This window comes from Streptomyces sp. NPDC093261 (assembly GCF_044753645.1).
In the GTDB taxonomy this organism is placed as follows: Bacteria; Actinomycetota; Actinomycetes; order Streptomycetales; family Streptomycetaceae; genus Streptomyces.
On record NZ_JBIVNO010000011.1, the window covers coordinates 56,904 to 114,099 of the forward strand.

Below are 57,196 nucleotides of genomic sequence, written 5' to 3' on the forward strand. Positions count from 1 at the left end.
TGAGCACGGCACGTATCGCGATGGGATCCATCGTGCGGGGCGATCCGGTTGCTCGTTCTCCGCCACGCCCAGAAGGGTCCGCACTGTCATGACCGTCGTGCGCCCGCGCGACCGTGGGTCACTCCCCACGGAAGGACGCACAGTGAGGAGCACCGCAGTGGCCCGCAAGGACCTGACACAGTCGTCGCGTACTGCGCGGCGGGAGCACGCCCGGCACCGGAAGCTGTCGAAGGTGTCACTCGCCCTGATCGGCGGCCCCGTGATTCTCGCCGTCGTCGCGGGGTCGGTGTTCGCGGCGGAAGTCCGTGCCCAGCACCGCCCGCAAAAAAACCAGGCAACCGCCGCGCAGCCCGACGCGGCGGCCCGCAGACCCGATCCCAACTGCACGCTGCTGGTGCCGGACAATCCGCTCAGCGCCCGCGGCCTGGCCACGCCGTACAGACTCGTCGCGACCGACCCGGCGCAGGGACCCTGCCACGAGGCCAACCCCGACCAGTCGGCGTTCGTGGAAGCCGCGATCGTCACCCCGAACGGCAAGCTGACCCTCTACAACCCGTTGGTGATCGACAAGGGAACGAAGCCGGCCGCGCCCACCGCCCGGCCCTCCGTGCCGCGCGGCTCGACCGTGGGTATCTGGTTCGGTTTCAACAGCGCCGAGCTGACCTTGCGGGCAAGCGGCCGTCGGGACGGTCCGGCACGGGGCCAGTGTGTCAACGGCCTGCCTGGATCGGTCTTCGGCCAGTTCGCGTACTGCAATGCTCCGGCCTTCTTCCGGGCCGCCAACGCCCAGATCGCCAAGGGGCACCTCAGGATTCCGGCGCTCGGGAGAGCCAAGGACGGCCTGCCCTGCCCGACCACGCGGGACTTCTCCGTCGTGGACCAGGACGGAAGCGACAACGTGGTGACCCACTACCTCGCCGACGCGCACGGCCGTATCGCCCAGAACAACGCCGCGAGCAGGGCCGCACTCAAGGATGGCGCCCGGCTGACCAACCGCGGCGACCGGCACCACCGGCACAACGGCGGGGCCAGGTGGGCGACCACCCGCGCCCCGAAGGATCTGGCCAACGGCAGCGACAACCTGTTGCTGACCCAGTTCATGGACCCTGCTCTTGGCTGCAAGCCCTTCACCGCGCCCGACCAGTCCGGCGATGGCCGGGCCACGTCCGCCCTCGCGCTGGACGAACTGTCCGCCGCGGCACACCAGAAAGCGCCGATCGCGCTGGTCCCGCGGAACGACCCGATGACGCTCGTCGACGGCCGTAGCAGCGTCGCGAAGACCAACGCGTACCGCACCGGAGTCGACATGCCCGCGGTCGGTGCCGGCGCCGACGGTGACGGAGCGGGCTTCTGCACCACCCTCTTCCGCGATCCGGCCGGCATCCAGCGCGTCTTCAAGGACAAGCCACTCTTCGAGAAGGCGCCCTCGCCGGACCCGGCCATGGCGCCGAACCTCTTCGGTTTCCTCGCGGCACGGGCCAACCAGACGTTCACGAACCTGGGCTGCGATCATCTGCTCGGCGCCGCCGACCCCATCGTCCTCACCACGAACGCGGACGGAGTGGTCACCGACGCCGTGTTGACAGCGCTCGGCCGGACGCCTCCCTCGGCCGCTCCCTCGACCGGCACCTCCCCGTCCACGTCGCCGAGCACACCGTCTGCGTCACCGAGCACCCCGTCGGCCGGCAGGGGCGCAGGTCCGACCGCCACCAACCAGGCCACCGCGCCGACCAGCGGCTCCGCCTCCCCGTCCCCGGCAACACAGCAGCCCCAAGGCCACCGCTACGGCTCCTCGACAGCCACGCCGACCCTCGCGTCCCCCCGCCGCACAGCTCTTGACGGTGCTTCCCTTGGACGAGCGTCAGCGCCGGTTGGCAATGGGGGCTGAGGCCCGGTCGCTGGGGCACGGCGGGATCCGGAGGGTGGCCCGCGCCGCCGGGGTGCGCGAGGGCACCGTCTCTCGCGGAGTGGCTGAACTGGATTCCGGGGTGGCCCGTTGGGCCGGGTCCGCCGGGAAGGCAGAGGCCGCAAGCGCGGTAGACCTCGATCCTGGGCTGCGGCCCGCCCTGCCGGCCCTTGTCGAGCCGGACATGCGGGGCGATCCGATGTCGCCCCTGCGCTGGACCACGAAGTCGTCATGGGGACATCCTGCAGCCCACCCGATGCTGCGGCCCGGCTCGTGGCTGAACTCAGCTCACGCACAACGCTTGACTATTGCGGCCTCAGCCCAGAACGGCCAGGGCCCCGTCGTAGTCGGGCTCGTTAGTGATCTCCGGCACGAGCTGGGAGTAGATGACCGTGTCGTTGTCGTCCAAAACGACGACGGCCCTGGCGGCCAGACCAGTCAGCGGACCCTCAGTGATCTCCACTCCATAGTCCCGCAGGAACTCTCGGCCGCGCAACGTTGACAGGGTGATCACGTTGGTCAGGCCATCGGCCCCGCAGAACCGCGACTGTGCAAACGGAAGGTCTGCGGAGATGCACAGCACCACGGTGTTGTCGAGTCTGCCCGCCACCTCATTGAACTTCCGTACGGACGCCGCGCAGACGCCGGTGTCCAAGCTGGGGAAGATGTTCAGCAATTTGCGCTTCCCGGCGTAATGGTCCAGCGAGACATCCGACAGATCCTTGGCGACCAGCTTGAACGGCTCCGCCTTCTGCCCCTTCGACGGCAGGTCACCGGCGACAGCGATCGGGTTGCCCTGAAAGTTGACCTTCGTAGACATGGGTTTGTCTCCTGGGAGTGAGGCCTAGCAAGGACTCCGTGATCCTACCGTTATGCTCGGCCACGGCTGCACCCTGACATCCAGGTCGGTGACGCCTCAATGACGTACGTGACCAATTGGGGCACCCACCGGTTGATGCTCCGCCTGCCCAAGCAGACCTTGGCCCTGCCGGCGGCGCGGTCGTACTGTCACGACCACCACATCGAGGCCTGGACCACCCGCACCCACCTCCTGCTCGACCTGACCAGCGAGGACGAGGACGGCGACTGGATCGAGGGCGCCGACGACTCGCTGTCCGCCCTCATCGGCGTACGCGACGAACTCACCACCGGCGACCTGCGCCCCCTCTATCTGGCCTGGCTCTCAGCGCTCGCCGCCTGGGAACTCGAAGACGACGACGAAGAGGAGTACCGGACCTGCCCCGAACCGCCCGTCCCGGCCGGGCTCGGCGAACTGACCGCCCCGCAGCGGGCGCTCGCGGATTTCCTGCGCGTGGACGACGACCTGCCGGCAGTAGCGGCCCAGGCAGTCCCGCCGCATCCAAGAAGCTGACCAGGCCTGCGAAGAAGGAACTCGCCCCGCTGATCGCCGCAATGCCCCAGAAGGAGAAGGACGCTCTGCTGCTGCGGCTCGCCCTCGGCCCGGAACCTGGGCTGCACACCGAACTCCTGCATCGCCTGCGCGGCGCCGACGCCCCCACCACGGTCCCCGGGCGCCGGTCCGCCGCCCACCTCTTGGACGCCGCCCACACCTTGCGCACCGAACGCCGACAGCGCGCCGAACACGAACGGGCCACCGCCCGCGCCCGGCATCTGACCGCTCTCGCAGGCGAGGCCGAATCCGTCTGGCAGCAGATCGAGGCGCACATCGCCACCAAGAGGACCAGCTGCTACGACCAGGCCGTCAGTCTCCTCGCGGAACTGCGCGACGCCTACGCCCACGCCCGACAGCACACCGACTTCCACCAGCGCCTGGCCCGCCTGCGCGAGGACTACCGGCGCCGCCCCGGCCTCATCCACCGCCTCGACCGCCACGGCCTCCGACAGGCCGCCTCGTCCCGGCACCGATCTAGCCGCGTTGCGCCCTCCCCACCTCAATCACCGGTCAGCTGGATCCCGTCGGCCTTCGCCCGGTCCACCAGCTGACTGACCTCGTTCTCCGAGCGATGACGGTGTGCATACGGGGAAGCGGGCGGGCGGCGGCGCGCAGGGCGGCCCGAGCAATCCGGAGGCCGCCACCGCGCCGCCCCAGCCGTCAGCCGTCAGCCGGCGGTGTCTGAAACAGCCGCACTCCGAGCCTCGGAGCACGCCTCAACTCGCCCGCACCACACATGCGACTTGGCGAGCGCGGTGCTATTCCTCGACGGGCGGCAGGCCCTGGAGTTTCCTTATCTCGTCCAGCACCGACATCACCGCGTTCAGGCTCTCGGGCGGGAGTCCCGCGGCGCGCAGGGCGATGGAGCGCACTCCGGCCTGGTGCAACTCGTCGAGCAGGGCGAGCTGGGCGAGGGCCTGGTCCGCGTAGGTCTGGTCGAAGAAATACGCGTACTGCACCCCGAAGAACTGGGCCAGTGCCATCAGCAGCTCATGGGAGGGGCGTTCGCGCTTGCCGTTGCGCAGCGCGGACAGGTAGGCGCCACTGACGCGGAGTTTGGGGTTCGCTTCCTTGAGCCGGGCAGCCACCTCGTCGTTGGTCCACGGACGACCCTCGGGACGGCTCGACCGGAAGAGGCTGTCCAGACGCTCAGCGAGCACCGATTCGTTCTTCTCCGCAGCCATTCCCGCCCTCCGTGGTGCGCGAAGTATTACAAGGGAGATCAAAGAGTATCCAGCACCCACCCTTGTGGTGCACATCACAATATAGCGGGCACCCTTGCAGACGGAACTACCGGATCGTCTACTGGTTGATGTAGCTCAACTAGCAGTTGAATCAGAACGAGGAGGGCACGTGCTCGTTCAGACGCCTACGGAGACGTTACTCGGCCAACTCACCGGCAGGGAGCGGCAAGTCCTCGAACTCGTCGCCGAGGGCAAGTCCAACCTGGCCATCGGACGGCAGCTCCGTCTGCGTCCCAAGACGGTGGAGGCACATCTGCGCAGTCTGTTCTACAAGCTCGGACTGGAGCAGAGTCCCTACGAACACCGCAGGGTCATGGCCGCGGTCACCTACCTCGGCCGCCGTCCCGCCACATGACGCGGTGCCGGAACGTGCGGTGCGTACTCGCCATGGTCTGCGCGCTCGTCGCCGCCTCATCGGCCATGAGCGGTGACGTGCCCGGCGGCGACCGCGCCGCCTCCGAGGGGTTCCCCGCGGTGGAAGAACGCCTCGGGAGCTTGGTCGAACAGGCCCGAGAGACGGGCGGGTTCACCGTCGACCCACGCCGGGGATCCGCTCCCAGCTCGGGGTACGCGGTGGCGACCGGGCGTTCCAGCGCGCAGGTGGAGCCTGCTGCCTCCTTCTTCGCAGGTGACGGCCCCCGGGCGCTGCAGGCGTATCTACGGGACCACACCGACATCCTCCTCCGGGACCCGGAGCTGATGCTCGGTGCCTGGTACGACCGCGACGGGAGGCGCGTCGTGCTGAGCCTGGTGCGTGTCGTACCCGATCGGACGGAGGCGGTGCGCTGCGGGCTGTCCCACCGGCAGCGTTCCGTGTACGACCTGTCGGCCCGACGGGAGGTTCCCACCGGCTGGTCCACTCCCTGAGCAGGCCTCACGAGGCAACCCTCCGCTCGGCGAGGAACGCCTTCGCCAGACCGGTCAGCAACTCGACCTCCCCGTCGAAGTCGCGGTCCCGAGGCGATGAGGCGAACCCGGCCCGCTCGTCGGCTCGACGCAGGGCGGCGAGCAGCGCGGACCCTCGCTCCCGGCCGGGCGGCCCTCCCGGGCCGTCACCCGCCGAAGCCAGGTGAAGGGCCCGGCGGGCGTCGTGTATCTCGATCACCCTGCGGTGCAGCCAGAAGTCCATGCGCCGCACGCGCAACCGGTCGGCGAGCCTGGACGGCTGCGGACCGAGCGCGACGCCCGGAACCTCCTCCTGCAGGGCCCGCCACAGGGGGTACAGATGTGCGTGGATCCGGTAGGCGCGGACCCACCGGGCAGCGGCGGACAGCCGCTCCCCCATAGTGGGAAGCACCCAGCCGATCAGCGAGAGCGCCGACCCGATGTCCCCGCACAGCCACACGACGGGCTCCATCCCGCGCAGGTCGTAGCCGAGCGGGCCGGCGACGAGATCGGCCACGCGCATGATCGCGTAGCCCAGGATCAGCATCCCGCCGACGGCGGTGGTCATCATGCCCCGGCGTAGCCAGGTGCCCCGGGAGACCGCCGCATAGCGCCAGCAGTGCCGCACGACATCGGCCTGGCCGCCCAGGCAGGCCAGCGTGTAGATGACCAAGTACGGGGCCTGGAAGAGCCGATGGGTGTACTCCAGGTAGAAGTCGTGGAACCGCTCCTGCCTGGGGGCGAACACCAAGAAGCTCACGACATAGGTGACGATCACGATGAGGCCGAGAGCGAGCCGGCGCCGGAAGCGGCGGCGCGCCACGCTCCTCGGGTACGTCCAGTGCATCAGCAGATACTGCTGGGCGACGGTCAGACCCAGCACGCTCACGCCCGAACCCATACCCGCACCATTACGGAGGCCGGTCCATCGGTCGATCGATACGTAGACCGGCGGCAGCAGCACGAGATAACTCAACGCGGACAGGCCGACGTACACGCAGAGCGCGACGGCAACGGTGTCACGTGCCCTGGACACAAGCACCCACGCCCTGCAGAGGAATACGGTGCCGCCGACCATCAGGCACGTCAGGTGCAGCGCATCGGTCACACGGCGCTCCCGCCGCCGATCGAGAAGGACCGTTCGAGCCGGTGCAGGATGCCCTGGGAGTCGGAGTCGGGTACGGACGTCCCGCTCGGCGGGCGGGAGTTCATACGGCACAGGATCACCGACGCCATGACCTCGGCCTCCAGTTCGTCGCCGTCGGGATACTTCGTCCTGCCCATCATCTGCTGGACGAGGCGGGGGTCGAGGCCCGGGAAGAGCCGCTCCGCGGTTTCCCTGTCCAGCGGTGCCTCCTGCGTGTGCTCGCACAGCATGTGGGCCAGCTCGTGCGCGATGATGTGCTCCTGATGGGTGCGGCTGGTCCTCGACTCGTAGATCACGACGTCCAAGGCCGGCAGGGCCAGCCAGATCCCGGACGGCCGGCCGGCGCCCAGTTCGGTGGGGATCAGGTGGATCAGCCGGTTGCGCCGGTCACTGAGGTGCTCGACGAGTCTGGTGATGGTGAAGGGTGTCGGTACCTCCCAGTCGGTGAACCGCGTCTCGCACGCGCGGAGCAACTGCCTGATCGCTCGCGCGTCTGCGAACTGCCCTGACCTGGCCACGGATTTCATCGAGCGTGCGCTCCCTCGTGAGGCACGCGCGACAGATCGCCGAACCGCCCTCACGGTGCATGACATGACCTTCGGGAACCGGCTCGTCCGGGTTGGCCGAGCGGATCCGTCGCTGCCACACCGCACCGCCGACGCACCTCACACGTCCCCGGGTATCTGTTGCGACTGCGCACGTAGGGTCGTTGCAGGAGTGCAATGGTCCCAAAGGGCGCCCCCCGTCACAAGGTCACCTGGTCACACTGACGGGATACATGCGTTCGAGTCCGGTTCGGGCTCGGGGCCGGCTCTGCGGACGCGCGCCGCCAGCTCGATCTCCACGTGGCGCCCGTAGCTGATTCCCATCCGGGCGAGCAGCGCGCGCAGCGGTACCGCGTACCCCTGCGCGCCGGGCGACTCCAGCGCGAACCCGGCGGTCGCACAGCCGAGTTGGACTGCGCGCTCGACACTCAGAGCGTTCACGGCACCGGCGACGAATCCGGCACGGAACGCGTCCCGGGCTCCGTCGCGGTCCACCACCCGTCTCACCTCGCACGCCGGGACCCTGATCTCTGCAAAGCGGCGCGACTCGACGCTCGCGCCCTGGGCGCCGAGGGTGGTCACCCAGGCGCCGACGTGCCGCAGCACCTCCTCCCTCCGCCATCCGGTGGCCTCCAGGAGCAGCTCCCGTTCCTTCGCGCTGGTGAACAGCCAGTGCGCGCCCCGGACCAGGGCGCGCGCGTCCTCTGTCCCGGTGCGCGTCACGCCGGGTCCGGGGTCTGCCGTGAACGGCACCGCCAGCCTCCTGCATTCCCGGGCGTGGCCGAGCATGGCCCACGGGACGTCCGGCGCTATGACGACCAGGGCCGCGCCGCTGTGCTCCCGCAGCGGGCGTGCGATGCAGGCGGCGCCCGCCCCGGTGTCGGCCCGCGTCACCGCGACACCCAACTGGCCCAGCCCGAAGGCCAGGTTGGCGCCGCTGGTGGCAGCGTTTCGGCCATCAGCGCGCGGCCGCTCGCCGACGAGGTTCGTTCCTGTGACGACGACGCGCACGGCAGACCTCATTCCGACGGGCTCACAGCCCGCTGCCGCGCAGGTGACGCGGCCAGATCCCCTGTTTGCCGGGAGCCAGTACGCCCGCTGGATCGAGCGCATCCTTGACCTTCTCGCTCAGGCGCATCAGGGAACCGTCGTGGTAGCTGAACGTGGCGGCGATGTCGTCCATGAGCGCCGGGTGCACACGGTACTCACCGTAACCGAGGTCCGCCGCCTCCTTGATGAGGGTCCGGCACAGCTCCAGGGTCGTGGCCCGGTCCTCGGACGAGGCGGTGTCGAACATGAGCATGCAGATGTGGTGCATCTCGCGCCGCCCTACGATGAAGTTGCCCATGTAGTCCTTGCCCGCCTCAAGACACCGGTCGCGGGCCAGCTCGTACTGGCGCATCGCGTCCTCACCGGTGGCCGGCGAGACGGGGGCGAAGTCGATGTGGCCGCCGTTGTCGTGCCATTGGAGGATGTCGTACGTCTCCAGATTGGGCAGTCCCGCCATGATCTTGGCCCGGGTGGCGAGTACGGGGCTCGGGTGCTCCCCCGCGAAGTGGAACCCCGCGCCGGGGATGCCCGAGAAGGCGTCCCTGATGACGGACCAGGTGGCGGCACGCATGGCATCGGGACCGTACAGCGCGCCGTAGAAGTTCCAGCGGCCGATGCCGAGATCGTCGCTGATCTTCCCGGCCGCGCTGTCGGGAATCGGGCCCGGGCCCGGGTGGAACGCAGAGCGGGGCGCCACCGCCGCGGCGTCGAGGAGCAGGCTGCGCAGCGTCGGCACGTGGGAGATCGTCCCGTCGAGGCGGAGCGGGCGCAGCGCGTCGACGAAGGGCCCGAGGTCCTCCTCCCGCGGCAGCGTGATCATGTACGCCTGATACCCCGCGGGTCTGGGCATCAGCCAGATGCCCATCTTCGTCACGATGCCGAAGTTCGACTGGGTGAACATGGGGTCGAACTGCGGCCCGTAACCGTACTTGAACAGTTGCCATGTGTTGCTTCCGGGGAGCGCACCCATGCCGGTCCTGACCACGTCCCCGTCGGCGAGCACCACTTCCATCCCGCACTGGATGGACAAGTGGTCCCCGTACGGGGTGTAACCGACGCCTCGTTCGAGCGTGTTGCCGACGATGCTGCCCCAGGCGAGATCGGGCACGTCCAGCATCAGGCGACTGCCGTGCCGCTGAAGGTGCTGGTGCAGATCGAAATAGGTGACGCCCGGCTCCACGAGTGCGTACCCGAATTTCTCGCTGACCTCCAGGATGCGGTTCATCCGCCTCAGGTCGACGACCACGGCCCCGGGCAGCCGGGGCGCCGCGCCGCCGAATCCGAGGTTCTTCCCCGTGGAGATCGGTGACAGCGGTAAGCCCGATGAGGTGGCGATCCGGACGATTTCCTGTATCTCCTCCACGGTGTGCGGAAGAACCACAGCCGACGGGCTGAAGTGATCGGCCTCCAGGACAGGGAAAGGATCTCGATACTGGGCGAGTTCGGATTCCTCGGTGAGCACCCCGGCCGCTCCGAGGGCTTCCCTCAGGGAGTTCAGGGCGGACATCAGATCACTCTCGCTGTGATTCGGAGGAAGAGGCCTGGTCATCGGTTGGTCTCCTGTGTCATGACGAGGTGTCGGTGAGACGGGTCGGCGAGTTTGCGGACTCGGTGAAGGCGCTCACGGTGACCTGGCGCCACACACCTTTGATCATGAACGGGTCCTGTGCGACGTACCGCTCGACCGTCTCCCGGTCCTCGGCGCGCACCAGGATCAGGCTGCCGACGGGATGCCCACCGTCGTCGGAGACGAGCATTCCGTAGCAGACCGGCTCCACGATTCCGGAGCGGAGCCTGGCCGAATGCTCCGCCCTGCCCTCCCGTCGGATTTCCAGGACGTCGTCGGCGTCAAGACAATGCACGGCCCAGAGCATCGGGATCACCTTCGTGTCGAGTGAGTGGCAGGGCGAGGCTAGTCGACCAAAAATCTCATGACATCAGGGCTGACCCTCATTCCGATTTCCGGGAGATGGCCCAAAAGGCGCAGAAGAAGGCGCCGAGGAATGCCACTGCCGCGCCCGCGAGGGGGATCGCGCGGAAACCGGCCATGGACAGCAGGGCGCTGCCCGCCGCCGATCCGAGCGCCGTTCCCAGGTACATGCAGCTGCTGTTCCACGCCAGCAGCGAACCGCCGTGCTGCGGGAAGGAGGACACCAACTGGGCCTGGTAGGCGGGCAGGCACGGGTAGGCGCAGAGGGCGAAGAGGAACAGGGCGATCATGAGCAGCGGTACCGGGGCGCGCACCACCAGGTCGAGCAGCAGCATCATCACCCCTACCAGCGCGAGGCTGGCCGTGGCGACCCCCCTCGCTCCGAACCGGTCCGCCAGCCTGCCTCCACCGAAGCTGCCGGCGACCGCGCCGACACCGAAAACGATCAGCGCCAGGGCCACGGGGCCGGTCGAGAGCTTGGCGTCCGTCCGCAGCCCGGTGCCGAGATAGGTGTAGAGCGCGTAGACGGCGAAGGCCCAGAGTCCGGTGACCGCGACGGCCCTGGCCCGGGTGAGGAGGCCGATGGGAACGGGGGCCGTGGCGGCGGAGGCGCCCGGCCTCGGCATGTCGGGCCACACGGCCAGGTTGACCACGGCCAGGGCCGCGGCCGGCAGGGCGAGGATCACGAACACGGCGCGCCAGCCCCACACGGCGGCTAGAGCCGTGCCGCTCGGAGCGCCGGTGGTCAGGGAGATCAAAAAGCCCGCCACCGCGGTGGACATCCACACGCCCCGCCGGTGGGCGGGGGCCGCGGCGCCCACCAGTGCGTAGACCGAGGGGCTCACGGCGGCCGCCGTCAGTCCGGCCAGGACCCGGGCCAGCAGGAGTACCGCGAAGGAGGGGGCCAGGCCGGTCAGGACGTTGGCCACGGCGAAGCCGACCAGGCCCGCCGCGAGGACTTTGCGGCGCCCGATCCGGTCGGCGAGGGACCCGAAGGCGGGTGCGCCCAGCACGTAGACGATCGAGAAGACCGTGACCGCGTTGCCGGCGGCGCCCGGTGAGACGCGGAAGTGTCGTGAGATGGCGGGCAGCAGGGGGGAGACCACGAACAGGTCGGTTCCCACGACGAGCAGGGTGATGAAGCCGACGGCCAGCGCGCCGCCCCGCCGCGTGGGGGCCTGAGCGGGTGATAACGGCTCTGTGGACAGGGGGACATGGTCCGCACGGGAAGCTCGCATGGTTTGCATGCTAGCTTATATCTTTCCGAGAAGCAATTTCCCGGGAAGGTACTTTCCGGGAAGGGAGCTGGTAGCCTGGGTGACGTGGATCGTGAAGACGCCATCGACGTGCTGCTGCGGCAGTGGCAGCAATCGCCGTACGAGCTGCCGCTCGCTTCCATGGCCGTGGCGAAGCGGATCGCGCGGGTGGCGCGCAACCTCGAGCAGCGCCACGCCGAGGCACTCGCGGAGTTCGGCCTCGATCCCGGTGAGTTCGACGTGCTGGCGACGCTGCTGCGCAGCGGACCACCGCACGAGTTGGCCCCGGCCGTGCTGAACCGGTCGCTGCTGATCTCCTCCGGCGGCCTCACCAAACGCCTCACCCGGCTCGAAAAACGCGGATTCGTCTCCCGTCGGCTCGACCCCGGCGACCGTCGCTCGCTGCTGGCCGCGCTGACGGATCAGGGCCTGGCGGTCACCGCCAAGGCCGTGATCGTCCACGCACAGGCCGGCACGGGCCTGGTCGACCCCCTCTCGGAGGCCGACCGGGCGCAACTGGTCTCTCTGCTCAGGAAGTTGCTGCTGCATCAGGAGAGCTGAGCCCACCGATGTGCCAGAACTTCAGCTCCAGGAACTCCTCGATGCCGTGGTGGGATCCTTCCCTGCCGAGACCGGACTCCTTCACTCCCCCGAAAGGCGCCGTCTCCACGGACAGGAAGCCGGTGTTGAGGCCGACCATGCCCACCTCCAGCGCCTCCGTCACCCGCCAGGCCCTGGCCAGGTCGCGGGTGAAGACGTAGCCCGCGAGCCCCGAACGGCTGTCGTTGGCCAGGTCCACGGCCTCCCGCTCGGTACGGAACGAGGCGACCGCGGCCACCGGGCCGAAGGTCTCCTCGCGCATGACGCGCATCCCCGGGGTGACCCCGCGCAGCACGGTCGGCTCGAAGAACGTCCCGCCCTCCTTGTGCCTGCCGCCACCGACCAGTACCTCCGCGCCCTGCGCCACCGCGTCGGCCACATGGGCCGCCACCTTCGCCAGGCCGTCCTGGTCGATCAACGGCCCCACGTCGACGCCCTGTCGATCGCCTCTGCCGACCGTCAGCCTGCCGACCCTGTCGGCGAACCGCTCGGTGAACTCCGGGTACAGGTCGTCGTGGACCAGGAACCGGTTGGTGCACACACAGGTCTGCCCGCTGTGCCGGAACTTGGAGAGCACCGCCGCGTCCAGCGCTGCCTCCAGATCCGCATCCGGAAAGACGAGGAAAGGAGCGTTGCCGCCCAGTTCCAGGGACAGCTTCTTCACTGTGAACGCGCATTGGGCGGCGAGGAGTCTGCCCACCTCGGTGGAGCCGGTGAAGGACAGCAGCCGTACGGCAGGGCTGTCGCACAGGGCCCGGCCGATGGACGGCGCATCCCCCGTGATGACATTGAGGACGCCGGGCGGCACCCCGGCCCGCCGGCCGAGGGCCGCGATGGCCAGGGCCGACAACGGAGTCTGCTCGGCGGGCTTCATGACCACGGTGCAGCCGGCGGCTAGTGCGGGTGCGGCCTTCCGGGTGACCATGGCTGCCGGGAAGTTCCACGGCGTGATGCACCCGACGACGCCGATCGGCTGCCGCAGCACCAGGATCCTGCTCTCCTGGGCCGGAGCCGGGATCACCTCCCCTCGTACCCGCTCCGCCTCGGCGGCGTAGAACGTGAGGAACGAGGCGGCGTACGCGATCTCACCGCGCGCCTCGGGCAGCGGCTTGCCCTGCTCGCGGGTGAGCAGTCGGGCCAACTGTTCGCGGTGCTCCAGCAGCAGCGCGGCCCAGCGCCAGAGGATCGCGGCGCGGTCCTTCGCCGTGCGGGTGCGCCACGGGCCGAAAGCGGCCTCGGCCGCGCGGATGGCCGTTTCGGTCTCCGCGGTGGACATGAGGGGCACCGACGCGATCACCTCGCCGGTCGCCGGATCGGTGACCGTGAAGGTGCGGCCGTCGTCGGCGCCGCGCCACTCGCCGTCCACCAGACAGGTGTCGTGAAGCAGCCACTCCTGGTACTCGGGAGTGCTCGTATCGGACGTAGGCGTGCTCATGGGCTCCTTCCTCGGACGGGTCACGGATGGATCAGCTGCCAGCCGTGCGTGTCGGCGAGTTCGGCGATCTCGGGATGGTCGGAGACGAACACGGGATGGCCGACCTCGGCGAGCATCGGCAGGTCGGAGCGGTCGTCGCCGAACGCCCAGCACGCGGCGGGCGACGCACCCGAGTCCCGCAGGAAGGAACGGACCGCCTCCGCCTTGCCGAGCCCGATGGTCTGCGGCGGCACGATCTCGCCGGTGTAGCGGCCGCCCTCCGTGACGAGCCGGGTCGCCAGCATCCTGGTGACACCCAGTTCTTCGGCGATCGGCCGCAGGATGTCCACCATCGAGCCGGACACGAAGACCACCTCGTCCCCCGCCTCCTGGCGTTCCCGCAGTGCGCGCAACGCGCCCGGCAGGTAAAGCCCTTCGCCCTGGTGACGCACCTCCGTGTACCAGCGCCGGGCGAGATCGGCCACCCGCTCGGGGCGCCTGCCGCGGAAGGTCTGGTAGTACGTCCGGTTGATGAACTCCCTGGGGCGGCCCTGCGCGAGATGGCGACGGCGCGCCGCCTCGTACCTGTGCGCACGCCACCGTCCCAGGACGGAAGGCAGAAGGCCGGTGTGCGTGTAGTAGTACTCCTGGTAGCTGAACATGGTCTTGAGCCGTACGACCGTGTCGTCGACGTCGAAGAAGGCGTAGGCGCCCGTACCGGCCCGTGCGTTCCTCACGGCTTGGTCGCCCCGACGACGAAGCCGGTGAACGAGGCGAAGAACGTCCCCTCCTCCTCGGCCCGCAGGAGCGGCAGCCACCACTGCTCCAGCTGTTCGGACGTGAGGCCGAGCTGACCGTTCTCCTGGGCGCTCGCGAGCCGGCCGGCGACGAGCGTGCGGAAGAAGCCGAACGGCATGACGACGGTGAGCGGCGAGACCGTGACGTCCTGAAGGCCCCTGGTCCGCATCCGCCGAAGCAGTTGGCGGCCGCTCCATTTGTTGCGGTGGCCGTCGGAGAAGCAGCGCATGGCCCGGCGGGTGGCCTCGGTGTCCGGGTGATCGACGATGGTGGTGTCGAAGTCGTAGTCGAAGACGGCGATCCTGCCGCCGGGCCGGATCACCCTGACCAGTTCGTCGAGGCCCTTCTCGATGTCCTCGCAGTGCATCAGGACGAGCTTGGCGCGGGCCGCGTCGAAGGTGTCGTCGGGGAAGTCCAGACCGCTCAGGTCCGCGACCTGGAACTCGACCGGCAGCGTCGACCCCGCGCTGCGACGTCGCGCCTCCTCCAGCATGGTGGTGCTCAGGTCCGTCGCCACGACCTTCCCCCCTTCACCGACCAGGGCGGCCACCTCCCTGGCGTCGTCCCCGGTGCCGCAACCGACCTCCAGGACGGTCTTGCCGGCCAGGTCGCCCATGGCGGCCGCCAGTTCGTCCTTCATCACGCGGTACTCGGGAAGCGCGTTGGCGATGTCCATGAAGCCGATGAACCAGCCGCTGTCCGGGGCCGTGTCCACGGTGGTGAAGTTCCCTATGTTTCCGGTGGAGCTCATGATTGACTGACTCCTTTGCCTGTGGGTGGTTGTGTGGCGTCACAGGGGTGGTGCTGCTCACCCGCGGAGGCAGTCGGCCACGGCCTGCCGCGCGGCCATGGCCTCCTGCTTGTCCACGAGCTTCTCGGCCACGAGGCGGAAGCGGACCTCGATCTGGGCCGCGACGGCGCCCGACTGGCGCACGCGGACCACGGAGTGGAAGCGGTGCTGCACGGCGCCCGGCTCGTGCTCCACCACCTCGTAGGTGAGCGTGGCGGGCAGCGGGAAGACGAAGGCGTGGAACGACGCGTGGAAGTCGTCGATCACGAACCTCGCCGGGCCGAGGCCGGTGGGGAAGAATTTCTCCGTCACCGCGGTCCAGGTCTGCCGGGCCGCCTCGGTCAGTGCGATGGCCGGAATGTGCTGGCCCGTCAGATGATCCTCCAGGGTCTCGCACCGTTCGTCGAGAACGAGCGGAGCCTCGTAGCGGCCGTCGACCCGCGTCGGTTCGCCGACCATCACGTTCTTCATCCGCTGCTTGTGGGTCAGCTCCAGCGGGGCGGGCCTCTGCGCCGGCCATTGCTTGTCCAGCTCCGCCAGCAGTTCCGCGGACAGCCCCTGACCGGCCATCAGGTCGAGGCCGCCGGTGTCCCCCGCCTCCAGACGTGCCAGCACTGCCGACGCCGCGATGGTGCCCGGGTTGCGCAGGAACTCCTCGAAGCGGTCGCCAACGACGATCAAGCTCTCCCTCGGAGGCTTGGACATCTCCTTCTCCCGTCCATCAGGCGCCGCGGGCGGCCAGGGCGCGCTCGTATACGCCCACCAGGTCGTCGAGATACCTGACATCGGAGAGCACCACGTCCTCGGAGAAGGGGTCGACCCCCGTGGCCGCCTCCAGTTCGATGACCAGCCGGGCCAGCGTCAGCGAGCTGAGGCCCAGGGCGCTCAGCTCCTGGTCTCCGGACACTTCCGGAACCTCGGGGCTGTCCTCGCGCAGCAGGGCGGTGACGACTTCGTACACGATGGTGCGGACTTCGGTGGTCTTCAGCATGTGATCCCTCCGTCGACGACGATGGACTGTCCGGTGATGAACCGGGCAGCGGGAGAGGCGAGAAAGAGGACGGCGTCGGCGACCTCCTGTGCCGTGCCAAGGCGCCCCAACGGGGTGCGGCCCTCGATGCGTTTGCGTTGCTGTTCGGGCACGTGTGACGTCATGTCGCTGTCGAAGAAGCCCGGCACCACGGAGTTGACCCGGATGCCGAACGCGCCCAGTTCCCGGGCCAGGCTCCGCATGAAGCCGTCGACGCCGGCTTTCGCCGCGGCGTAGACCGACACGCCACGGAAGCCTCTGATCGCGTTGATCGACGACACGTTGACGATGACTCCGCCGCCGTTCCTGACCATGGGCTTCGCGCAGCACTGGGCGAGGACGACGGAGGCGGTCAGGTTCACCGCGATCACCTCCGCGACCTTGGTCAGCGGGGTGGTGAGGAGGAGGCCCTCGTGGAGCCGGCCTGCGTTGTTCACCAGGAGGTCCAGGCGTCCGAACCGGCGCTGCGCCTCGGCGACGAACGCCCGCAGCGAGCCCGGGTCCGTCAGGTCGGCGCGCCCCCAGAAGAATCCCCTCTCGTCGTCCCCGCCGGCGGCGTCCACACCGAGGCCGACGGCGGGTTCGCGGCTGAACGTGGCCACCCGCCACCCGTCGGCGAGCAGGCGTTCAACCAGCAGCCGGCCGAGTCCTCTGCTCCCCCCGCTGACCAGAGCGACCCGACGCTCGTCGTCGGCCCCGCTCACCGGGAAGCCCTGATCTTCTTGAAGCGTTCGGAGTACTGCCGCGCGGTCGAGACCTCCACGGAGAGCGGCACCTTGTACGGCTCCAGGCGGCTGCGGCAGTATTCCCGTACGCGAGCGGAGACCTGTTGGTGGTCCTCCTCCTCGACCAGCCGGACGGTGGCCTTCACGACCATTCCCGTCACCGGACTCGGCAGACCGCACACCGTGGCCTCGGCGATGTTGTCCATCTCCAGCAGGACATTCTCCACCTCGCCCGGGTACACCTTCTCCCCGCCGACGTTGATCAGCTCCGATTTCCGGCTGAGGATGCGCAGGTAGTCGCCGTCGAGCTGGACGACGTCCTGGGTGTTGAAAAAACCGTCCTCGTCGAATTCGGCCGGAGCGTTGAGGTAACCGAGCATGGCCATGTCGGAGCGTATCCACAGCACATCGTCGATGACCTTGTAGTCGAAGCCGGCCTTTCCCAGTTCCAGCCACAAGGAATCGTCACTGCGCGACCGAGTTGGCATGATGCCCAGTTCGGACAGTCCGTAGGTCTGCTTGAGACGGACGTCCGGCAGAGCGTCATGCAGCCGTCGCAATGTGTGCGCCGGCATGGGCTCCGTACCATAGGTGATGAGTTCCAGTGATCGCGTCGAAAACCTCTCGTACGCGCGGGAGATGAGTACAAGGTTGAGGAATGTCGGGGTCGTCGGCAGGATGTTCACCGAATCCCGCTCGATGGCGGAGAACACCGCTTCCGGGGTCCGCTCGGGAATGGTGATGAGCGTGCCGCCCTGACTCAGAGTGTGCAGGAACGTGTTGATGCCACCGATGTGATCGAGCGTGAGGAAGCACAACGTGCGCTTCGGCTTCCTCCGCCGCGGGGCACCATACCGGCCGAGCACCCTGGAGAGGTCGAGCACGGACGCCTTGCTACGCCCCGAGGTTCCGGAGCTGAAGAGGACGAGGCCACCGGTCGCCGCCCGCCTGAGGCGTCCGTACAGCGGGTGGGACGCCGTGACCTCGGTCGGCGCGATCGTCGGGCTGCCGTCGGCGCCAAGGGTGACAACCTTCTCGACCTGCGCCACGTCGAGGAACTCGGCCCGCTTCGCGGTCGGCAACGGAGCGAGAGGGACGACGATCGCCCGGCGCTCCATCAGCGCGAGTAGAGCCCCACAGGAAGCGGGGGTATAGGCCGCTTCCAGGCAGACCACCTGCCCAGGACGCACGTCGCACCGATCGAATTCTCGCGCCCAGGAGGCAACCATGCCCTCCAGGTCCACATAAGAGCAGGCAGACCCATTGAAGATCATTGCTTCGCTGCTGCCGAAACTGCCCAGCAGATCAAGGAACTGATGATTCACCTGACCTCCCGTCGGTCACTATTTCCCGTCGGTCATTTACAGTTGAATCTTCTCAACTGCCAGTTGAGCTCAATTCGGCGTGAGTGTACTACGCAACACGGCGCGCCTGTCAACGCTGTTTCCCCATGACGATTAATCAACCGAAGAAACCCCGAAATTGAGGGTTAACCCTGATTACACGGGAGCTGGACGTCGTTACCATGGCCGTTTGCCGGGTCTTCAAAGTTGCGCGGTGCGGAGGTGTCCGCGAGCTCGGCAGGAAGGATTCCGCAGTTCTCATGACAGCAAGGCGGACTCCGCATGCGTGCACCGCGGGCGGCCGGAGGTACGGCTTCGACGGAGCCAGCCCCGTGCCGCAGCACACCGGTGACCGTGAGACCGCCGCGCGCATCACGCCGGGCGCGGTGGTCTGTTCCTGTATGAAGGCGACGGCCGGGATCGAGCTTCGGGGAGTTGGCCGTCCCCAGGGCTCCTTCCGGTGCGTGCCCGAAGCCGGCCGGTGCCGAGAAGCCGGACGCCGGCCCAGTGCGGTGCCCCCGGCGCAGACGGTTTGGCACCCCTGTCGACTGGGACCGACGCCTGGGCGCCGCCGTCATGGACATACCGGCCATGAACGGCGTGGAGATCGGCGACGGGGTCCAGTTCGCGCGGGAGTCTCGCGCGAAGTCCCGTCACCACACCGTGGTCCGTCCCAGAGGATGTCAAGCGCACCTCCGGTCGTTCCGGCAACGCCGAGGCCGGCCTGACCACCGGTGAGCCGCTGCGCGTGCGCGCGGAGACCCGCCGCAACGTCCGCTCGCCCTCGAGCACCAGGAGTCATCGTGCGTGTAGCCGTATCCGGTTCCATAGCCACCGATCACCTCATGGCCTTTCCCGGGACGTTCACGGAACAGCTCATCCCGGAGAAGCTCGGCACCATCTCGCTCTCGTTCCTCGTCGATGACCTGGAAATCCGGCACGGTGGTGTGGCTGCGAACATCGCCTACGGGCTCGGCAGCCTTGGCCAGGCACCGGTCCTGGTCGGAGCGGCAGGCGGGGATTTCGGCGAGTACGGCATCCGGCTCAAGGAGTGCGGAGTCGACACGAACTTCGTGCATATCTCGTCCCAACATCAGACAGCACGCTTCGTGTGTCTGACGGACAGGGAGGAGAACCAGATCGCCTCCTTCTACTCCGGGGCCATGGCGGAGGCACGCGACATCGACCTTGAGCAGGTGGTACGACGGGCGGGTGGCATCGGTGCCGTGCTCATCTCCCCGAACGACCCGGCCGCTATGCTCAGCCATACCGAGCAAAGCCGCTCCCTGGGCATCCCGTTCGCGGCTGACCCCTCGCAGCAGCTGGCCCGGCTCCGCCGCGACGAGGTGCGTCAGCTCGTCACCGGGGCGCGATGGCTTTTCACCAATGAGTACGAAGCATCCCTGCTCCAGGAGCGTACGGGCTGGTCGCGCGCTGACGTCCTGTCCCGCGTAGGGGTGTGGCTGACCACGCTCGGCGCGGCCGGCGTCCGCATGGAGGCCGCAGGTGAAGCCCCGCGCACAGTCCGCGCCGCGACACCACGGCGGATCGTGGACCCGACCGGTGCCGGAGACGCCTTCCGGGCCGGATTCCTGGCCGGGGTGTGCTGGGGGGAGCCACCGGATCTGTCCGCCAGGCTCGGGTGCGCCCTTGCCTCTCTCGCGCTGGAGGGGCTCGGAGCCCAGGGGTACACGGCCGATCCGGCGAGCGTGCTGCAGCGCATCGAGGATTCCTACGGGCCGACATCGACAAGGGCCGTCGCACCCCACGTGGAGGGGTTGACCGCATGAATCCGACGCCGCCCCGCCTCTCACCGGAACCGGGCCAGACCTCGTACTCGTTCGAGTTCTTCCCTCCCAGTGTCCGGCCTGCTTGTTCGGCCACGGGATGGCGAGGAGGCGAGTGGTTGGTCAGCCTCTTCGTCACCCCACCGACGCTGCCGCGCCGGCGCGAGAACTGGTCCTGTGTCTCGCGCGGGAGAATCCGCTGCGGGAACACCGCAAAGTGCTGACGCGCCGTCATATCCGCGGCTCGTCCGCAGATACACGAAGTTAACTTCCCCGACTCGGGTGTGAGACCGGTCCGGCCGACGATCGCAATACCTATCAAGCGACAGGTATCTGTCGACCGATCGGAGGTGCGGCGATGAGCCGGCCCGAACTCCCCCTTGCGCAGGACCCCGGCGGCGGTGGCACGACCGGCCCCTCCCTCTTCGGCTACCAGCAGGAACTCCGCCGCGGCGTGGGCGGCTTCGCGTCATTCGCCGCGGGGTTCTCCTTCGTGTCGATCCTCACCACCGTCTTCCAGTTGTTCGGGCTGGGCTTCGGTCTCGGCGGCGCGGCGTTCTTCTGGACCTGGCCGCTGGTCTTCGCGGGCCAACTGCTGGTGGCGCTGTGTTTCGCCGAACTTGCCGCGCGCTGGCCGATATCCGGGGCGATCTACCAGTGGTCGAGCCGGCTGGCCGGCACCACGATGGGCTGGTTCGTCGGCTGGATCATGATCATCGGGCAGATCCTCACGGTCGCCGCGGCCGCGATCGCGGCACAGGCGGTGCTGCCGGGCATCTGGTCCGGGTTCCAGATCGTCGGCGGTCCGGGCGCGGATCCGTCGGTGGGCTCCCCGACCGGCGCGCAGAACGCGGTCCTGCTGGGATGCGTCCTGCTGGTGATCACCACGCTGGTGAACATCCTGGGAATCCGTCAGATGGCCGCCGCCACCAGCTTCGGCGTCACGGTCGAGATCATCGGTGTGCTCGCGCTGGTGCTGATCCTCTTCTTCCTGCCCGAGCGGCCTCCGCAGGTGGTGGCCCACCCCACCGGCTGGGCCGGCCACGGCGGCTACTTCGGGGCCTTCCTCGCGTCCTCGCTGATGGCGGCGTACGTGATGGTCGGCTTCGACTCGGCCGGCGAGCTGGCGGAGGAGACCCACAGTCCGCGCCGGACCACTCCCCGGACCATCCTGCGGGCGCTGATCACCTCGGGCGGCGGCGGCGCGTTGCTGATCCTGTCGGGGCTGATGGCGGCGCGCAGCCTGACCGACGGAAAACTGGCAGCCGGTGGTCTGTCCTGGGTGCTCACCGACCGGCTCGGCGGGGTTCTGGGCCGACTGCTGCTGTGCTGCGTGGCAGTCGCGGTGTTCGCCTGCACCCTGGCCGTGCAGACCTCCGGGGCGCGGATGATGTACTCCATGGCCCGCGAAGGCGCCCTGCCCTTCCACCGGCACCTCGGCAAGGTCTCGACCCGCACCGGTACGCCGATCACCACGTCGATCGTGGTGGGCGTCGGCGCCGCGATCGCACTCGTGGTCAACATCCGCCAGTCGGCGATCTTCACCGCCCTCTCCAGCCTCTGCATCGCCCTGCTGTACCTGGCCTATCTGGGCGTGACGGTGCCCCTGCTGGTCACCCGGATCCGGCAACGGGGCACCGGCGGGTTGCCGGCGGGCGTCGACGAGACCGGCCGGCCGCTGTTCTCGCTGGGCCGGTGGGGAGTGGCGGTCAACACGCTCGCCGTGCTCTACCAGGCCGGCATGACGGTCAATCTGATGTGGCCCCGTGCGGAGATCTACGACCTCACCGGCGGCACCTGGTGGCTGCGGTGGAGCGCCCTGCTGTTCATCGGGCTCAGCCTGGCCGCCGGAGCCGGTTACTTCCTCGCCCGCCGGCTGCACCGCCGTATCGAGCTGAGGCACGTACCGCACACGCACACCGAGCCGACCCTCGACGCGCAGGCCGTCGCCGAGCCCGCCTGAGGGCCCGGGTGACACGAGCGGACGCACCGATGACGTACCAACGAAGGGACGACGGGACATCCATGACCAGCACCGAGAGCTCGACCGCCGTGCCGCCACACGGCCGCTACCCGACCGGGCGGACGCCCACGCGCGCCCGTGATCTGCGCCTCACCGACACTGTCCACAGTGCCCGCGCCGACGCCCGCGCCCAGGGCGGGCAAGCCGGCGCGTGGATGCCGTACCTGCCGGCGTCGGACAGCCCGTACTGCCCGACGGGAGTGGACGCGACCGCCTTGGTATGGGCCGAGACGGTGGCGCCCGGCGGCTACACGCACAAGATCCTTGCCCGCGGCACCCGGCTTCGCTTCGACGACCCGAGCGGTGACGCCTGCGCCCACCTGCTGCTCTTCAACGCCCTGGAGCCGGTCGAGCGGCTGAACGTCGCCGACACCCAGAAGGTGTCGTGGCAGGCGTATCCGGGCCAGGACCATCCGCTGCTGTCCGGCGACGGCCGGATCCTCGCGGTGGTCAGCGCCGACTCCTCCGGTCGGCACGACGCCTTCTGCGGCACCACCACCGACGCCTGGAACGAGCGCAAGTACGGTGACGCCCGCCCCGAGGGGCCGTCGCCGTCCGGCCGCGGGCTCTTCCTCAAGGCGGCCGCCAAGCACGGTCTGAGCCGGCGCGACCTGCCACCCAGCCTGTCCTTCTTCCAGGGTGTGCGCGTCGAAGCGGACGGCACCCTGGTCTGGCAGGGCAGCGCGGGGGCGGGCACGCATGTCGAACTCGTCGCGGAGATGCCCCTGCTGGTGCTGGTCGCCAATGTCGCCCATCCGCTGGATCCTCGTCCCGGTTATCTGGTCGGCCCACTGCGGGTCCACGCCTGGCGCGGTGCCCCGACCGGCCCCGGCGAGCCGCGGTTCACCGCCACTCCGGAACTGCACCGTGCCTACCTCAACACCGTCGACTACTGCGAAGCCCGGGGGCTGTGACATGGGGAGCACGCGGACCGAGACCAGGCCCGTCAACTACCCGACCGCCGCCGGCGGCACGGTCGCCTCCACCGTCCCCGTGGGCGCCGTGTACGCAGAGGGCTCCCCCCTGGACCGGGGAGCGAGCCTGGTCGAGGGCGCCGTCGTCCTGGACGAGACGGTGGCCCCCAACGCGCCCTGGTCGGCGGTGGTACGCGCGGGCCACGTCCTGACGATCGTCGACGTCGGCGGCAACCAGTCGGCCGACTGTCTGCTCTACAACGCGGACGATCCCGAGGAGCGCTACAGCGTCTCCGACACCCTGGCCTGGCAGGGCAACGCCTATGTGCGCACCGGCACCGTGCTGCGCAGCAGCGAGGGCCGCCCGTTGATGACCGTCGTCGCCAACGAGGTCGACCGCCAGGACACCATCGGCGGCGCGTGCGGCAAGGAGTCCAACAGCCTGCGCTACGGCCATCATGTGATGTTCCAGCACGGCTGCCGTGAGAACTTCCTCGCCGAGGCCGGGCGGCGTGGCCTCGGGGTGCGGGACATCGTCTCCAACCTCAACTGGTTCATGAACGTGCCCGTCGAGGCGGACGGCGCGCTGGGCATCGTGGACGGCATGTCGGCGCCGGGCCGTCGAGTCGCGGTGCGCGCCGAGACGGACGTGCTGGTGATGGTGTCCAACTGCCCGCAGATGAACAACCCGTGCAACGACTTCAACCCCACTCCGCTGCGGATGATCGTCGTGGAGCCGGCGCCGGCCGACGTCGACGCACGGTCCGCGCAAGCCGCTCGCACCGCGAAGGAGGGCGCGTGACCCGCCCCACCACCGTTCTCGTCGCAAACCGCGGTGAGATAGCCCGCCGTGTGATCCGCACCGCCAGGAGGATGGGCCTGGGCACCGTCGCCGTCTTCTCCGACGCCGACCGGGCCGCCCCGCACGTCCGCGAGGCCGATCACGCGGTCCGCCTCGGTCCGGCGCCCGCCCGCGCGTCGTATCTGCGCGGGGAGGCGATCATCGAGGCCGCCCTCGCCCATGGCGCGGGCATCATCCACCCCGGCTACGGCTTCCTCTCCGAGAACGCCGTCTTCGCGCGTGCCGTGGAGGAGGCCGGTCTGCGTTTCGCGGGACCGACCGCCGACCAGATCACGGCCTTCGGTGAGAAGCACACCGCGCGCGCCCTGGCCAAGGCCGCCGGAGTGCCGCTGCTGGCCGGGACGGAGTTGCTGGCGAGCGCCGAGGAGGCCGTCACCGCGGCCTCCTCGATCGGGCTGCCCGTGATGCTCAAGGCCACCGGCGGTGGCGGCGGCATCGGCATGCAGGCCTGCGCCACCGCCGATGAGGTGCGCGGGGCCTTCGCGCGCGTCGCGGCGCTCGCGGAGTCCAACTTCGGGTCCGCCGGGGTGTTCCTGGAGCGCCTCGTGCGCCCCGCCCGCCATGTCGAGGTGCAGGTCTTCGGCGACGGCACCGGCCGGATCGCCGTCTTCGGCGACCGGGACTGCTCGTTGCAGCGCCGCAACCAGAAGGTGATCGAGGAGGCCCCGGCCCCGGCCCTGCCTCCTCATGTGCGGGCACTGCTGCACGACTGCTCGCGCCGGCTGCTCGCCTCGGTCGGCTACCGGGGCGCGGGGACCGTGGAGTTCGTCTACGACCCCCTGCGCGAGGAGGCCGCCTTCCTGGAGGTCAACACCCGTCTCCAGGTCGAGCATCCGGTGACCGAGGAGGCGTACGGCGTCGACCTCGTCGAACTGATGCTCGTCCTGGCCCGCGACGGCGGGGTCGAGGACGCGGTGTTCGAGCGGGAGTGGACGCCCACCGGGCATGCCGTGGAGGCCCGCGTCTACGCCGAGGACCCCGGCAAGGACTCGCTGCCGTCCTCGGGCCTGATCACCCGGGCGGCCTTCCCCGGCCAGGGCGTCGACAACATGCCCGGCGTGCGCGTCGACGGCTTCGCCGAAACCGGTCTGGAGGTCTCGCCGTACTACGACCCCATGCTCGCCAAGGTGATCGCGAAGGGCCCCACCCGGCAGGCCGCGTTCGACGTGCTCGGCCAGGCCCTGGCCGCGAGCCGGATAGACGGCATCGTCACCAACCTGGGCCTGCTGCGTGAGCTGGCCGTGCGGGGCGAGGTGCGCGAGGCGGTGCACAGCACCAGCACGCTCGCCACCACCGTCGACCCCGAGCCGCGCATCGACGTCCTGGTGCCGGGCACGATGACCACCGTCCAGGACCTTCCGGGCCGGCTCGGCCACTGGCACGTGGGCGTGCCGCCGAGCGGCCCCTTCGACGCCGTGTCCTTCGCCGAGGCCAACCTGGCCGTCGGCAACCCGGCCCAGTCCCCGGGCCTGGAGGTCACCGCGGGCGGGCTGACCCTGCGCTTCTCGGCCGCCACCGTGGTCGCCGTCACCGGCGCTCCCGTCCCGGTCACGGTCGACGGCAGCGCGGTAGCCCTGTGGGAGCCGGTCACGGTCCCGGCCGGCACCACCGTAGTGGTCGGCGCCTGCCGGGGGCCGGGACTGCGCAGCTACGTGGCCGTCCGGGGCGGCATCGACGTACCCGAATACCTGGGCAGCGCCTCCACGTTCACCCTCGGCGGCTTCGGCGGGCACGCCGGTCGGGCGCTGCGCGCAGGAGACGTACTGCGGCCCGGAGCCTCACCGGCCGCCGGCGGCGGCCCCACCCCGCCAGAGCGCCGTCCGGCGATCACCTCGCACTGGCGGATCGGTGTCACCGAAGGACCGCACGCGGCGCCCGAGTTCTTCACCCGCGAGGACATCGACACCCTCTACGCCACGGACTACAAGGTCCACCACAACTCGGCCCGCACCGGCGTCCGCCTGATCGGGCCCAAGCCGCGGTGGGCGCGCCAGGACGGCGGTGAGGCCGGGCTGCACCCCTCCAACATCCACGACACGCCGTACGCGGTGGGGGCCCTGGACTTCACCGGCGACACGCCGATCATCCTGGGCCCCGACGGGCCGTCCCTCGGCGGGTTCGTCTGCCCCGCGGTGGTCGCCAGCGGCGACCTGTGGAAACTCGGCCAGCTCCGCCCCGGCGACACCGTCCGCTTCGTACCGGTCAGGGAAGCCGAGGCGGCCGCCCTCGACGCCCGCCGCTCCTCCCCCACGCTGATCAGCACGGGCGGAGACGGCGACGACGGCGTACTCGGCCGCCTGGAGGCCACCGATGCCCGGCCCGCCGTCACCTACCGCCGGGACGGCGACGACAACGTCCTGGTCGAGTACGGCCCCATGGTCCTCGACCTCGGCCTGAGGATGCGGGTCCACGCCCTGCAGGAGACCCTCGCCGCGCACGCGCCCGACGGCATCCTCGACGTCACCCCGGGTATCCGCTCCCTCCAGATCCACACCGACGTCCGGCGGCTGAAGGCCGGTGCCCTCGCCGTCCTGCTGCGCGAGCTGGAGGACGAGGTCCCGCCCAGCGACGAACTGGTGGTCCCCTCCCGCACGGTGCGGCTGCCGCTCAGCTGGGACGACCCGGCGACCCGGCTCGCCATCGAGCGGTACATGGCCGGGGTGCGCGACGACGCCCCGTGGTGCCCGTGGAACATCGAGTTCATCCGCCGGGTCAACGGTCTTCGGACCGCCGACGACGTCTACCGCACCGTTTTCGACGCCTCCTACCTGGTGCTCGGCCTGGGCGACGTCTATCTCGGCGCCCCCGTCGCCACCCCGCTCGACCCGCGGCACCGCCTGGTGACCACCAAGTACAACCCGGCCCGCACCTGGACCGCGGAGAACTCCGTCGGCATCGGCGGCGCCTACCTGTGCATCTACGGCATGGAAGGCCCCGGCGGCTACCAGTTCGTCGGCCGCACCGTGCAGATATGGAACCGGTTCCGCAAGGGCGGCCTGTTCCAGGACTCGCCGTGGGCACTGCGCTTCTTCGACCGCATCGAGTGGTATCCCGTCACCGCGGAGGAACTCCTCGAACTGCGGGCCGAGACCTACGCCGGGCGCGGTGACTTCCCTACCGAGGAGGGCACCTTCTCAATCGCCGAGTACAACGCGTTCCTGGCCGCGGAGGCCGACTCGATCGCCGCGTTCCGCCAACGGCAGAGCACCGCCTTCGAGGCCGAGAAGCAACGCTGGCGAGCCGCCGGAGAGTTCGACCGTGACCACGATCCCGAACCCGTGACCGCCACTGCTGCCGTCACTCTGCCGGACCAGGCGGTCCCGGTCACGGCGCCGTACACCGCCACCGTCTGGCAGATCGCCGCCGAGCCAGGCGCCACCGTCGCGAGCGGCGATGCGATCCTCTCCCTGGAGGCGATGAAAATGGAGTCCACCGTGAACGCCCCCACCGCCGGGACGCTGCTGGAGATCTACGTCAAGCCCGGGGAACAGGTCGCCCCCGGCCAGATCCTCGCGGCGGTGCGGGCATGAACGCCATGACACCGACCGCCCGCGTCCAGGCCGCATACGACCGCATCGACGACGCCGGCCGGCCCGAGATCTGGATCCACCTCAGGCCACGCGAAGAGGTGCTCGCCGAGGCGGCCGACATCGACCCGGCGCTGCCGCTGGCCGGCCTGGTGGTGGCCGTCAAGGACAACATCGACGTGGCCGGCCTCCCCACCACCGCGGGCGCCCCGTCGTACGCCTACGAACCGCAGGCCGACGCGCCCGCCGTGGCGCGGCTGCGCGCGGCCGGCGCGGTGGTGCTCGGCAAGACCAACCTGGACCAGTTCGCCACCGGCCTGGTCGGCACCCGCAGCCCCTACGGCGCGGTGCGCAACGCCTGGGACGCGGCCCGCATCTCCGGCGGATCGTCCTCCGGATCCGCCGTCGCGGTGGCGCTGGGCATCGCCGACATCGCGCTCGGCACCGACACGGCCGGCTCCGGGCGGGTGCCCGCCGCCCTCAACGGCATCGTCGGCGTCAAGCCCACCAAGGGCCTGGTGCCCGTGACCGGGGTGGTCCCCGCCTGCTACACCCTCGACTGCGTCACCATCTTCGCCCGCGACCTGCAACTCGCCCGCGCCGCCGTCGAGTTCGCCGAAGGCCCCGATCCGGCCGATCCGCTCTCCCGCACCGGCGCCCAGCTTCCGCCGCCCCCCGCGCGCCCGCGGATCGCCGTGCCGGCCGGGGGGCATCTGAACGGCATGGCCGACGGCTGGCGCGAAGCCTTCGACGCCGCCGTCGCCCGCATGGCGAGCACCGGGACGGAGATCGTCGAAACCGACATCACCCCGCTGCTTCAGGCAGCGGACCTGCTGTACGGCGGCGCGTTCGTCGCCGAGCGGTACGCCGCCGTGGGCGCGCATCTGGAGAAGCACCGCGACCTGATCGGGGCGGACCTCGATCCGACCGTGGCCGCCATCGTGCTGGCAGGCCGGGAGAAGACCGCCGCCGACTGGGCCTCCGACGCCGCCAGGCTCGCCGCGCTCGGCGCCGCCGGACGCGCGGTGCTCGACGGCTGTACAGCTCTCCTGACGCCGACCACCACCTGGCATCCCACCCTCGACGAGGTGGCGGCCGACCCGGTCGGCGCCAACGCCCGGTTGGGACGGTTCACCAACTTCGCCAACCTGCTGGACTGCGCCTCGCTCGCCGTTCCCGCCGGGTTCGTGGACGGCCTGCCGTTCGGCGTGATGTTCACCGGACCGGCCTTCTCCGACCGCGCCCTGGCCGCGCTGGCCGAGCGGTTCGCCAACCCCGGGCTCGACCTGTTCGTGGTCGGCGCCCACCTCACCGGTCAGCCCCTCAACGCCCAGTTGGTGCAGGCCGGCGCCACCCTGACCGGCCGGGCCCGCACCGCAGGCGGCTACCGGCTGTACGCCCTGGCCACCGAGCCGCCCAAGCCCGGGCTGCTCCGGGTCACCGAGGGCGGGCGGGACGCCTGCGCCCAGGCGGGTCACGCCACGGCGTCAGGCGGCGACGTGGGCATGGGCATCGAGGGCGAGATCTGGCGGCTGCCCGCTGCCGGGTTCGGGGCGTTGACCGCCGCCGTGCCCGCGCCGATGACCATCGGCACCGTCGAGCTGGCCGACGGGCGACAGGTCTGCGGCTTCCTCGTCGAGCCGTACGCCGTCAAGGGCGCGCCCGACATCACCCGCTTCGGTGGCTGGCGGGCGTACGCGGCGTCCGCGTGACCGGAGGCGGCAGGGCGGACACCTGGTGGCACGATGGGGCCATGACGACGACGCGTCCCCGTCAAGGCAGGCCCCGGCACACGCCGCCGTCCGACCCCGGCACCTCCGCCCGGGAACAGATCCTCGACGCCGCCGGGGCGCTCTTCGTCGACCATGGGATCACCAGCACCAGCACCCGCATGATCGCCGAGCGGGTCGGCATCAGGCAGGCCTCGCTCTACTACCACTTCGCCACCAAGGAGGAGATCCTCGCCGAGTTGCTGGCGACGTCCGTGCGGCCCAGTCTGCAGATGCTGGACCGGATCCGGGCCCTGGTGCCCGAGCAAGCGGATGCGGCCGCCGCACTCTACGCCGTGGCCGCCATGGACGTACGCACCCTCTCCCGCACTCCGTACAACATCGGCACCCTCTATCTGCTGCCGGAAGTGCGGGCAGAGCGGTTCGACGCCTTCCGGGCCGAGCGGGGCCGTCTGCAGTCCAGTTACGGCACACTGGGCGCCCTGGCGGCGACCGAGGACGTCGCGCGCGCCCTGCCCGCCGAGCGGCTCGGCGAACTGCTGATCCAGCTGGTGGAGGTCGTCATCCAGATACGGCGCTCCCGTGAGCCGGACGCGGCTGACACCGAGGCCATCGCGTCGTCGTGCCTGCGCCTGTGCGGGATCGGGGAGCCGGCGGTGGCCGCCGCCCGGGAGGAGGGCCGAACGCTGCTGAGCACCCTGGACTGACCGGCGGCCCACCGCACACCCTCCAGCGCCGCCATGCACCAGCATCACCCTCCGCATTCTGGCCAAGCCGGCCGAGTTGGAGACCGACCCGCTGGGGTTCAACACCACAGCCCTCGCCTCCCAGCCCGACCGCCGCCGCCTACGGGTCGGCGACTATCGCGTGATCTATACGATCGACAACGGCGAGCTGGTCGTGCGGGTGGTACAGGCCGGACATCGCTCCACCATCGACGGCACCTGAATGCTCCTGACGTCAAGTCACAATATTTAGCACCGATCCGGCACAGAATCGACGAAGGGGCCGGGGTCCCAGGAGCCCGACCCCTTCTGACCAGTATGTTTTGCCACGTCTGCGACGTGGTGTCATTTCCTCCGCTCACACGCTGAAGCGGAACGAGTGCGCATGGCGTCGGCCGATGCCGTCGTTATTTCAGGTGACGCCGAACGGACGAGCCCAACGGTCATGTCATGCAGGGGACTGGACCGCCTTGTCGGCGGACTCGGCCAGCTCCTCCCGGCGGCGCTTGAGGGACGGCAGCGCGGGCGGGGTGAGGAAGCCCTCGGCACGGGCGCTGGCGATACCGATGCGCGGGAGGTCGCTGCTTTTGGCGAACAGCAGGAAGCGGGGCTCCCAGACCGGCCGGTACTTGGCGTTGGCGCGGTAGAGGGACTCGATCTGCCACCAACGTGAGAAGAAGGTGAGGATCGAACGCCACAGCCGCAGGAAGGGCCCGGCACCGAGGCGGGCTCCGCGCTCGAAGACCGATCGGAACATCGCGAAGTTCAGCGACACCCGCTCGACGCCGAGCTCTTGGGCTCGCAGTAGCAGCTCGACGACCATGAACTCCATCAGGCCGTTCTCGGAGTCGCGGTCCCGGCGCATCAGGTCCAGGGACAGGCCCTGCTCGCCCCACGGCACGAAGCTGAGCAGCGCCCGTGGCCGGTCGTCGCCGTCCCGGCACTCCAGCATTGCGCAGCGCCCGTCGCCCGGGTCACCGAGGCGGCCCAGCGCCATGGAGAAACCGCGCTCGGTCGCACCGTCACGCCACTGGTCGGCCAGCTCGATCAGGGTGGCCATCTCGTCGTCCGGAATGTCCTCGTGGCGGCGGATGCGCACGGTGTAACCGGCTCGGCGGACCCGGTTGTGAGCCTGCCGCACGACGCGCATCGCGCGGCCTTCGAGGGTGAAGTCGGCGACATCGACGATGGCCTCGTCGCCCAGCTCCAGGGCGTCCAGGCCGTGCCGGGCGTAGATCGTGCCGGCCTCCTCGCCGGCGCCCATCACGGCCGGCGTCCAGGCGTGCCGGCGGGCCTCGGCGAGCCAGGCATCGATGGCGCCGGGCCAGGCCTCGGGATCGCCGATCGGGTCGCCGGAGGCGAGGCTGACCGCGCCGATGGCGCGGTAGGTGATGGCGGCCTTGCCGGTCGGGGACCAGATGACGGCTTTGTCGCGGCGCAGCGCGAAGTAGCCGAGCGAGTCACGGGCGCCGTGCTTGTCCAGCAGGGCGCGCAGCCGCTGCTCGTCCTCGGCGGTCTGCAGCTCGCGGCCGCGCGGGGAGCGGAAGCAGGCGTACAGGACGAGCAGGAAGGTCGCGGCGATCAGGACGTTGATGACGATGTCCACCCAGCGGGGGGCGTGCACGGCGTCGACGCGGTCGGCGAGGGGGCCGACGCTGACGCCGCGCAGCAGCGTGTAGGCGATCTTGTCGAAGAGGGTGGCGTCGTGCAGCTTGTTCGTGGCGCTGACCAGCAGGAGGCCGATCGTGCCGCTCACCAGGATGCCGCCCGCGAAGACCCCCACGGCCAGCTTCGGGTTGGTCCGGTCGCCGACGGCGATGAACTCCTGGCGCCCGATCAGCAGCGCGGCCACGAACAGGCCGGTGAGCAGGGCGGAGACCCAGTTGAAGACGTGCTTGTTGTACGGGTCCTGGGTGAGCGCGAGGACGTACAGCGCGAACAGCGGCCCCGCGAGAAACAAGTTGAGGACCCACGCGGCCCGTTTCCTGCGTCGCATCACCAGGGCGAAGAAAATGGCGAGCACGGCTGACACGAGACCCGCGGTGGTCAGGTACGGCGTGAAGAACGCCCCCGCATGGTGCAGGTGGTGCCGTTGCCCTGCGTAGATCCGGCCGGTGTTGTGCTCGTTCACCTCCCGCCTGAACGGCACCGACAGCACCGCGACTATGTTGAGCACGGCGACCAGCCGCAGATACCACACAGTGGCCGCGGCGGCGCGGGCGCGCAGCTTCGGCCCCGGTGTGGGGAACGGCCATACACGGCGCGGGCCGCGCTGCGGGGGGACGAGGACGGACTGCTGAGTGGGCATGGTGACACGTCACCTTGAGGTCTGCCAGCGAAACCGGCGCGGTCGGGAACGGGCAGCCGGACGCGCGGTACGTCGCGGCTTCGTCGCTGACCCTATGACCTGTAGGTTAACCGAACCCGGAGACGCACGGGAATGCGTGTGCGGAGGCTTACTCCGGTCTTACTCGGGCGCGGCGGGCGTACGGCCGGCCCCCTCAGACGAATCTGTCCCAATACAGTCAGTGATCGAAGGCGGTGAGTGACCGGCTCACTGCCTGGCCGGTATGGAAGTTGTGCCATACCGCTGCTGCCAGCGCCAGGACGCGCTAGTCGAGCGGCAGTGGCGGACGTGGTGGGACCTCGCGGTAGCCTCACCCGGGCACAAGTCGCACGTCGCATTGACACTCGACGGGCCACTCGGCGAGGTCGTCCGAAGCAACTCCGCCGAGATGCTCCAGTGGAGCTCCAACCGTAAGCGGGAACTCGCAAGGGCCGGGAGGCCCGTGCCCCGTCAGCCACGCGCGCGTCTCACTGACGCACTGCGAGAGCACGAGCAGGCCACGGGCATCCCCCTTAACGGATTCCAACTGAAGGTCATCGCTCTTCCCGTGGCTGGAGAGATCTTTCTTCCGGTCAAGGCCTGCCTGATCGCTGCCGGCATCGAACTGATACGCGACCGGTCTTCATACCTCGGGAAGATCGTCGATCACCTCACGCAGTCGCCGACATAATGCGTGGTGACAGCGCTGCCCTGGACAGACAGACCGGCCAGAGGACACGCACCCGGCCATCATTCTCTGGCCAGGGCAGCGCAGCCTGCCCCATTAATCACTCGCCCAGCTGGGTGCCGCCCCGGTGCCATTGGCTGTGTCAGTTTGTGAGTGAGTCATTTGGAGGCGATTTCGGGAGTCACCTCGTAGGGCTCGGCAAGATCAATGTCAGTGAGTTTTGATGTCACTGGCTCGCTGGGAGATGGTCGTGATACGTGTTCATCGCCAGCGAAGACGGTCGTGGGCCGCGGGTGCTGCTGCCAGGGTGTGCTCATGAATACGACACCGGATGGACGGCCTATCCCTCCCGCGCATGCCGACGAGCGCGCCATGCTGGAAGCATGGCTGGACTTTCACCGTGCGACTCTCGCCCTGAAGTGTTCGGGCCTCAAAGATGATCAATTACGGCTTGCTGCGGCGTCGCCCTCGTCGATGACGCTGCTCGGTCTCGTGCAGCACCTGGCTGAGGTGGAGCGCAACTGGTTCCAGCGCGTATTCGCAGGTCAGGACGTGCCTCCTGTCTTCGGGGAGAACAACGTCGACGGCTTTGCCCTTCAGCCGGAACGTGGGCTCGACGAGGCGATGGTTGCGTGGCAAGCGGAGGTCGCTCGAGGCCGTGAGCTGATCGCTGAAGCATCGCTGGACGACTCCGGCCGCCTGTCCGAACAGGAAGCGGGTCACGTCGGGGAGCAGGGAGTCTCCCTGCGCTGGATCATGGTGCACATGATCGAGGAATACGCACGTCACAACGGTCATGCCGACCTCATCCGCGAGCAGATCGACGGAACTACCGGCGCATGAGAGGCGCTTGCGCGGTCGGAAGGACTGCGCAAGCATCCGGCCCGCCTTCTCAGCCAGCGGCAGCCGGGACTGTACGGTCACTGGTGTAACTCCGGAGCCGGAAGCGACAGTTGATGACTGACGTGGTGAGTGACACCCAGGCCCAGGAGGTGCCCGTGGACGAGGTCGTGGACGACGCCCTGATCCAGCAACTGCTGGCCCGTGCGAAGGACGGCGGGATGAAGCTTGCCGGCGAGGGCGGTCTGCTGCAGCAACTGACCAAGAAGCTGCTGGAGTCCGCCTTGGAGGGTGGGATCACCGACCACCTGGGCCACGAGAACGGCGAGCGGGCCGAGGCCGGGCGGAGGGAGAACTACCGCAACGGCCACCGAGCCAAGACTGTGACCACCGACATCGGCACCGTCGAGATCGAGGTGCCCCGGGACCGGGCCGGCACCTTCGAACCGATGATGGTCAAGAAGCGCCAGAAGCGCCTTGCCGGTGTCGATGAGATGGTGCTGTCCCTGTCCGCCAAGGGCCTGACCCACGGCGAGATCTCCGCCCACCTGGCCGAGGTCTACGGGGCGAACGTCTCCAAGCAGACCATCTCCACCATCACGGACAGCGTGGTCGCGGGGATGACGGAATGGCAGAACCCGCCGCTGGACGCGGTTTACCCGGTCGTCTTCATCGACTGCGTGAACGTGAAGATCAGAGAGGGGCAGGTCGCCAACCGGCCCGTCTACATGGCCGTGGCGGTCACCGCCGAGGGCTACCGCGACATCCTCGGCCTGTGGGTCGGCGACGGGGGCGAGGGCGCGAAATAGTGGCTCCAGGTGCTGACCGAGATCAAGAACCGCGGCGCCGCGGACGTGCTGATGCTGGTCTGCGACGGGTTGACGGGGTTGCCGGACGCAGTCAATGCGGTCTGGCCTGCGACGATCGTGCCAACGTGCGTTGTTCACCTGTTGCGCAACTCGTTCAAGTACCGCGGGCGGCAGGACTGGGAGAAGATCGCACGTGGACTGAAACCGGTCTACACCGCGCCGACCGAAGAAGCCGCGCCGGAGCGGTTCGTAGAATTCGCCGAGGTGTGGGCGAAGAAATACCCGGCGATCGTGCGGTTGTGGGAGTCGTCCCGGTCGGAGTTCGTGCCGTTCCTGCGGTTCGACGTGGAGATCCGCCGGATCGTGTGCACCACCAATGCCATCGAGTCGATCAACGCCCGCATCCACAAGCTTATGCGGGTGGGTCGGCGGTCGGTTGGGGGTGCCGCCCCGGGCGGTGCCGGGGCGGCAGCGGGGTGTCACGGGTTGGTGGCCGCGAGGGCGGCGGTGGCGGCCTTGCCGATCGCGGCGGCGGCCTGGGCCGGGTCGGTGAGCTGGAGGAGGGTGGTGCCGGGCAGGGGGTGTGGGTCGGGGTCGAAGGCGAGCCACAGCACCGCGCACCCCGCCGCCCGTAGGGCTGTGATGCGCTCAGTAGCGGAGGCGGCCTCCTGGGGGAGGTAGTAGCCGTCGGAGGCGATCACCAGCAGGCGGCCCGCACCGGGTGTGGTGAGGTGAAGTCCGGCGGTCAGGGCGTCGGTGGCTTCGGCGAGGCTGTGTCCGCCGCCGTCCGCGTCGAACTCGGTCACCCGCGTCGGGGCGCGCCCGGGGACGGTGATCGCGGTGATAGAGCGGCGGTAGGCGATGGTCGCGGTACGCGAGTCCGGGTCGGTCAGGGCGGCCTTGGCGAGGATCCAGGCGGCCGAGGCGATCGGGCGGCCAGCGGCGCGCATGGAGCCGGAGACGTCCACCGCGATGCCGACCCTCAGCGGCGGGGTGGGGCCTTGGCGGCGCTGGGTGCGGATCCAGGGCTGAGCCGTGGGCATCGCTCCCGCCGCCTTCTGCGCATCCCGCGCCAGCGCGCCGCGCATGCTCAGGCGTCCGGGTGGGACCGCCGAGGCGGTGACGGTGACCGTGCGTTCGCGGTAGGCGGCTGCGCGCAGGGGCCGGGCGAGCTGTCCGGCCGCCGCCTTCTCGGCCGGGGTAGGCGGCCGGGTGCCGGTGACGGGTGAGGGGGCGCGGCGGCCCCGGGCGCGCTCGCGCTGGCTGTCGGGGGTGAAGGGACGTGCGCCAGGGGCGAAGACCTTCTCGGCGATCTCGGCCGCCTTGCGCCCCTGCGCGGCCTGGGCGGCCTTCGCCCGGGCCCGGGCGGTGCGGGTGGCCGCGATGCGGGCCGGGGCCGCGCGCTGGGTGGCCTCGTTCACGGTCACCTGGGCGGCGACCTTGCCGACCGCCTCGCCCAGTTCACCGAGGCGCCCGCAGCGTGCATCCGGGGCCGGTTCCGGCTGGTCCGGTGCTGCGCCGAGGGCCGGGCACCACGCCTGGGCGTGGGCCAGCATCGTCTGGCCGTCGTCGTCGGCGGTGGTGTGCGCGGCCGTCCAGATCGCCGCGAGGGTGTCCAGCAGGTCTTGGCCGAGAATGCCGGTGACCACGTCTTCTACGGGCTGGGTTTCGTCCGGGTCGAGGATTCCGGCGTCGCGGCGGGCGAGGATCAACGCGGCGGCCAGCCCGGCCCGCCACGCATCGCCCGGCGTCTGGGTGGTGAAGTCGGCAAGGATCAGGGTGTGGACGGCGGATCGCAGGAACGTGCGGTCGTCGGGGCGGCGAGCGAGGTGGGCGTGTTCGGCGCGGGATTCCTCCAGCATCTGGGCCGCCGTGTCCAGGGCGGTGCCGCGCAGGCGGGGCGGGGTGGTCCACCGGCTGTGGGCGGCGTGCGCGGCTTCGTGGGTGAACGCGCCCCAGGCGACTGGGTAGTGGTGCTCGTCGCCGGGCCGGGTGGGGTCGATGGTGGCCGGGTGGAGTGGCGCGAAGAGTGCCCGGTCGATTTCCAGGGCGGCCTGGGTGGGGAAGAAGGCGGCCGGGGCCCCGGAGCGGGTCTGCTCTTCGCAGGTGACGATCACGTCCTCGCGTCCCGCGAGTTCGGGGAGGCGTTCGGTCAGGGCGGCGGCGATCCGCAGCCAGTGTCCGGTCTGCAGGCCGAGCCGGGGCTCATAGATGGGGCCGCCGTCGTCCTCCCAGCGGGCCAGGGCCTGTTCGGTCTCGGTCAGTGCCGGTGGGGCGGGCAACACGTGCGCGGGTGCGGGCATGGCGGATGCGGTCCTTTCCAGGAATCGGTCTGGTGGGGGTGGTGGTGGCGGTCCCGGGCCCGGCGCGTGCGGGCCCGGGCGGGCAGGTCAGAGTTGGCGGCCCAGGGCCAGGGCGGTGACCGGGCGGCCGATCGCCTTGGTGACGATCTCCGCGACCGTGTCCCGGTCTTCCAGGGGAGCGATGCCGACCAGGTTGGCGAAGGCGGCCTCGATGCCGAGCACGTCGGTGATCTTCTGGAAGGCGATCAACTCCCTCAGTTGCGGGGCCCATCCGACGTCGCCTGCCTGCTGGAGGGTGGCGAAGTTGCGGGCGATGCGCACCGCCGTGCGGTTGATCTGCAGGGAGGCGGCCAGGTCGTAGTCGGAGCCGACCTGGATCTGCACGCTGAACCGTGAGGCGAGGGCCTCGCTGAGGACCGCCCCGTGCACGCCCGGGTTGTGTCCGGCGATCACGTAGAAGCCGTCGGCAGCGGTGATCGTCTCGCCTTTGTGCGCCTTGACCTGGATCTGCCTGCGCCCGTCCATCGCCGGATACAGGGCGGCCAGCACCTTCGGTGAGATCAGGGTCGCGTCGTCCAGGAGCAGGGCGCGACCTTCCTGCATGGCGGTCACCAGCGGCCCGTAGACGAACTCGTATCCGCCGCTGGCGTCCTGGGTGTACTCGCCGATCAGGTCGCCGACCGTGGTGTCGCCGTCCCCGGCCACCGTGATCAGGTCCGGAAGGCCGCCTCGATCAGCGAGGTCTTCCCCGTTTCCGGCGGCCCGTACAGCAACACCGGCACCTGCGCCTGGCGTAGCCGCCGCAGCGCCTCCACATCCGGCAACTGCGCCAACGTCCTGGGGTGGTAGCGCTGCCCGTTCGGCCGGGTGATCGGCTCCGGCCGCCCGCCCGGCGGGGCAGCCGCAGCCGCCCGACCGGTGGACTGGTGCGGCACCGTCGGCCTGGGACTCAGGGCGGGCGGGCCTGCGGAGGCCCGCTGGGCTGCGATCGTTGTGGCCGGTGTCGCCCGGTACCTACGTGGTTTGGAGCCAACCCGTTCCGCCTCGCCTCGGCGTGCCAGTGTCTCGCCGGCGTTCCCCACCGCCCCGCCGGAATGGCCTAGCATCCTGGCCAGCTCCGTGACGGTGAACGTCGCCGCCGCATTCGCCGCCAACACCTTTGCGATCACCGCCCGCAGCTGGCCCGGGCGCGCCTTCCCTGCGGGGCCGGGTGGTGAACTCGCAGGCGCTGCTGAGGTGTTCGGCGCACCGGATACGGGTGCCTGCGTGGTGGTCCCGGACGGCGGGGGCGTCGGTGCGGCGGTAGTCGTGATCGTCGGCCCGCACGACCGATTGCAAGCCGCCCGCCTAATTGAGATTTCGGAAATTCGAGTATGCGCCCGATGGAGGACGAGGAGTTGCCGGTGCGACTGGTCGGGCGGCGAGAGAACGTCGGCGAACTGCTCGCCGCCGCCGAGCTGGCACTGCTGCCCAGCAGCTGGGAGCAAGGCCGCGGACCGGGCCACGCTCGGTCACTCCGTTGATTAGCACGGAGCACCGCCGCGACGAAAGCAACCCGGCCGCCCACCGACTCGTGGACCTCCTTGCGTAGGTCCTTCACGTGGACGCGGAGCATGGGATACGAGACCAGTACGCCGGGACCGCCACGGGGGTGAGGCGCACCTCGGCGCCGTGGACGCGCGCGGCGTCGAAGAGGATCTGCAGCAGCTGCATGCCCGCCAGGTCGAGCGCACGGAGACGGGCATGCCGCGTCTGGGTCTCCAGGGCGTGGCGTCGCCATTGACAACTCACCCGGCCAGGTGAATCCGGAGCCTGAACAGAACCCCGGCTGTCCACGAAGACGTACTGACAGACGTGGACCCGATCCGTGAAGCGCACCTGTCCGAACCCGGCCTGCTCGTCATCGACGTGGCGGGCTTCGACGATGACACCGTCTTCGAGCGAGGGCCCCGGCTCGACCGCGGCCGTCACGGCGGCAGGCCATCGAGGGGTCGACCCGGAGATCCACCGCCGACGCCCATGATCAAGCGCAGGTTCAACGATTCATTGACTTCGGCGGTATCCCCACCGGACAGGAGAAGACCGCCACCTCCTGGGAAGCGGCGGTCATACTCGCGTCCTTCAGATTCCGCTGGGTCGTGGAGCCCGTACCGCAACCTCACGTGTGCGAGCACTCGGGCGACCACGAGCCGCAGTCACTGCTCCCGGGCCCGGCGGAGTCGCTCGGACAGAGGCACCTGCTGGGGCGGCCTCAAGATGAACTTGTCCTTCTGTTCGTCGAAGCAGTCCAGGTAGCACGTGACGCTCTGGCCGACTTCATACCGGTCCTCGTCGTCGATGTAGAGAGCATCGATGAGGCCCACGCGTGAGAGTCCCGCATCCACGATCACCCCCCAGCGGAACACAGCCTCGACCCGGCCTTTGATCAACTGGCCGAGCAGGCTCGACTCCTGGGCACTGAGCTGGTCGTTCATTACTCACCTACGACGCTTCGGGGGTATTGGTTAAGCATGTCGAAGTCTGTGTTCGGAATGGCAACTTCGGTCCCAGGAACTCCATTGTGGGATCCCACATACTTGGCGAAGTATCGGTCGAAGTCAGCCTTCGGGATTCGAACCTGAAGAACTTCGTTATCGTAGCCACCTCGACTGGCGTAATCAAGCGCGATGGTTTTGCCGTCTTCCTCGAGGCCGAAGTACGCCCGTCCATCCGGGTAGCCATTCCCTGAGCCAGGAAAATCACGCTCCGTGAAGCCGTCCTTGAGGAGCTTTTCCGTCATTCCCTTGCCCGGAGCCTTGTAAATCGTGACCGATTCTTCGTCCTGGGCTTCCCGGAGAGCATTTTGCAGGCCGTCGCTGAACCTCTGGACGCCGTCGCTGGCGTACTGGATGCCTTCTCCGGTCACGGCGATGCCGCCGCCGACTGCTACTACGGCTTCCAGACAGCCGCCGCCCAGGGTCTCGGGGCACAGGACGAGTCCTCCGCCTCCACCGAGGACTCCCTCGGTGATCCCTAGATCGGCCATGAAGGCGCCACCAAGGCTTTCAGCAAGGCCGGACAGGATCTGTGGGCTGTTGTCCCAGAACGCCTTGGCGTAGGGACTGACGGTGTTCACCGTGCTTTTCAGCCAGTCGGGCATCCAACTGTTGTCATCATTATCCTTGTTGTTCTTGTCCAGGTATTCCTCATACGCCTTCCAGCGATTGGCCATCTCTTGCTGCTGTTTGACGATGACGGCCTGATAGGCGTCGATTTCCGCTGCGGCTGCCGCTGCGGCGTCCTTGCCGGCAGTGGTGGCCGCGTCACGAGCCTTCCGGGCGCTGGTCCAGGCTGCAGCAGCAGACGATACTGCCCAGTTCGCCGACCGGCGCGCAGCTGTGGCGGAGCTGAGGGCATCGGCTGCGGCGTTTTCGGCGGTCTGCTGGGCGTTGCGGGCGGTCTTGGCCGAGGCGGCGGCGTCCTTGGCGGACTGCTCGGCCTGGGTGGCGTAGCCATTAGCCTGGGTGGCGTACTTCTTGGCGTCGTTGGCGGCTGCTTCGGCTTGTCTGCGGTAGCCCTCGGCTTCGGAGTCGGCTCTGGCGGCCCTGGCTGCTGCCCTGCCCGCTTCGGCCGCGTTCTTCTGCGCGGTGGCGGCGATGCCCGCGGCCTGCGCGATCAGCTGCTGGATCTGCCCCTCGTGGGTGGCGCCGAGCTGGTCCTGACGCTGGGCCTTGTACTGGCCGACCGTGATGAAGGCGTGCAGCAGGTCGGATGGGCCTTCCAGGGCGATGCGGGCTGCGGCCTGCACCTGCGGGCCGTTGCTCTTGTTGCTGGTGTCGGCGAGCTGGGCGGCGCGGACGCGTTCGTCCTGGGTGCGTGCCAGCAGGTCGTCGGTGGTGATGAACTGGCGCAGGGCGTCGGTTGTGTCGGCGTTCAGCGCGGTGCGGCCGGCCTGCTGTTCGATCGGGCCGGCGTTGGCGATGGTGCGGGCGATGTACAGGCGCATGTCCTGCTTCATGGCCTCGTACTGGCCGGTGGCCAGGAACGCGGTCACCGTGGTGGCATCTCCGCCGAGCGCCTGGCCTGCTGCCTTGCGCACATCCCCTGAACCGGCAACCAGGGACAACTGGTACACCTGGTCGCGGTCGTCTCGCTGCGCGGCCTGTTTCCAGCCGGTGCGGATGTAGGCCAGGATGTCGTCGTCGGAGCCGGCCAGGGCGACCTCGGCGGCGACAGCGCTCCAGGGCCTTCCGGTCTTCAGGAGCCCCAGGGCCACCCTGCGCACCTGCGGCACCAGATCCGCGGCACCAGTACCGGCTGCGGCTTGGTCGCTGAGGTGCTGAGCTTGGTCGGCGAGGTCCTTGGCCTGCTGCACGGCTGCTTCCTGTGCCGCGGTGCGCTGGTCCTCCTGGGCCTTGAGGTCCCGGGCGCGGGCGATGGCCTCGTTGGTGCGGGCGGTCAGCTGCTCGGTGTCGATACGGATCGCGAGGTCGTGGACCTTCTGGGCCTTGGCGACCGCCGCGCTGGCCGCGTCGGCGTCCTTCTTGGCCGCCTTGGCGTGCGCGGCGGACTGCTTTGCGGCGGTCGCCGCCTCACCCGCGTGCTTGGCCGCGTCGTCGGCGTCCTTGGCCGCGTTCTCGGCGTGCGTGGCCGCGTCGTTGGCGGCGTCACGGGCTTCCCCGGCGGCGGAGGCGGCTTCCTGTGCCAGTGCCTGGGCGGCGTCGGCGGCGCGGGCCGCCTCGCGGGCGTGGCGGTGCGCGGCGGCTGCGGCGTTCTGCGCTTCGGCGGAGTGGACGCCTGCCTGGTCGGCCAGGCTGTTGGCCTCGTCGGCCGCGTCCGCCGCGTCGTCGGCGTCGCTGCCGGCGCCGCTGGCCGCCTTGGCCGCATCCGCAGCCGACGCAGCGGCGGTCCGCGCCGAGTCCGCGGCCTGGGCGGCGGCGTGCGCGCCTGCGGCGGCGTCCCGGGCGTTCTGGGCTGCCTTGCGTGCGGCGCCTGCCTGGCCGGCGTCGAGGGCCGCGTTCGCGGCGGCGTCACGGGCCTGGGAGGCTGCCTCGGCGGCGCCGTCCGCGGCCGCGGCGGCGGCCGAGGCGGCGTTGGCCGCGACGCGGGCGGAATCGGTGGCCGCGTTCGCGGCGCTGATCGCGGTCTGTGCGGCGGTGGCGGCCTGCTGGGCGGCGCTCGCCGCGCGGGCGGCGGATGCTGCCGCGTGCTGGGTGTCCTTGTGGGCGGCCTCGGTCTCGGCCTCGGCCTTCTGCGCGGCTGCCTTGGCCAACTTGGCCGCGGTCACCGCACGGTCGGAGGCATCCTTGGCGGCCCGGGTCTGCTGCGCGGCCAGCTTGCCCGCCTTCGCCGCCTGATCCGCGAGCTGCGCGATCGTAGCGTGTTCCTGGTCGTGCGCGCGGGCCACGTACTGCCCGACCTGGAGGAACTCGTGGATGTCGTCCGGGCTGCCGTTGATCGCGATACGGCCGGCCGCCTGGACATTCGGCCCCCCGGCATCGATGATCTGCGCGACCTGGACGCGCTCGTCCTGTTCCCGCTCGGTGTACTGGTCGTCGGCGAGGAACTTCTTGATGTCCTCAGGCGTGCCGTTCAGCGCCGCCTGGCCGGCCTTTTTCACCAGCGGGCCGCTGACGTCGATGATCTGTGCGACCCGGATACGCTGGTCCTGCTCCAGCGGCGCCTTCCAGCCGTCCTTCAAGAACGCCTGCAACTGGTCGGGCGAGTTGCTGTCCAGGGCGGTACGGGCTGCCTGCTGGAGGTAGGTCCCGCCGACACTGGCGACCTGAGCGGTGGCGACACGTTCGTCCTGGAACTGGATGTCGGAGGCCTGTGCCAGGAAGTTCCGGACGTCGTCGTCACCGCCGACCAGGGCGGCCTCGGCGGCGGCGCGCACGCCGGGGCCGCCGGTCTCCCACAGCCGCACCACCTTGGCGCGGTCGGTGTCCGGAAGCGGGCTACCGGTTGCGGTCGTGGGTGGGGTTGTGTCGGCCGTGGCCGGGGAGGGTGCGGGTCCCAGCAGGCCCAGTACCAGCGCGCTGGGCAGCAGGCCCAAACACAGCACACGCGCCGCGTGCTGGGCTCCTGCCGCCACGCGCAGCGGGCGTCGTGGATGTCTCACTGCGGACTCGATTCGTCTCATGTTTTATGGGGGGTTGTGTGCACCGGCTCGCACAGGGACCTGCACTGATCACAGGCCCAGTGCGCGGCCGGGCCCGAGGGACGGCCCGTCGGTGCGGGTCCGTCCCTAGATCGGCGTGTGGAAGGTCAGTTGGCAGGTGCGAGTTGGACCTCGTCGTGCAGGCCCTTGGTGTCGACGCCGGTGAAGAGGCTGACGTGGCCGTCGTTCCAGCGGACGATGACGTCCTTCGCGGCCGTGTTGGCGGTGAAGGCGCCCGCGGCGACCACGGCGGCGTCCTTCCACTCCGAATTCCTGACGCGGATCCTGATCTCACCGGGCAGCGTCTTGCCGGTCAGGCCCGGGTAGATCGTGGTCTCCCCGTCCACCCAGCGCACCAGCAGATCATCAGTGGAGTTGCCGGTGAACGACCCCGTGGTGAGGTTTTCCGCGTAGGGCCAGGTGGTGGTGTTCTTGGCGACGATCTGCGTCTGCTTGCTCAGCCCGTTGGCCGCCAGGTCGCTGAAGACGGAGACGTGGCCGTCCTTCCAGACAGCCAGCAGGTCGTCGCGGTGGCCGTTCGGTGTGAAGCGGCCGGCGGCCAGCAGCCGTGCGTCGTTCTGCCAGGCGGGAGTGTTCCGCGGGGCGAGCTGCTTCTCGCCGTGGAAACCCTTGGCATCCACGGTCGTGTACTGGGTCATCTCGCCGTCGCTCCAGCGCACGACGAGCCCGTCGGTGCCGCCACCGGTGGCATTGACACCGGTGATCGAGACGGCATGAGCCCAGATGCTCTTACGGGGCGCCAGCTGGTACTCGGCGGCAAAGGGGTGGACGGGATCGTTGCTGTCGCCGCCCTGGTAGAGGGTGACCTCCCCGTCGTCCCACAGGACGATCAGGTCCATGTGCCGGCTGCCGCCCGCGGAGCCGCCGGTGTAATAGCCCGCGGTCATCTGCACGGCGTCCTTCCACGGCGCGCTGGCGAAAGTGGTGCTGTAGGCGACCTGCTGGACCCAGTCCGCCAGATCGTCGACCCGGGCCGCCACCGCCCCGGTACGGGTCTCGGAGGGGTCGGTGCCCAGACAACCGCCCTGCCAGGACCGGCTGCTGACACCGACGACCGTCGCATGACCGGCGGCGGTGCTCAGCACCGGACCACCGGTATCGCCCTTGCAGATCGCCGCTCCGTCCGGCTTCCCGGCCAGATCGATCGTGGTGCCACCGACATTCTGGGTGGTGAAGGCGGCGGCGTGTACCTGGTCGGGCACCCACTCGTCGTGCGTGCGGCCGTAGCCCGCGGCCTGTACCTCGTCGCCCGCACCGGGTGCCGTGGCCGCCACCGGGATCGGGGTGACACCGCTGACCGGCTTGGCCAGTTGAGCCATCACCACGTCCCGGTCCGTACGGGGCGCGAGGTTCACCACCTGCTGGGCGGTGCCGCCGATGGTGGCGGTCGTCTTCAGCTTCGGCGCGCCGGGGGCAAGGGGGCCGCCCGGGGTGTCGGTGAAGCAGCTCGCGGCCGTCAGCAGCCACTGCGGAGCCACCAGCGTGGCCGAGCAGCCGCGCTGCCCGCCGATGTCAAGCCGTGCGGTGGCGGTGGACACCGCGTCAGAAGCCTGCGGGCCCGATACAGCAGCCGCGGGCGTGCCCGACAAGGCGGCGACAGCCAGCGACGCAGCCGTGATCAGACCGGAAGTCCGCGCCGTGCGCGGACGAAAGCCAGACATGAACGTTCCCCGTTTCATGTGAGAGCGGTGAGAAGAAGGACGGGACGGTCGGTCAGCCCGTGACGCGCAGTTCCACCAGAACAGTGGACGCACCCCCGGCGGTCCCCTCACCGACGCTCTGATAGCCGTTCTTCGCCACGCTCACCGTCTTGGCCGGCGCCGATGGGTCCCCCTGCGGCTTCAGATCCGCGCTGATCGGATGATCAGCGGTTTCCAGCGCGATGACGTGCGGGAGCTCCAATGTGAGGTAACCGGTCTTGGCGACGGCCTTGAAGCAGTAGGCGCCCTGCGGGTTCCCGCCCTGGCCCTGCACGGTGAGGACCCTGATCTGCTGGGCCGATTCATCACACGCGGCAAGGGTGATGTGCCCGTCCCCCTTGATCAGCCTGATGCCCTTGTCATGCTGAATCTGATCCGCGTTCGGGTAGGCGAAGTCCTCCACCGCGGACGGCGGTGTGTCGTTTCCCGACGGCGGCTGCGGGTCAGCAGAAGCGAGCATCGGCGTGCTCGCCAGCGCCAGGACGGCAGCAAACCCCGCGAGCGAGAGCATCCTGCGGATGCGAGGAGTCACCCGGATTCCTTTCCAGGCACGGGTGACGGCATGACGGAATAACATCTGCAGCCCCCCGGTGCACACAGACGTAAAGCAAAAATAAGTGGTCGACTGTGATCCTAAAACGGCGTCAGAAGCAAACCAACGTAATAAGGCTCACGCGCAACTCACGGAACCTCCACCGCAGATTCACAGTCAGGGCATGCGCATAGCATCACCGACTTGACACATCACCCACCAAAGATCGCGGGTCGGGCTGATGCCCAGACTGGCGTCATAGTTGCCCACTAAATTTCTTTTGAAGTCGCCATCGCAGCCAATCATCTGCCGCTTGGCGCGTGCCGGCGGCCACCCGGACCTCTGCTCTACGGGGAGCAACGCACCAGGTTCCGCGGCCGCCGCCAACCGTCTGCTGTGGAAGGGTCGGCCGGACGCGGCCGGACGCTCCTGTTGACGGTGCTCGCCTTCGCCGACGGTGAAGCCTGCGACCGTGCAGCGCGGACTCGTGGCCTTCGGGCGCGCGGCTGAGCTGCTGAGGAGAACGAGCAGCCAGCAAGCAGACTGCGGCCGACGTGCGGAGGGCCGCTTACCCGGTCCTGCAGCCGCCCGCTCATGCGCTGGTCCGATCCGGCCGTCGTCACGGCCGAGCAGATGCTGAACGTGTCAGACGTGGAGAACACCGCGCCCCTAGCGGCCCTGGAGACGTTCGGTGTCGGGCCGTCCAGGCGACCGCCGCACCGCAGCTGTCCTGATGGGCACGTCACCGTGCCGCGGCACGACCTGACCGCGGTGGTCCTTTCCCTAAGGGCTGTCCAGCCTATCTTGCGCTTGAGTAGGGTGCTTCTGCTCTCGAAGGGTGGGTTCAGTTTCAGATGACTCGCGAGACAGCGGTCACGCTGGTGCAGAATGTCATGAATGTTGAGTACGACGAAGACGAAATGCAGCGCGTGCTGGACGAGCTCGACAGGGGGCTCGGCTGCCCGACTGGCTACGTTGCTGGGTTGATCTTCTGACCGAAGGACAGGCAAGAGCCGACAGCAGCCCAAGTCGTTGACCAGCCTTTGGCCTACCAGCCGTTCATGCGGTGAACGATTTCAAGCCCTCAGCCAGACGACGATGGCGGCCGCCGTGACGGTGCCGAGGAACGCGTACCCGCGCTTGTCGTATCGAGTGGCCACGGCCTGGTGGTTCTTGAGTTTGTTGATGGCCCGCTCAACGGTGTTGCGCTTCTTGTAGCGGTCCTGGTCGAAGCCGGGTGGCCGCCCGCCGCGTGAGCCCTTGCGTTGGCGGGCGGCCTGGCTGTCTATCTTCTCTGCGATCGTGTGCGGGATGCCGCGACGTCGCAGGTACTCGCGGCAGGGGCGGTTGCTGTATGCCCGGTCCGCGGCGACGCTGTGGGGCTTCTTGCGGGGCCTGCCCGGTCCAAGGCGGGGGACGCGGATCTGGGTGGGTGAAAGTCAGGAGCGGGGGTCAGCGACCTCGGCTCAAGTCGGAGATCCCTTGGATGAACGCGCCGACAGCGATGAACGTGCCTAGGACCAGGAACCCCCAACCCACGATCTTCTGAATGACCCGGTTGACGCGGTCGTTGAACTCGCGTCGCTGTCCCTTGCGCCCCTCGGACAGGCGCCGCAGCCACCACGGCACACTCGCGTCAGCTCGTCGGCGGTGCCAAGCCGCGAAGCCCCGATAGTCGCTAACGATGACCAGTCCCACAGCCGCGAAGAGCACGCCCATGAAGAACGGCCCAAGTAGGCCCCACCCGGTGACCGGTGTACCACGGCCGACGAACACTGCGGCGTTGATCACATGGCCACCATGAGGCGTCATCACCTGGTGATCGTAGGTACTCCAGGCGGGAGAGGGCAGGCCCCTGCCAAGACCGCGTGCGGCGGCTGACACCAGGAGCTGACACCGACAAGCACGGACAGCGGCGGTCGACGCTGAACCTCGGTGGACGATCGACCGAGGCGCAAGGGCGGTTGGTCGACGTGGGCAGTCCCCCGTGATCGACCTGATAAAGATGAGACCGTACGGCAAAGTCCACGAGGTCATCCCGCGCCAGGGCTGGGCCAGGATGCATAGGGCGCGCCCCAACTACTGTTCCTCGACGTACTGTCCGTCGATCACTGCGAAGTCGCTCAGCCGGGCGGCCACTGCCATCAGGTATCCGACGAAGTCACTCGCTATGGGCCCGCTCGGCCCTGCTTCGTGGTCCATGTCGATGACCTGGCCGACCTTTCCCCCAGGACCCGGCGACAGGTCCAGCACCGCGCCGTTTCCCCCGCCGTCTGCATCGAGCGAGACCCAACCGAACTGCCACCAGCCGGCCTTGAGTGCCTCGCCGTCCGCAACGAAGTCCTTGAGGTCTTCAAAGTCGCCGCTGGTAAGGAGGTCGCGCCACACACTCACTTCTTGCAGGATGCCGTCACAGGACAACAGCGTGCCCGTGGGCCAGCCTCCGTCCGTCGATCCGTTGTGTCGCCGCAGCGAGGCCGTGACCGCCTCAGGCAGCTCGATGCCGAGCATCTCTTCAAGGGCGGCGATCTGCTCATCGGAGGCAGGAGGCAGGATCAGATGCGCGGCACCCTGGGCCTCGTACCACCGTTCGATCTCATCCCACGCGTCCACAACAGCCGCCGCGATCTCTCTTGCCATGAAGTTCCCCCTGGTGGTTCTCTGCTCAGCTGTCAGTGCCGGTGACCTTAGCGACACGCACTGACAGTGCCGCCGAGGGGCGCACCAGCACCGCGCCACATCGGCACCAGACCGAACGGGGAACAGCGGGAAATCGCGAGCGTTGAGCACCAGCCACCGCAGCTCTCCAAAGGACCGTTTCACCAGGTCGGCGCGCAAGTATGGAGTAGATCCCCCCAGAGTCCCAGTCCCGCGAAACGGAGTCCCGAGTGGACCCGTGACGCGGTACAGCAGCGAAGTACCGCAACGACAGCAGCCGTTCGCATCCAGTAGCGCCCCTGTGAGGCCCACGGACGACCTGTTTGACCCTCCCTGACCGATCCGCATAGAGCTACGGATCAGAAGGTGATGGCCCCGGCGCGATCCGCCCAGGGCATGACGTCTCCGGGCCCCAGCGTTCCGGCCCTACTCCGCGCCAGTCGATCCACGGGGTCCCTGCTACCTCCGCCGGGTCGATCTCCAGCCCGGCCCGGCGTAGGAACTCCGCGACGTCGACCACGCTGTGGGCCAGGCCGAGGGTCTCGCCGTCCACGCGTACGCGCCGACCCCCCGTGGGCGACGGCGCATGCACGATCACGCGAATCGCGCCGGACATGCCTCCAGGATCATCCGGCGCATGCGGCCCCGCATTCCAGCGCGTCATCGATGAAGCCGCTCACTCACGTCCACGTCCGAGCGTCCCAGATCGCGCAGTCCCCGCCACGCCGCAGGACCCGGGCGCTGCTGCTCCCAGCAGGGATGAAAGAACAGCTGAGCCGACAGCCGGTACAGACGCCGGCGCAACTCGGTACGGCCGGGCCGCTCGGCAAGCTGCCGGTAGGTGGCACTCCACTCCTGCTGGGCCTGGGCAAGGTCGTCGGGAAACGGTCACATGACCGAATTCAAGCATAGGTTCGATTTTTTGGGCCGCCAAAGATCCCGTGTCAGGTGGCAGGACAGGCCCTGGGCACATCTCGGGCGGTACGGCTCGCCCCACGGATGCGCAGGACCTGTTCTGGCTCACTCCCGGCCGCGCTCAGCCTGTTCCACAGCCGCTCTTCGGGGTGCAGTGCGATGGCGCCGGACGGGGTGACGATCTGCTTGCTGCCCTTGGCATCGACGTACTCGAAGGCCGCGTACCACTCGGCGCCGGCCGTGTCGCGGATGTCGTCGAGCACCAGGGGCCACCAGTTCTCCCGCTCGGCGAATGCGTGCGGATCCTGTGCGCGCAGCCGCTCCCCCAGCCTGTCGAGGGCCGCCGAGGCGACCCGCGGCTGGTCCGTGCAGGATGACGCGCAGGGCCTCGCGCGCTTCCGTACGGCCGGATGCGAACGCTTCGGGCGAGGAGTTGACGAAGCGGTTGGGTTCGTCGTAGCCCAGGAGCACCGCCCACACCCTCCCCTCCGTGTCGGCGCACAGTTCGAAGCCGCCGTCGCTGCCCAGCCGCACCCAGCGTGCGTACTCCTCTTGGGATACGCGGCGCCCGGCTGAGGCGGCGTATTCGCCCAGGTGCACCGGGTCGCTGTGATCGGTCACCAAGTAGGGCCCGACCTGCACCGGCACGGAAGTCCGGCAAGCTCCGGCCCGAAGTTCCGAACGTATCCGTCGTCAGTCACCGATTCCGCGCTCTCTCACTCGAAGTGATGTTCCGGGTCCACAATGTAGGTGAGGACTTCGAACCAACAGGAATCCGGGTTCTCCAGAGCGGCTGGATCCACGGAATTCATCTCTTCCTGGATGCGCAGGCGCACAGCCTCAAGCTCTTCCTTTCCATGCGATTCCCAGTCATAGTTCGGACTCTCAGCCTTGAGGAGGTACAGGAAGTGAACAAATGACCGCAGCCTACTGTTCAGCAGATAGATTTCTTTGTCTTGAGGCAGACAGTAGACCTGGCCGGTATCCGGGTCGAACGCGATATCGTCATAGGGGATCATTCCCAGACCGATCCAGCCGTCCGCCCCCGGCGACACCTGGTCAAAACGGTCGGAGAGTGCTCCGTCCCACTCCGCGACCCGCTCCAGTCGCTCGCCGATCCCGTCATCCAGGTCGAACCAGGGGTTCTCCCAGACCGGAATACCCAGCGTTCGAAGGACATCCCGGGCATCCGCGTCCGACACGGCCCCGAGAATGGTCTCCGGAGACCTGATCAGCTCGCCCGGGTCGAACACCGTCTCGAGCATGTCACGACTGAGGTTGCTACTCATTTATCCTAATCTCACCGAAAGTAGATAACTCGCGAGATCTTATCTACTCAGTTTCAGCTGGTCAAGATAGCTCTCCATGATGGCATTCCCGCGTTCTCTGGATGCCTTGTCGCCGTATTCGACGCTATGACTCACCTCGGTTCCCGGGAATCTCTCCGCCATCCATGAGCTGGAATTTGCCCCTGTACTACAGGGTTCTCGCTCCGTATAGAGATGGCGTATTCGGGCCGGTTCGCCCTCTCTCAAGAACGGTGTCCCGATCATCCGCTCGGAGTGCCGGCGCCCATTGCTCCGGGCCACGAGAATAAAGTCTCCGCTGCCGTCCGCGCTGCGCACCCGCGCGGCCGCGTAGTTGTTACTCGTGAACTCTCCGTCCTTGTTGTGAGTGCCGTAACTGCGATCCGCGTGGCGGGCCAGCTGGGTGGCCTGGGAGAGGTCGGTGCTGCACCGCGGAACCTGCTGGGATGATGCCTTCGGCCGTGGATCAGTGCGCCCCTCACTCTTGTCCTTCAGCTTGGCGTTCTGTTCACCTTTGACCGGACGTCCGATGGAGGTGCTGTCGAGCCCGAGCTTCGCCCGGTCCGCGTCCGTCAGGTCCGAGTGGGAGCGGTCAGGGTTCAGCCGGCGAATGCTTCCGTCGTCGGCCATGTGGTAGACCGGCGTCTCCTCGGTTCTGGGACGCTTGGCGATCCGCTCCAGCTCCGCCGCGTGCTTCGCATCGGTCTCGAGGTGGTTGTCCGCGACCCTCTTCAGCCGTTTCCCGGTGTCGTGATGGAGATCCTTGACGGCCTTGCCGGCGTCCTCTCCGATGGCTTTGCCGGTCTTCTCCGCGGCGTGCTCCAGGGCCTTGACGATCTGGTTGGTCACTCGAAGCTCACCCCCGCCAGCTTGGACTTGAACTCCTCGGCGTGCGCGGCCACCTTCTCCGCGTGACTGTGCATCAACTCCGCGCGGGGTGTACACCTGTTCCGGATCAATGGAGAAACCCGTCCCCGCATCGCCGCCGCCGACACCCGCCGCCGACTCCGCCGCCTGGAACACCAGTCCGCTCACCGCCCGCCCGACCACCTCCACCAGGGGTTCCACGGCCGCCTCGATGACTTGCCCGATGATGTACTGCTCCAGGTAGTCCATCAGCTTCTCGGCGGCCTCCACGATCAGCACCTCGGCTGCCTCCGCGAGCCCGAGCGTTGCCACCGCTGCCGCCTGATCCGCCACGAACGACGCAGCCAGAACCACCAATTCTGTGATCGCCTCGACCTTCATGCCCACGATCACGTCCGCCGCCACGTCGAGTGCGGTCGCAACCGTATGGCAGGCCGTCAGCAACTCGGACATGTGGCCGGAGGACAACTGCGACCACTTCGTCAGCAACGCCTCGTACGAGGGCCCCTGGTACACATCGGCGGGAGGCCCGGGGGGAAGGAGAGGATCCCCATCGTGGATCTCGCGGTACGAGCCGGGCAGCTGCCTCGGCCATCGCCAGGTCCGCCTCGGGGAGCAGGCTCGTGCAGGTCGGGCACCACAGGGGTACGCTCGGCGTGATCGCGGGCCCGGGCCAGGGCGTCGGGGTCAACGTAGCCGAGGTCGACCACCAGCGACTCGCGCAGCATGTCGTCCAGGAGGGGAAATCCGTAGGTGCGCAAGCCCACCTCCATGACCGCCAGGAAATTGTCCGGCTCGGTTGGTGCGGCCACGGTCCAAGCACTTCGAGGAACTTGCCCGTCCCGCACTCCTACGGACAGTGCACGGCAAGACCGAGCTGTTCCAGCAGCCGTCATGGCCGTGGGCCATGTGGTGACGGATCAGTGGCGCTCGGGTCCTGCTGTGGCCGATTCTGCCGGGATTACTGCAGGGCCCCGACCGCGCGCGCGACGACCAGCGCCAGGGTCAGCAGCGAGACCGTGGACTGTGCGGACATCAGCAGCTTCGCCCAACGGGACAGCGGCATGGTGTCGGTGGGGCTGAAAGCCGTGGCGTTGGTGAGGGCGACATAGAGGTAGTCCATGTACTGCGGCTCCCAGCCTTCGGGCGCGATGCCCTCCTGCTGCATCTGCGGGAAGAGGAAGTCCGGGTGCTGGTGCGTGCCCAGAGCACGGGCTGCCGGGCCGCCTCGGTCCCACTCCCAGTACCAGAGGCTGAAGGCGATGATATTGGTCAGCCAGATGCCACCGCCGGTGGTCAGCAGGGCCGCGGCATTGGACCCCTCGGTGCCGTGCAGCAGGTCGCGCACCAGGATGACGGCCGACCAGCCGTTGGCGAGGCTGACCGCGGCGGCCAGCAGCAAGCCCAGTGCGCGCAGCGGACGGGAGTGGTACTCGATTCGCCGGTGCGGGTGGGCCACCCACAGCGCTGCCATCATGACCAGTTCCAGGGCGGGGAGTAGCCAGTGTGGGTGAATGCTCAACCGTTCCGGCAGCGCCCACTGGACCCAGACGGCAACCAGCAGTGCCGCCATCACCGCCCAACGCTGCTCGCCACGGGTGTGCCGCTGCCATGCGGGACGCTCGGACTCCGATTGCTGCTCGGCCGGAGCGAGTAGGCCTTCGATCCGTTCCAGGCGGATGTGCAGTATCTCGCTCCAGTGCTCGGGGTCAGGGTGTTGCGGGTTCGGAGCGTCATCGGTGGTCACGGGCCCATTCTTGTCAGCAGCTTGCTGCATTACGCAAGTCTGCAACTATTTGGATCGACCGGGAGCCCAAGCACACAGCGCCTGTAACCGGCCGCCCGGCGTCAGGCAGGCCGCCGTCCTGGAACGAGGGTCCGCAGCTCGTCCGCTGTCTCAAGCGCCGTCCCGCCCGCGCAGGCGCGCCTCACCGTCGTCCAGCCCCGACAGAACGACTCCAGCACACATGAGGCCGGGCCGTGTGAACGTCTGAGAATCACAAAGGTTCCTTTCCCGGGCCGGCGTGGATGCGGCGGCATCGCTGCCGACCCAACACCGAGCTGCTCCTCACCATCCCGGCCACATTGGGACCGACACGTCCGACATCCTCACTTGCAGCATTACGCAAGTGCGCAGCTAAGATTTGCCGGCACGGACAGCCGGACGGCCGGAGGTAGCTGAGATGACCGGCCTGAACAGCTTCTCCGTCTTGGGGTACGGGCCCGAGCGGTCCCGGTGGACGCGGCTCCTCGCTCGGGACTCGCCGGCGCGTCGGCTGGACTGGCCGATACTGCTGTCGGCGCTCGCGCTGTCGTTCATCGGCTCGCTGCTCGTCTACTCCGCGACGCGCAACCGCACCACGATCAATCAGGGCGACCCGTACTACTTCCTGGTTCGGCACCTGATGAACCTCGGCATCGGGTTCGCCCTGATGATCGGCACCCTCTGGGTGGGCCACCGTGCCCTGCGCAACGCCGTGCCGGTCCTCTACGGCGTCTCCGTCCTCGGCGTGCTGCTGGTGCTCACCCCGCTCGGTGCCACCATCAACGGCAACCGGAACTGGATCGTGCTGGGGGGCGGATTCTCGCTCCAGCCCTCGGAGTCCGTGAAGGTCTCGATCGTGCTGGGCATGGCGATGCTGCTGTCGACCCAGGTCGACGCGGGCGACCGAACGTACCCCGACGGTCGCACCGTGATCCAGGCGTTGGGGCTGGCCGCCGTACCGATCATGGTCGTGATGATGATGCCGGACCTCGGCTCCACGATGGTGATGGCCGTCACGATCCTCGGCGTTCTGCTCGCCTCGGGCGCGTCCAACCGGTGGATCTTCGGGCTGCTCGCCGTGGGGGTCGTCGGCGCGGTCGCGGTGTGGCAGCTGCATATGCTGGACCAGTACCAGCTCAACCGCTTCGCCGCCTTCGCCGACCCGAACCTGGACCCCTCAGGTGTCGGCTACAACACCAACCAGGCCCGGATCGCCATCGGCTCCGGCGGGCTGACCGGGCAGGGGCTCTTCCACGGGGCCCAGACCACGGGGCAGTTCGTGCCGGAACAGCAGACGGACTTCGTCTTCACGGTCGCGGGGGAGGAGCTGGGCTTCGTCGGGGGCATCCTGATCATCGCCCTGATCGGGGTCATCCTGTGGCGAGCCTGCCGTATCGCGCGCGAGTCGACCGAGCTGTACAGCACGATCGTCGCCGCCGGGATCGTCGCCTGGTTCTCCTTCCAGTCCTTCGAGAACATCGGCATGTCCCTCGGCATCATGCCGGTGGCGGGCATTCCGCTGCCGTTCGTCTCCTACGGCGGCTCGTCCATGTTCGCCGTGTGGATGGCCGTGGGGCTCCTACAGTCGATAAGAGTCCAGCGGCCCGTGCAGGCTTAACTCAGCGCCACCGCCAGCGTCCCGGTCTGTCCGGGATCGGGTGTGGTGTGTGTCCAGCCTTGGTTCGAGGCCGTGCTGCTCCAGCGCCGGCCGTTGAACGTCACGGACGTGGCGTTCAGTTCGGTGGCGTGGCAGACCAGCCACAGGGCGAGGGACCAGCCCGTGGAAACCTGATCGGTCGGGATCGGGTAGCTGACGCTGCCGCCGCCGGTCACGGGCAGGGCGGTCGGTACGTCGCCGAACTCCCGCCGGACGGCTGCCGTGACACCGCCGCCGCCACCGGCCTCGCTCACAACGCCCGCCGCACCGCTTCCCCCTGTGTCGGAGGGGACCGGATCGGTCCCGCTCACCGTGCAGCTGAGCGCTGGTCCCTCCCGCCCCGTCAGTACGTCAGCCAGTGTCGTCGCCATGTCCTCATGCTGGGCGTACGCCTCCGGGTAGCCGCTGTGCTGGACCCGCTGCGCGACCACGGTGACCGGCAGTGCGACGTAGTCCGGCACCTTGACCAGCGCGTCGAAGAACCTGCCCGATGCATAGACGGGGTCGCGGATCTGCGCAGGGCTGCCCCACCCCTGGGACGGACGCTGCTGGAACAGGCCGATCGAATCCCGGTCCCCGTAGGTGAGATTGCGGAGTTTGGACTCCTGGATCGCGGTCGCCAGGGCGATGGTGACGGCCCGTTCCGGCAGGCCGCGCGCGTGGGCCACGGCCGCGATGGTCGCAGCGTGGGACGCCTGGTCCAGGTCGAGCGTGACCGTCGTGGCGGCGGATCGTCAGCGACACGCGACCCGTCACCGCCATCACCGCAAACAACCCGGAGCCGTCGGGCAGTTGCAGGTTCAGGCGGGGCATGCCCCGGTCGAAGCGCCGCTCTTCGCCACCCGTGCGGGCCGCGAGGGTGCGGACCAGCTCCACCAGTTCCTCATCTGAAGCGGCCACCGGACTCTCCTGGCGCCATGCACCGGTCGCGTCCTTGACCCACACGTTGTCGCAGCCGTTGATACAGATGTTCTCCAGGCCCGTGTCGGCCAGCAGCCGCTCCAGGCTCCCTGTACCGAACAGCGCATCCGTGACCGCCCGTGCGATCCGCTCCTCAGCTGCGGCATCGATCACCGCCCTGCCCTGGGCCAGAGCCTGGCGCCGCTGTGCGCCCAGTTCCTCCATTAGCAGACGGCGCACCGTGGCGCGCCGCGCAGCCTCATCCTCTGCTGGGAGGCTGGCCGGTCGCGCGCTGACGTCCTGTCCCGCGTAGGGGTGTGGCTGACCACGCTCGGCGCGGCCGGCGTCCGCATGGAGGCCGCAGGTGAAGCCCCGCGCACAGTCCGCGCCGCGACACCACGGCGGATCGTGGACCCGACCGGTGCCGGAGACGCCTTCCGGGCCGGATTCCTGGCCGGGGTGTGCTGGGGGGAGCCACCGGATCTGTCCGCCAGGCTCGGGTGCGCCCTTGCCTCTCTCGCGCTGGAGGGGCTCGGAGCCCAGGGGTACACGGCCGATCCGGCGAGCGTGCTGCAGCGCATCGAGGATTCCTACGGGCCGACATCGACAAGGGCCGTCGCACCCCACGTGGAGGGGTTGACCGCATGAATCCGACGCCGCCCCGCCTCTTACCAGAACCGGGCCAGACCTCGTACTCGTTCGGGTCGGGCCACGACAGCGGGTAGGGCGGATCAGGAGCCGGTTCGCGGCACAAGTGCCGTCGCTCCCCAAGCTGAGGGCCTTCACGGCCCCCTGGGGTGGCGGACCAGGGGGTGCCGTGTGTAACAAGCAGACGGAACAGGCTGCGATCTCACATGTGATGGCCCTGGAGCGAGCCGCCGGCCCCGATCCCAAAGGCGTCCGCAGCTCGGGCCTCCCGTACGACGTCGAGAGGTCTCCCCCCATGATCGAGGTGAAGGTCTTCAGCCGCTCAGCGCGCAGTGAAGCGCTGCCGCTGGAACAGCGGCAAGTGGTGGCCGCCAGGGCGAACCCCGAGCACTACTACCTCTATGTGGTCGATAACCTCACGGGCTTCGACGGGGCAGAGATCGGAGTGCGTATCCTGCGCGGAGAGGCGCTGCTGGCAATGATCGAGCGATCCCAGCCCCAGTTCACGTACTGGCCCATCTTCAGGGCAGCCGAGTACGACCAGGCGGAGCGGCTGCAGTGAGTCATGCAGTAGTACAGCAGTGAAGTCGCTTGGCCACCTGCCCCGATAAGGACCGAACGGCTCGTGCTCCGCGAGTCCGAGGCTCGGAACCGTTCGGCGGCGCCACCGCGTATGAGCCCGCTCAGCGGTCGCTGAGCCGACCACTCAACCACTGCAACGCGCCCGGGATCTCACGGAGCCAGGTGTTGAAGTTGTGACCGCCGCTGTCGAGGATGAGTGACGAGATCCTGGTCACCTTGTTGGCCCGCACCTGCTGGATGAACTTGAGCGTGTCCTTGTAGTGGTACTCGCCGTGCTTGCTGCTCGTGACGAGCAGCGAGGTGTTGGGCGCCGGCACGTGCTTGAGGTACCACATCAGGTCGGCGCGGTTCTTCAACTGCTTGTTCCCCCGGAAGAGGTCGCCTGTGGTCGGGTCGATCGGCGCCTTGTAGAACGGCGACAGACCCACCGCGGCGGCATAGACGTCCGGGTGGTGCATCGCGAACTTCAGCGCGCAGTAGCCGCCCGTGGAGTCACCGATGACGCCCCAACCGAAGGGATTCACGCCCACCCTCCTGTAGTGGGACCGGACAGCATCGGGGAGGTCCTTCGTGAAGAACGTCTCGACCTGCGGCCCGCCCGGCACGTCCACGCACTCCGTGTCCCGTGGCGGCACCACGGTCGGCCGCAGCATCACCAGGATCATCGGCTGCATCTTGCCCTGCTTGGACAACTCGTGCGCCGTCTGCGGGTATTTCAGCCCCTTGATGAGCGCCGCGGCCGTACCCGGGTATCCGGAGAGGACGACACCCACCGGAAACGACCGCGTGCGGAACGCCGGCTGGAAGTACTCCGGCGGCAAGTAGACGTACGCGGGTGTGGCGATATGGGTCTTCGGTCCCAATATGGTGACCCTCTGAATCTGGCCGCCGATC

Annotated in this window: 51 protein-coding genes and 6 pseudogenes (1 of these 57 running past the window's edge); 23 read left to right on the plus strand and 34 right to left on the minus strand. The window is 69.0% G+C overall.

Features of this window, described 5'->3' with window-relative positions; translation table 11 throughout:
- The first annotated feature begins 142 nt into the window (after positions 1-142).
- Positions 143-1,888, plus strand: a complete 1,746-nt coding sequence (locus ACIP94_RS23050; RefSeq protein WP_402428629.1) for a hypothetical protein — start codon at positions 143-145, stop codon at positions 1,886-1,888.
- Positions 1,878-2,138: pseudogene (locus tag ACIP94_RS23055) on the plus strand (ISAzo13 family transposase); the annotation flags it as partial. The gene ACIP94_RS23050 and the pseudogene ACIP94_RS23055, both read left to right, overlap by 11 nt.
- An 84-nt stretch (positions 2,139-2,222) precedes the next feature.
- On the opposite strand, the gene tpx reads toward ACIP94_RS23055, so the two are convergent.
- A complete protein-coding gene (gene tpx / locus ACIP94_RS23060) occupies positions 2,223-2,726 on the minus strand; it encodes a thiol peroxidase (protein WP_402428632.1) in 504 nt (167 codons plus the stop codon).
- A 99-nt stretch (positions 2,727-2,825) separates the two neighbouring features.
- Here tpx and ACIP94_RS23065 point away from each other — a divergent pair, with 99 nt between their 5' ends.
- Positions 2,826-3,278 (plus strand): hypothetical protein, encoded by a 453-nt coding sequence (locus tag ACIP94_RS23065; protein WP_402428635.1) that lies wholly within the window; start codon positions 2,826-2,828, stop codon positions 3,276-3,278.
- A 41-nt stretch (positions 3,279-3,319) separates the two neighbouring features.
- A complete protein-coding gene (locus tag ACIP94_RS23070; protein ID WP_402428638.1) occupies positions 3,320-3,871 on the plus strand; it encodes a hypothetical protein in 552 nt (183 codons plus the stop codon).
- A 207-nt stretch (positions 3,872-4,078) separates the two neighbouring features.
- Here ACIP94_RS23070 and ACIP94_RS23075 read toward each other — a convergent pair whose 3' ends face one another.
- Positions 4,079-4,504, minus strand: a complete 426-nt coding sequence (locus ACIP94_RS23075; protein ID WP_402428641.1) for an XRE family transcriptional regulator — start codon at positions 4,502-4,504, stop codon at positions 4,079-4,081.
- Positions 4,505-4,673: 169 nt separating this feature from the next.
- Here ACIP94_RS23075 and ACIP94_RS23080 point away from each other — a divergent pair, with 169 nt between their 5' ends.
- Positions 4,674-4,919 (plus strand): response regulator transcription factor, encoded by a 246-nt coding sequence (locus ACIP94_RS23080; RefSeq protein ID WP_402428644.1) that lies wholly within the window; start codon positions 4,674-4,676, stop codon positions 4,917-4,919.
- Between the two features lie 14 nt (positions 4,920-4,933).
- Positions 4,934-5,431 (plus strand): hypothetical protein, encoded by a 498-nt coding sequence (locus ACIP94_RS23085; RefSeq protein WP_402428647.1) that lies wholly within the window; start codon positions 4,934-4,936, stop codon positions 5,429-5,431.
- 7 nt (positions 5,432-5,438) lie between these two features.
- Here ACIP94_RS23085 and ACIP94_RS23090 read toward each other — a convergent pair whose 3' ends face one another.
- The 6 genes from ACIP94_RS23090 to ACIP94_RS23115 form a co-directional block, all read right to left on the minus strand.
- The gene (locus ACIP94_RS23090; protein ID WP_402428650.1) at positions 5,439-6,557 is read right to left on the minus strand and encodes an MAB_1171c family putative transporter; all 1,119 of its coding nucleotides are present in this window, start codon (positions 6,555-6,557) and stop codon (positions 5,439-5,441) included.
- Positions 6,554-7,123 carry a regulator component gene (locus ACIP94_RS23095; RefSeq protein WP_402428653.1) on the minus strand — a complete coding sequence of 190 codons (570 nt, stop codon included), beginning with the start codon at positions 7,121-7,123 and terminating at the stop codon, positions 6,554-6,556. Before ACIP94_RS23095 ends, ACIP94_RS23090 begins: the two co-directional genes overlap by 4 nt.
- 234 nt (positions 7,124-7,357) lie before the next feature.
- The gene (locus ACIP94_RS23100) at positions 7,358-8,152 is read right to left on the minus strand and encodes a PfkB family carbohydrate kinase (protein WP_402428656.1); all 795 of its coding nucleotides are present in this window, start codon (positions 8,150-8,152) and stop codon (positions 7,358-7,360) included.
- A gap of 22 nt (positions 8,153-8,174) precedes the next feature.
- The gene (locus ACIP94_RS23105; protein ID WP_402428659.1) at positions 8,175-9,698 is read right to left on the minus strand and encodes an FAD-binding oxidoreductase; all 1,524 of its coding nucleotides are present in this window, start codon (positions 9,696-9,698) and stop codon (positions 8,175-8,177) included.
- A 58-nt stretch (positions 9,699-9,756) separates the two neighbouring features.
- The gene (locus tag ACIP94_RS23110; protein ID WP_402428662.1) at positions 9,757-10,065 is read right to left on the minus strand and encodes a YciI family protein; all 309 of its coding nucleotides are present in this window, start codon (positions 10,063-10,065) and stop codon (positions 9,757-9,759) included.
- Positions 10,066-10,141: 76 nt separating this feature from the next.
- Positions 10,142-11,359, minus strand: coding sequence for an MFS transporter (locus ACIP94_RS23115; protein WP_402428665.1), 1,218 nt, complete (start codon positions 11,357-11,359; stop codon positions 10,142-10,144).
- Positions 11,360-11,443: 84 nt separating this feature from the next.
- Here ACIP94_RS23115 and ACIP94_RS23120 point away from each other — a divergent pair, with 84 nt between their 5' ends.
- A complete protein-coding gene (locus tag ACIP94_RS23120; protein ID WP_402428668.1) occupies positions 11,444-11,938 on the plus strand; it encodes a MarR family winged helix-turn-helix transcriptional regulator in 495 nt (164 codons plus the stop codon).
- Here the strand turns inward: ACIP94_RS23120 and ACIP94_RS23125 are convergent.
- Genes ACIP94_RS23125 through ACIP94_RS23155 form a run of 7 tightly spaced genes read right to left on the minus strand, consistent with a single transcriptional unit; the run spans position 11,907 to position 18,059 of the window.
- A complete protein-coding gene (locus ACIP94_RS23125; protein WP_402428672.1) occupies positions 11,907-13,412 on the minus strand; it encodes an NAD-dependent succinate-semialdehyde dehydrogenase in 1,506 nt (501 codons plus the stop codon). The two genes, ACIP94_RS23120 and ACIP94_RS23125, sit on opposite strands and share 32 nt — an antisense overlap.
- 20 nt (positions 13,413-13,432) lie before the next feature.
- On the minus strand, positions 13,433-14,128 hold the full coding sequence (locus ACIP94_RS23130) for an HAD family hydrolase (RefSeq protein WP_402428674.1): 696 nt from the start codon (positions 14,126-14,128) through the stop codon (positions 13,433-13,435).
- Positions 14,125-14,940, minus strand: a complete 816-nt coding sequence (locus ACIP94_RS23135; RefSeq protein ID WP_402428677.1) for a methyltransferase domain-containing protein — start codon at positions 14,938-14,940, stop codon at positions 14,125-14,127. Before ACIP94_RS23135 ends, ACIP94_RS23130 begins: the two co-directional genes overlap by 4 nt.
- Positions 14,941-14,997: 57 nt before the next feature.
- Positions 14,998-15,684, minus strand: a complete 687-nt coding sequence (locus ACIP94_RS23140) for an AfsA-related hotdog domain-containing protein (protein ID WP_402428680.1) — start codon at positions 15,682-15,684, stop codon at positions 14,998-15,000.
- A gap of 16 nt (positions 15,685-15,700) precedes the next feature.
- Positions 15,701-15,970 (minus strand): phosphopantetheine-binding protein, encoded by a 270-nt coding sequence (locus ACIP94_RS23145; protein WP_402428683.1) that lies wholly within the window; start codon positions 15,968-15,970, stop codon positions 15,701-15,703.
- Entirely contained in the window at positions 15,964-16,713 is a 750-nt protein-coding gene (locus ACIP94_RS23150) for an SDR family NAD(P)-dependent oxidoreductase (protein ID WP_402428686.1), read from the minus strand. The genes ACIP94_RS23145 and ACIP94_RS23150 overlap by 7 nt, the downstream gene beginning before the upstream one ends.
- Positions 16,710-18,059 (minus strand): fatty acid--CoA ligase family protein, encoded by a 1,350-nt coding sequence (locus tag ACIP94_RS23155; RefSeq protein WP_402428689.1) that lies wholly within the window; start codon positions 18,057-18,059, stop codon positions 16,710-16,712. The genes ACIP94_RS23150 and ACIP94_RS23155 overlap by 4 nt, the downstream gene beginning before the upstream one ends.
- A gap of 821 nt (positions 18,060-18,880) precedes the next feature.
- On the opposite strand from ACIP94_RS23155, the gene ACIP94_RS23160 reads away from it, so the two are divergent.
- The 8 genes and pseudogenes from ACIP94_RS23160 to ACIP94_RS23195 all read left to right on the plus strand — a co-directional run.
- The gene (locus tag ACIP94_RS23160) at positions 18,881-19,867 is read left to right on the plus strand and encodes a carbohydrate kinase family protein (protein ID WP_402428692.1); all 987 of its coding nucleotides are present in this window, start codon (positions 18,881-18,883) and stop codon (positions 19,865-19,867) included.
- Between the two features lie 355 nt (positions 19,868-20,222).
- Positions 20,223-21,827: an amino acid permease gene (locus ACIP94_RS23165; RefSeq protein WP_402428695.1), complete on the plus strand. Its 1,605-nt coding sequence runs from the start codon at positions 20,223-20,225 to the stop codon at positions 21,825-21,827.
- A gap of 62 nt (positions 21,828-21,889) precedes the next feature.
- Positions 21,890-22,801, plus strand: a complete 912-nt coding sequence (locus ACIP94_RS23170; protein WP_402428698.1) for an urea amidolyase associated protein UAAP1 — start codon at positions 21,890-21,892, stop codon at positions 22,799-22,801.
- 1 nt (position 22,802) lies between these two features.
- On the plus strand, positions 22,803-23,603 hold the full coding sequence (locus ACIP94_RS23175; protein ID WP_402428701.1) for an urea amidolyase associated protein UAAP2: 801 nt from the start codon (positions 22,803-22,805) through the stop codon (positions 23,601-23,603).
- Entirely contained in the window at positions 23,600-27,193 is a 3,594-nt protein-coding gene (gene uca / locus ACIP94_RS23180) for an urea carboxylase (RefSeq protein ID WP_402428704.1), read from the plus strand. The genes ACIP94_RS23175 and uca overlap by 4 nt, the downstream gene beginning before the upstream one ends.
- A gap of 5 nt (positions 27,194-27,198) precedes the next feature.
- Positions 27,199-28,902, plus strand: coding sequence for an allophanate hydrolase (locus ACIP94_RS23185; RefSeq protein ID WP_402429074.1), 1,704 nt, complete (start codon positions 27,199-27,201; stop codon positions 28,900-28,902).
- Positions 28,903-28,943: 41 nt separating this feature from the next.
- Entirely contained in the window at positions 28,944-29,627 is a 684-nt protein-coding gene (locus tag ACIP94_RS23190) for a TetR/AcrR family transcriptional regulator (RefSeq protein WP_402428707.1), read from the plus strand.
- 43 nt (positions 29,628-29,670) lie between these two features.
- Positions 29,671-29,868, plus strand: a pseudogene (locus tag ACIP94_RS23195) (type II toxin-antitoxin system RelE/ParE family toxin); the annotation flags it as partial.
- Between the two features lie 225 nt (positions 29,869-30,093).
- Here ACIP94_RS23195 and ACIP94_RS23200 read toward each other — a convergent pair.
- On the minus strand, positions 30,094-31,953 hold the full coding sequence (locus tag ACIP94_RS23200; protein WP_402428710.1) for a phosphatidylglycerol lysyltransferase domain-containing protein: 1,860 nt from the start codon (positions 31,951-31,953) through the stop codon (positions 30,094-30,096).
- 1,021 nt (positions 31,954-32,974) lie between these two features.
- Here ACIP94_RS23200 and ACIP94_RS23205 point away from each other — a divergent pair.
- A complete protein-coding gene (locus ACIP94_RS23205; RefSeq protein WP_402428713.1) occupies positions 32,975-33,502 on the plus strand; it encodes a DinB family protein in 528 nt (175 codons plus the stop codon).
- Positions 33,503-33,615: 113 nt separating this feature from the next.
- A pseudogene (locus ACIP94_RS23210) lies at positions 33,616-34,728 on the plus strand (IS256 family transposase); the annotation flags it as partial.
- A gap of 59 nt (positions 34,729-34,787) precedes the next feature.
- Here ACIP94_RS23210 and ACIP94_RS23215 read toward each other — a convergent pair.
- Together ACIP94_RS23215 and ACIP94_RS23220 are read right to left on the minus strand one after the other, a co-directional pair.
- Complete coding sequence (locus tag ACIP94_RS23215; protein ID WP_402428717.1) at positions 34,788-36,611, minus strand: hypothetical protein; 1,824 nt, start codon at positions 36,609-36,611, stop codon at positions 34,788-34,790.
- A gap of 87 nt (positions 36,612-36,698) precedes the next feature.
- A pseudogene (locus tag ACIP94_RS23220) lies at positions 36,699-37,777 on the minus strand (AAA family ATPase).
- Between the two features lie 207 nt (positions 37,778-37,984).
- On the opposite strand from ACIP94_RS23220, the gene ACIP94_RS23225 reads away from it, so the two are divergent.
- Complete coding sequence (locus ACIP94_RS23225) at positions 37,985-38,134, plus strand: hypothetical protein (RefSeq protein ID WP_402429098.1); 150 nt, start codon at positions 37,985-37,987, stop codon at positions 38,132-38,134.
- A gap of 73 nt (positions 38,135-38,207) precedes the next feature.
- Here the strand turns inward: ACIP94_RS23225 and ACIP94_RS23230 are convergent, their stop codons facing one another.
- A complete protein-coding gene (locus tag ACIP94_RS23230) occupies positions 38,208-38,582 on the minus strand; it encodes a hypothetical protein (RefSeq protein WP_402429101.1) in 375 nt (124 codons plus the stop codon).
- Between ACIP94_RS23230 and ACIP94_RS23235 the strand changes: the two genes are divergently transcribed.
- On the plus strand, positions 38,466-38,906 hold the full coding sequence (locus ACIP94_RS23235) for a DUF6207 family protein (protein WP_402428720.1): 441 nt from the start codon (positions 38,466-38,468) through the stop codon (positions 38,904-38,906). The genes ACIP94_RS23230 and ACIP94_RS23235 overlap by 117 nt on opposite strands.
- On the opposite strand, the gene ACIP94_RS23240 is transcribed toward ACIP94_RS23235, so the two are convergent.
- The 4 genes from ACIP94_RS23240 to ACIP94_RS23255 form a co-directional block, all read right to left on the minus strand.
- Entirely contained in the window at positions 38,807-39,085 is a 279-nt protein-coding gene (locus ACIP94_RS23240; RefSeq protein WP_402429104.1) for a hypothetical protein, read from the minus strand. The two genes, ACIP94_RS23235 and ACIP94_RS23240, sit on opposite strands and share 100 nt — an antisense overlap.
- Positions 39,085-42,684 (minus strand): ALF repeat-containing protein, encoded by a 3,600-nt coding sequence (locus ACIP94_RS23245; RefSeq protein ID WP_402428723.1) that lies wholly within the window; start codon positions 42,682-42,684, stop codon positions 39,085-39,087. The genes ACIP94_RS23240 and ACIP94_RS23245 overlap by 1 nt, the downstream gene beginning before the upstream one ends.
- A 173-nt stretch (positions 42,685-42,857) precedes the next feature.
- Positions 42,858-44,450: a trypsin-like serine protease gene (locus tag ACIP94_RS23250; RefSeq protein WP_402428726.1), complete on the minus strand. Its 1,593-nt coding sequence runs from the start codon at positions 44,448-44,450 to the stop codon at positions 42,858-42,860.
- 34 nt (positions 44,451-44,484) lie between these two features.
- Positions 44,485-44,982, minus strand: coding sequence for a hypothetical protein (locus ACIP94_RS23255; RefSeq protein WP_402428729.1), 498 nt, complete (start codon positions 44,980-44,982; stop codon positions 44,485-44,487).
- An 875-nt stretch (positions 44,983-45,857) separates the two neighbouring features.
- Here ACIP94_RS23255 and ACIP94_RS23260 point away from each other — a divergent pair.
- Positions 45,858-45,998 (plus strand): hypothetical protein, encoded by a 141-nt coding sequence (locus ACIP94_RS23260; protein WP_402428732.1) that lies wholly within the window; start codon positions 45,858-45,860, stop codon positions 45,996-45,998.
- 81 nt (positions 45,999-46,079) lie between these two features.
- Here the strand turns inward: ACIP94_RS23260 and ACIP94_RS23265 are convergent.
- The 9 genes and pseudogenes from ACIP94_RS23265 to ACIP94_RS23305 all read right to left on the minus strand — a co-directional run.
- Positions 46,080-46,430 (minus strand): annotated as a pseudogene (locus ACIP94_RS23265) (transposase); the annotation flags it as partial.
- Positions 46,431-46,455: 25 nt separating this feature from the next.
- Positions 46,456-46,794, minus strand: coding sequence for a hypothetical protein (locus tag ACIP94_RS23270; RefSeq protein ID WP_402428735.1), 339 nt, complete (start codon positions 46,792-46,794; stop codon positions 46,456-46,458).
- 288 nt (positions 46,795-47,082) lie between these two features.
- Entirely contained in the window at positions 47,083-47,643 is a 561-nt protein-coding gene (locus tag ACIP94_RS23275) for an SMI1/KNR4 family protein (protein ID WP_402428738.1), read from the minus strand.
- 370 nt (positions 47,644-48,013) lie between these two features.
- Positions 48,014-48,277 carry a hypothetical protein gene (locus ACIP94_RS23280; protein WP_402428741.1) on the minus strand — a complete coding sequence of 88 codons (264 nt, stop codon included), beginning with the start codon at positions 48,275-48,277 and terminating at the stop codon, positions 48,014-48,016.
- A 328-nt stretch (positions 48,278-48,605) separates the two neighbouring features.
- A complete protein-coding gene (locus ACIP94_RS23285) occupies positions 48,606-48,839 on the minus strand; it encodes a hypothetical protein (protein WP_402429107.1) in 234 nt (77 codons plus the stop codon).
- A gap of 157 nt (positions 48,840-48,996) precedes the next feature.
- Positions 48,997-49,224 (minus strand): annotated as a pseudogene (locus ACIP94_RS23290) (hypothetical protein); the annotation flags it as partial.
- Positions 49,225-49,292: 68 nt separating this feature from the next.
- Positions 49,293-49,865: an SUKH-4 family immunity protein gene (locus ACIP94_RS23295; RefSeq protein WP_402428744.1), complete on the minus strand. Its 573-nt coding sequence runs from the start codon at positions 49,863-49,865 to the stop codon at positions 49,293-49,295.
- 39 nt (positions 49,866-49,904) lie between these two features.
- Positions 49,905-51,203, minus strand: a complete 1,299-nt coding sequence (locus ACIP94_RS23300; RefSeq protein ID WP_402428747.1) for a nucleic acid/nucleotide deaminase domain-containing protein — start codon at positions 51,201-51,203, stop codon at positions 49,905-49,907.
- A gap of 508 nt (positions 51,204-51,711) precedes the next feature.
- Entirely contained in the window at positions 51,712-52,497 is a 786-nt protein-coding gene (locus tag ACIP94_RS23305; protein WP_402428750.1) for a hypothetical protein, read from the minus strand.
- A gap of 436 nt (positions 52,498-52,933) precedes the next feature.
- Between ACIP94_RS23305 and rodA the strand changes: the two genes are divergently transcribed.
- Positions 52,934-54,133, plus strand: a complete 1,200-nt coding sequence (rodA, locus tag ACIP94_RS23310; protein ID WP_402428753.1) for a rod shape-determining protein RodA — start codon at positions 52,934-52,936, stop codon at positions 54,131-54,133.
- Here the strand turns inward: rodA and ACIP94_RS23315 are convergent.
- The gene (locus ACIP94_RS23315; protein ID WP_402428756.1) at positions 54,130-54,840 is read right to left on the minus strand and encodes a hypothetical protein; all 711 of its coding nucleotides are present in this window, start codon (positions 54,838-54,840) and stop codon (positions 54,130-54,132) included. The genes rodA and ACIP94_RS23315 overlap by 4 nt on opposite strands.
- Before the next feature lie 547 nt (positions 54,841-55,387).
- Between ACIP94_RS23315 and ACIP94_RS23320 the strand changes: the two genes are divergently transcribed.
- Together ACIP94_RS23320 and ACIP94_RS23325 are read left to right on the plus strand one after the other, a co-directional pair.
- Positions 55,388-55,720 carry a PfkB family carbohydrate kinase gene (locus ACIP94_RS23320; protein ID WP_402428759.1) on the plus strand — a complete coding sequence of 111 codons (333 nt, stop codon included), beginning with the start codon at positions 55,388-55,390 and terminating at the stop codon, positions 55,718-55,720.
- 169 nt (positions 55,721-55,889) lie between these two features.
- Complete coding sequence (locus ACIP94_RS23325; protein ID WP_402428761.1) at positions 55,890-56,282, plus strand: protein NO VEIN domain-containing protein; 393 nt, start codon at positions 55,890-55,892, stop codon at positions 56,280-56,282.
- Between the two features lie 121 nt (positions 56,283-56,403).
- On the opposite strand, the gene ACIP94_RS23330 is transcribed toward ACIP94_RS23325, so the two are convergent.
- Positions 56,404-57,196, minus strand: the 3' portion of a protein-coding gene (locus tag ACIP94_RS23330) for an alpha/beta hydrolase (protein ID WP_402428764.1). 338 nt of this gene lie beyond the right edge of the window; only the last 793 of its 1,131 coding nucleotides appear in the window; its start codon lies beyond the right edge, outside the window; its stop codon occupies positions 56,404-56,406.

Bases quoted from the DNA above. Each gene is read 5' to 3' on its own strand.
- ACIP94_RS23250 (WP_402428726.1), bottom strand. From the start codon at position 44,450: ATGAAACGGGGAACGTTCATGTCTGGCTTTCGTCCGCGCACGGCGCGG.
- ACIP94_RS23215 (WP_402428717.1), bottom strand. From the start codon at position 36,611: ATGCCCGCACCCGCGCACGTGTTGCCCGCCCCACCGGCACTGACCGAG.
- ACIP94_RS23075 (WP_402428641.1), bottom strand. From the start codon at position 4,504: ATGGCTGCGGAGAAGAACGAATCGGTGCTCGCTGAGCGTCTGGACAGC.
- ACIP94_RS23140 (WP_402428680.1), bottom strand. From the start codon at position 15,684: ATGTCCAAGCCTCCGAGGGAGAGCTTGATCGTCGTTGGCGACCGCTTC.
- ACIP94_RS23115 (WP_402428665.1), bottom strand. From the start codon at position 11,359: ATGCGAGCTTCCCGTGCGGACCATGTCCCCCTGTCCACAGAGCCGTTA.
- ACIP94_RS23170 (WP_402428698.1), top strand. From the start codon at position 21,890: ATGACCAGCACCGAGAGCTCGACCGCCGTGCCGCCACACGGCCGCTAC.
- ACIP94_RS23260 (WP_402428732.1), top strand. From the start codon at position 45,858: ATGACTCGCGAGACAGCGGTCACGCTGGTGCAGAATGTCATGAATGTT.
- ACIP94_RS23190 (WP_402428707.1), top strand. From the start codon at position 28,944: ATGACGACGACGCGTCCCCGTCAAGGCAGGCCCCGGCACACGCCGCCG.
- ACIP94_RS23105 (WP_402428659.1), bottom strand. From the start codon at position 9,698: ATGTCCGCCCTGAACTCCCTGAGGGAAGCCCTCGGAGCGGCCGGGGTG.
- ACIP94_RS23300 (WP_402428747.1), bottom strand. From the start codon at position 51,203: ATGTCCGAGTTGCTGACGGCCTGCCATACGGTTGCGACCGCACTCGAC.
- ACIP94_RS23200 (WP_402428710.1), bottom strand. From the start codon at position 31,953: ATGCCCACTCAGCAGTCCGTCCTCGTCCCCCCGCAGCGCGGCCCGCGC.
- ACIP94_RS23070 (WP_402428638.1), top strand. From the start codon at position 3,320: ATGCCCCAGAAGGAGAAGGACGCTCTGCTGCTGCGGCTCGCCCTCGGC.
- ACIP94_RS23185 (WP_402429074.1), top strand. From the start codon at position 27,199: ATGACACCGACCGCCCGCGTCCAGGCCGCATACGACCGCATCGACGAC.
- ACIP94_RS23125 (WP_402428672.1), bottom strand. From the start codon at position 13,412: ATGAGCACGCCTACGTCCGATACGAGCACTCCCGAGTACCAGGAGTGG.
- ACIP94_RS23240 (WP_402429104.1), bottom strand. From the start codon at position 39,085: ATGAACGACCAGCTCAGTGCCCAGGAGTCGAGCCTGCTCGGCCAGTTG.
- tpx (WP_402428632.1), bottom strand. From the start codon at position 2,726: ATGTCTACGAAGGTCAACTTTCAGGGCAACCCGATCGCTGTCGCCGGT.
- ACIP94_RS23255 (WP_402428729.1), bottom strand. From the start codon at position 44,982: ATGCTCTCGCTCGCGGGGTTTGCTGCCGTCCTGGCGCTGGCGAGCACG.
- ACIP94_RS23165 (WP_402428695.1), top strand. From the start codon at position 20,223: ATGAGCCGGCCCGAACTCCCCCTTGCGCAGGACCCCGGCGGCGGTGGC.
- rodA (WP_402428753.1), top strand. From the start codon at position 52,934: ATGACCGGCCTGAACAGCTTCTCCGTCTTGGGGTACGGGCCCGAGCGG.
- ACIP94_RS23275 (WP_402428738.1), bottom strand. From the start codon at position 47,643: ATGGCAAGAGAGATCGCGGCGGCTGTTGTGGACGCGTGGGATGAGATC.
- ACIP94_RS23135 (WP_402428677.1), bottom strand. From the start codon at position 14,940: ATGAGCTCCACCGGAAACATAGGGAACTTCACCACCGTGGACACGGCC.
- ACIP94_RS23175 (WP_402428701.1), top strand. From the start codon at position 22,803: ATGGGGAGCACGCGGACCGAGACCAGGCCCGTCAACTACCCGACCGCC.
- ACIP94_RS23205 (WP_402428713.1), top strand. From the start codon at position 32,975: ATGAATACGACACCGGATGGACGGCCTATCCCTCCCGCGCATGCCGAC.
- ACIP94_RS23280 (WP_402428741.1), bottom strand. From the start codon at position 48,277: ATGTCCGGCGCGATTCGCGTGATCGTGCATGCGCCGTCGCCCACGGGG.
- ACIP94_RS23110 (WP_402428662.1), bottom strand. From the start codon at position 10,065: ATGCTCTGGGCCGTGCATTGTCTTGACGCCGACGACGTCCTGGAAATC.
- ACIP94_RS23095 (WP_402428653.1), bottom strand. From the start codon at position 7,123: ATGAAATCCGTGGCCAGGTCAGGGCAGTTCGCAGACGCGCGAGCGATC.
- ACIP94_RS23145 (WP_402428683.1), bottom strand. From the start codon at position 15,970: ATGCTGAAGACCACCGAAGTCCGCACCATCGTGTACGAAGTCGTCACC.
- ACIP94_RS23225 (WP_402429098.1), top strand. From the start codon at position 37,985: ATGCGCCCGATGGAGGACGAGGAGTTGCCGGTGCGACTGGTCGGGCGG.
- ACIP94_RS23065 (WP_402428635.1), top strand. From the start codon at position 2,826: ATGACGTACGTGACCAATTGGGGCACCCACCGGTTGATGCTCCGCCTG.
- ACIP94_RS23295 (WP_402428744.1), bottom strand. From the start codon at position 49,865: ATGAGTAGCAACCTCAGTCGTGACATGCTCGAGACGGTGTTCGACCCG.